Annotated in this window: 51 protein-coding genes; 19 read left to right on the top strand and 32 right to left on the bottom strand. The window is 64.5% G+C overall.

Annotated elements, in window-relative coordinates; translation table 11 throughout:
- Positions 1-196 precede the first annotated feature (196 nt).
- Genes AC0L21_RS32780 through AC0L21_RS32770 form a run of 3 tightly spaced genes read right to left on the bottom strand, consistent with a single transcriptional unit; the run spans position 197 to position 3,417 of the window.
- Positions 197-1,393 carry an acyl-CoA dehydrogenase family protein gene (locus tag AC0L21_RS32780; RefSeq protein WP_473265805.1) on the bottom strand — a complete coding sequence of 399 codons (1,197 nt, stop codon included), beginning with the start codon at positions 1,391-1,393 and terminating at the stop codon, positions 197-199.
- A gap of 15 nt (positions 1,394-1,408) precedes the next feature.
- On the bottom strand, positions 1,409-2,557 hold the full coding sequence (locus AC0L21_RS32775) for an acyl-CoA dehydrogenase family protein (RefSeq protein ID WP_473265804.1): 1,149 nt from the start codon (positions 2,555-2,557) through the stop codon (positions 1,409-1,411).
- Between the two features lie 5 nt (positions 2,558-2,562).
- Positions 2,563-3,417: an enoyl-CoA hydratase gene (locus tag AC0L21_RS32770; protein WP_473265803.1), complete on the bottom strand. Its 855-nt coding sequence runs from the start codon at positions 3,415-3,417 to the stop codon at positions 2,563-2,565.
- A 183-nt stretch (positions 3,418-3,600) separates the two neighbouring features.
- Between AC0L21_RS32770 and AC0L21_RS32765 the strand changes: the two genes are divergently transcribed.
- The 3 genes from AC0L21_RS32765 to AC0L21_RS32755 all read left to right on the top strand — a co-directional run bounded on the left by AC0L21_RS32765 (position 3,601) and on the right by AC0L21_RS32755 (position 5,742).
- A complete protein-coding gene (locus AC0L21_RS32765) occupies positions 3,601-4,209 on the top strand; it encodes a LemA family protein (RefSeq protein ID WP_473265802.1) in 609 nt (202 codons plus the stop codon).
- Between the two features lie 138 nt (positions 4,210-4,347).
- Positions 4,348-5,241 carry a TPM domain-containing protein gene (locus AC0L21_RS32760; RefSeq protein WP_473265801.1) on the top strand — a complete coding sequence of 298 codons (894 nt, stop codon included), beginning with the start codon at positions 4,348-4,350 and terminating at the stop codon, positions 5,239-5,241.
- Positions 5,242-5,244: 3 nt separating this feature from the next.
- Positions 5,245-5,742, top strand: coding sequence for a TPM domain-containing protein (locus tag AC0L21_RS32755; RefSeq protein WP_473265800.1), 498 nt, complete (start codon positions 5,245-5,247; stop codon positions 5,740-5,742).
- A 237-nt stretch (positions 5,743-5,979) separates the two neighbouring features.
- Here AC0L21_RS32755 and AC0L21_RS32750 read toward each other — a convergent pair whose 3' ends face one another.
- Together AC0L21_RS32750 and AC0L21_RS32745 are read right to left on the bottom strand one after the other, a co-directional pair.
- Positions 5,980-6,792, bottom strand: coding sequence for an MBL fold metallo-hydrolase (locus AC0L21_RS32750; protein WP_473265799.1), 813 nt, complete (start codon positions 6,790-6,792; stop codon positions 5,980-5,982).
- Complete coding sequence (locus AC0L21_RS32745) at positions 6,789-7,160, bottom strand: Crp/Fnr family transcriptional regulator (RefSeq protein WP_473265798.1); 372 nt, start codon at positions 7,158-7,160, stop codon at positions 6,789-6,791. The genes AC0L21_RS32750 and AC0L21_RS32745 overlap by 4 nt, the downstream gene beginning before the upstream one ends.
- Before the next feature lie 287 nt (positions 7,161-7,447).
- Between AC0L21_RS32745 and AC0L21_RS32740 the strand changes: the two genes are divergently transcribed.
- The 3 genes from AC0L21_RS32740 (at position 7,448) to AC0L21_RS32730 (ending at position 10,265) form a co-directional block, all read left to right on the top strand.
- The gene (locus AC0L21_RS32740) at positions 7,448-8,431 is read left to right on the top strand and encodes a hypothetical protein (protein WP_473265809.1); all 984 of its coding nucleotides are present in this window, start codon (positions 7,448-7,450) and stop codon (positions 8,429-8,431) included.
- Positions 8,432-8,524: 93 nt separating this feature from the next.
- Complete coding sequence (locus tag AC0L21_RS32735) at positions 8,525-10,072, top strand: hypothetical protein (RefSeq protein ID WP_473265797.1); 1,548 nt, start codon at positions 8,525-8,527, stop codon at positions 10,070-10,072.
- A gap of 28 nt (positions 10,073-10,100) precedes the next feature.
- Positions 10,101-10,265 (top strand): hypothetical protein, encoded by a 165-nt coding sequence (locus AC0L21_RS32730; protein WP_473265796.1) that lies wholly within the window; start codon positions 10,101-10,103, stop codon positions 10,263-10,265.
- Positions 10,266-10,385: 120 nt separating this feature from the next.
- Here the strand turns inward: AC0L21_RS32730 and AC0L21_RS32725 are convergent, their stop codons facing one another.
- The 3 genes from AC0L21_RS32725 to putA all read right to left on the bottom strand — a co-directional run bounded on the left by AC0L21_RS32725 (position 10,386) and on the right by putA (position 15,530).
- Positions 10,386-11,033, bottom strand: a complete 648-nt coding sequence (locus AC0L21_RS32725; protein WP_473265795.1) for a glutathione S-transferase family protein — start codon at positions 11,031-11,033, stop codon at positions 10,386-10,388.
- 176 nt (positions 11,034-11,209) lie between these two features.
- Positions 11,210-12,415: a CaiB/BaiF CoA transferase family protein gene (locus tag AC0L21_RS32720; protein WP_473265794.1), complete on the bottom strand. Its 1,206-nt coding sequence runs from the start codon at positions 12,413-12,415 to the stop codon at positions 11,210-11,212.
- Positions 12,416-12,530: 115 nt separating this feature from the next.
- Positions 12,531-15,530 carry a bifunctional proline dehydrogenase/L-glutamate gamma-semialdehyde dehydrogenase PutA gene (gene putA / locus AC0L21_RS32715; protein ID WP_473265793.1) on the bottom strand — a complete coding sequence of 1,000 codons (3,000 nt, stop codon included), beginning with the start codon at positions 15,528-15,530 and terminating at the stop codon, positions 12,531-12,533.
- Positions 15,531-15,644: 114 nt separating this feature from the next.
- On the opposite strand from putA, the gene AC0L21_RS32710 reads away from it, so the two are divergent.
- Positions 15,645-16,106 (top strand): Lrp/AsnC ligand binding domain-containing protein, encoded by a 462-nt coding sequence (locus tag AC0L21_RS32710; protein WP_473265792.1) that lies wholly within the window; start codon positions 15,645-15,647, stop codon positions 16,104-16,106.
- Between the two features lie 172 nt (positions 16,107-16,278).
- On the opposite strand, the gene AC0L21_RS32705 is transcribed toward AC0L21_RS32710, so the two are convergent.
- From AC0L21_RS32705 to AC0L21_RS32690, 4 genes are all read right to left on the bottom strand, one after another.
- Complete coding sequence (locus tag AC0L21_RS32705) at positions 16,279-16,479, bottom strand: cold-shock protein (RefSeq protein ID WP_007596519.1); 201 nt, start codon at positions 16,477-16,479, stop codon at positions 16,279-16,281.
- Positions 16,480-16,687: 208 nt separating this feature from the next.
- Positions 16,688-16,996 (bottom strand): SorB family sulfite dehydrogenase c-type cytochrome subunit, encoded by a 309-nt coding sequence (gene sorB / locus AC0L21_RS32700; protein WP_473265791.1) that lies wholly within the window; start codon positions 16,994-16,996, stop codon positions 16,688-16,690.
- A gap of 11 nt (positions 16,997-17,007) precedes the next feature.
- The gene (gene sorA, locus AC0L21_RS32695) at positions 17,008-18,207 is read right to left on the bottom strand and encodes a SorA family sulfite dehydrogenase catalytic subunit (protein ID WP_473265790.1); all 1,200 of its coding nucleotides are present in this window, start codon (positions 18,205-18,207) and stop codon (positions 17,008-17,010) included.
- 134 nt (positions 18,208-18,341) lie between these two features.
- The gene (locus tag AC0L21_RS32690) at positions 18,342-20,075 is read right to left on the bottom strand and encodes an adenylate/guanylate cyclase domain-containing protein (RefSeq protein WP_473265789.1); all 1,734 of its coding nucleotides are present in this window, start codon (positions 20,073-20,075) and stop codon (positions 18,342-18,344) included.
- A 343-nt stretch (positions 20,076-20,418) separates the two neighbouring features.
- On the opposite strand from AC0L21_RS32690, the gene AC0L21_RS32685 reads away from it, so the two are divergent.
- Entirely contained in the window at positions 20,419-21,984 is a 1,566-nt protein-coding gene (locus tag AC0L21_RS32685) for a glycosyltransferase family 39 protein (protein WP_473265808.1), read from the top strand.
- A gap of 192 nt (positions 21,985-22,176) precedes the next feature.
- Here AC0L21_RS32685 and AC0L21_RS32680 read toward each other — a convergent pair whose 3' ends face one another.
- Both AC0L21_RS32680 and AC0L21_RS32675 read right to left on the bottom strand, forming a co-directional pair.
- Positions 22,177-23,205 (bottom strand): YcjF family protein, encoded by a 1,029-nt coding sequence (locus tag AC0L21_RS32680; RefSeq protein ID WP_473265788.1) that lies wholly within the window; start codon positions 23,203-23,205, stop codon positions 22,177-22,179.
- Positions 23,202-24,671, bottom strand: a complete 1,470-nt coding sequence (locus AC0L21_RS32675; protein ID WP_473265787.1) for a YcjX family GTP-binding protein — start codon at positions 24,669-24,671, stop codon at positions 23,202-23,204. Before AC0L21_RS32675 ends, AC0L21_RS32680 begins: the two co-directional genes overlap by 4 nt.
- A gap of 193 nt (positions 24,672-24,864) precedes the next feature.
- On the opposite strand from AC0L21_RS32675, the gene trhA reads away from it, so the two are divergent.
- The gene (gene trhA, locus AC0L21_RS32670; RefSeq protein ID WP_473265786.1) at positions 24,865-25,560 is read left to right on the top strand and encodes a PAQR family membrane homeostasis protein TrhA; all 696 of its coding nucleotides are present in this window, start codon (positions 24,865-24,867) and stop codon (positions 25,558-25,560) included.
- Positions 25,561-25,616: 56 nt separating this feature from the next.
- Positions 25,617-26,411 carry an SDR family oxidoreductase gene (locus tag AC0L21_RS32665; RefSeq protein WP_473265785.1) on the top strand — a complete coding sequence of 265 codons (795 nt, stop codon included), beginning with the start codon at positions 25,617-25,619 and terminating at the stop codon, positions 26,409-26,411.
- 155 nt (positions 26,412-26,566) lie between these two features.
- Here the strand turns inward: AC0L21_RS32665 and AC0L21_RS32660 are convergent, their stop codons facing one another.
- Positions 26,567-27,028 (bottom strand): MarR family winged helix-turn-helix transcriptional regulator, encoded by a 462-nt coding sequence (locus AC0L21_RS32660; RefSeq protein ID WP_473265784.1) that lies wholly within the window; start codon positions 27,026-27,028, stop codon positions 26,567-26,569.
- A 76-nt stretch (positions 27,029-27,104) separates the two neighbouring features.
- On the opposite strand from AC0L21_RS32660, the gene AC0L21_RS32655 reads away from it, so the two are divergent.
- A complete protein-coding gene (locus tag AC0L21_RS32655) occupies positions 27,105-27,878 on the top strand; it encodes an SDR family NAD(P)-dependent oxidoreductase (protein ID WP_473265783.1) in 774 nt (257 codons plus the stop codon).
- Between the two features lie 177 nt (positions 27,879-28,055).
- Here the strand turns inward: AC0L21_RS32655 and mdlC are convergent, their stop codons facing one another.
- From mdlC to AC0L21_RS32635, 4 genes are all read right to left on the bottom strand, one after another.
- Positions 28,056-29,678, bottom strand: a complete 1,623-nt coding sequence (gene mdlC / locus AC0L21_RS32650; RefSeq protein ID WP_473265782.1) for a benzoylformate decarboxylase — start codon at positions 29,676-29,678, stop codon at positions 28,056-28,058.
- 145 nt (positions 29,679-29,823) lie between these two features.
- The gene (locus tag AC0L21_RS32645) at positions 29,824-30,675 is read right to left on the bottom strand and encodes an HTD2 family dehydratase (protein WP_473265781.1); all 852 of its coding nucleotides are present in this window, start codon (positions 30,673-30,675) and stop codon (positions 29,824-29,826) included.
- 18 nt (positions 30,676-30,693) lie between these two features.
- Complete coding sequence (locus AC0L21_RS32640) at positions 30,694-31,797, bottom strand: CaiB/BaiF CoA transferase family protein (RefSeq protein ID WP_473265780.1); 1,104 nt, start codon at positions 31,795-31,797, stop codon at positions 30,694-30,696.
- A gap of 10 nt (positions 31,798-31,807) precedes the next feature.
- Positions 31,808-32,977 (bottom strand): acyl-CoA dehydrogenase family protein, encoded by a 1,170-nt coding sequence (locus AC0L21_RS32635; RefSeq protein ID WP_473265779.1) that lies wholly within the window; start codon positions 32,975-32,977, stop codon positions 31,808-31,810.
- A gap of 124 nt (positions 32,978-33,101) precedes the next feature.
- Here AC0L21_RS32635 and AC0L21_RS32630 point away from each other — a divergent pair, with 124 nt between their 5' ends.
- Positions 33,102-34,022, top strand: a complete 921-nt coding sequence (locus AC0L21_RS32630) for a LysR substrate-binding domain-containing protein (protein WP_473265778.1) — start codon at positions 33,102-33,104, stop codon at positions 34,020-34,022.
- A 224-nt stretch (positions 34,023-34,246) separates the two neighbouring features.
- On the opposite strand, the gene AC0L21_RS32625 is transcribed toward AC0L21_RS32630, so the two are convergent.
- Together AC0L21_RS32625 and AC0L21_RS32620 are read right to left on the bottom strand one after the other, a co-directional pair.
- Complete coding sequence (locus tag AC0L21_RS32625) at positions 34,247-35,521, bottom strand: cytochrome P450 (RefSeq protein ID WP_018453687.1); 1,275 nt, start codon at positions 35,519-35,521, stop codon at positions 34,247-34,249.
- A 182-nt stretch (positions 35,522-35,703) separates the two neighbouring features.
- The gene (locus AC0L21_RS32620) at positions 35,704-36,969 is read right to left on the bottom strand and encodes a cytochrome P450 (protein ID WP_027520215.1); all 1,266 of its coding nucleotides are present in this window, start codon (positions 36,967-36,969) and stop codon (positions 35,704-35,706) included.
- Between the two features lie 373 nt (positions 36,970-37,342).
- On the opposite strand from AC0L21_RS32620, the gene AC0L21_RS32615 reads away from it, so the two are divergent.
- From AC0L21_RS32615 to AC0L21_RS32605, 3 genes are all read left to right on the top strand, one after another.
- On the top strand, positions 37,343-38,488 hold the full coding sequence (locus AC0L21_RS32615) for a DUF898 family protein (protein ID WP_473265807.1): 1,146 nt from the start codon (positions 37,343-37,345) through the stop codon (positions 38,486-38,488).
- Positions 38,489-38,491: 3 nt separating this feature from the next.
- A complete protein-coding gene (locus AC0L21_RS32610; protein WP_473265777.1) occupies positions 38,492-39,601 on the top strand; it encodes a M48 family metallopeptidase in 1,110 nt (369 codons plus the stop codon).
- Between the two features lie 106 nt (positions 39,602-39,707).
- The gene (locus AC0L21_RS32605; protein WP_473265776.1) at positions 39,708-40,199 is read left to right on the top strand and encodes a DUF305 domain-containing protein; all 492 of its coding nucleotides are present in this window, start codon (positions 39,708-39,710) and stop codon (positions 40,197-40,199) included.
- 16 nt (positions 40,200-40,215) lie between these two features.
- Here AC0L21_RS32605 and AC0L21_RS32600 read toward each other — a convergent pair whose 3' ends face one another.
- The 4 genes from AC0L21_RS32600 to AC0L21_RS32585 all read right to left on the bottom strand — a co-directional run bounded on the left by AC0L21_RS32600 (position 40,216) and on the right by AC0L21_RS32585 (position 43,802).
- Entirely contained in the window at positions 40,216-40,428 is a 213-nt protein-coding gene (locus AC0L21_RS32600; protein ID WP_473265775.1) for a hypothetical protein, read from the bottom strand.
- A gap of 78 nt (positions 40,429-40,506) precedes the next feature.
- Complete coding sequence (upp, locus tag AC0L21_RS32595) at positions 40,507-41,136, bottom strand: uracil phosphoribosyltransferase (protein WP_007614501.1); 630 nt, start codon at positions 41,134-41,136, stop codon at positions 40,507-40,509.
- Between the two features lie 163 nt (positions 41,137-41,299).
- Positions 41,300-42,538: a URC4/urg3 family protein gene (locus AC0L21_RS32590; RefSeq protein WP_473265774.1), complete on the bottom strand. Its 1,239-nt coding sequence runs from the start codon at positions 42,536-42,538 to the stop codon at positions 41,300-41,302.
- 7 nt (positions 42,539-42,545) lie between these two features.
- The gene (locus tag AC0L21_RS32585; RefSeq protein WP_473265773.1) at positions 42,546-43,802 is read right to left on the bottom strand and encodes a GTP cyclohydrolase II; all 1,257 of its coding nucleotides are present in this window, start codon (positions 43,800-43,802) and stop codon (positions 42,546-42,548) included.
- Positions 43,803-44,202: 400 nt separating this feature from the next.
- On the opposite strand from AC0L21_RS32585, the gene AC0L21_RS32580 reads away from it, so the two are divergent.
- Positions 44,203-45,330 carry a threonine synthase gene (locus tag AC0L21_RS32580; RefSeq protein WP_473265772.1) on the top strand — a complete coding sequence of 376 codons (1,128 nt, stop codon included), beginning with the start codon at positions 44,203-44,205 and terminating at the stop codon, positions 45,328-45,330.
- A gap of 192 nt (positions 45,331-45,522) precedes the next feature.
- On the opposite strand, the gene AC0L21_RS32575 is transcribed toward AC0L21_RS32580, so the two are convergent.
- Complete coding sequence (locus AC0L21_RS32575) at positions 45,523-46,233, bottom strand: DUF2927 domain-containing protein (protein ID WP_473265771.1); 711 nt, start codon at positions 46,231-46,233, stop codon at positions 45,523-45,525.
- Positions 46,234-46,408: 175 nt separating this feature from the next.
- On the bottom strand, positions 46,409-46,987 hold the full coding sequence (locus tag AC0L21_RS32570; RefSeq protein WP_007596474.1) for a L,D-transpeptidase: 579 nt from the start codon (positions 46,985-46,987) through the stop codon (positions 46,409-46,411).
- Positions 46,988-47,080: 93 nt separating this feature from the next.
- Here AC0L21_RS32570 and AC0L21_RS32565 point away from each other — a divergent pair, with 93 nt between their 5' ends.
- The 3 genes from AC0L21_RS32565 to AC0L21_RS32555 all read left to right on the top strand — a co-directional run bounded on the left by AC0L21_RS32565 (position 47,081) and on the right by AC0L21_RS32555 (position 49,501).
- Positions 47,081-47,206: a hypothetical protein gene (locus tag AC0L21_RS32565; protein ID WP_473265770.1), complete on the top strand. Its 126-nt coding sequence runs from the start codon at positions 47,081-47,083 to the stop codon at positions 47,204-47,206.
- Positions 47,207-47,252: 46 nt separating this feature from the next.
- Positions 47,253-48,800, top strand: a complete 1,548-nt coding sequence (locus tag AC0L21_RS32560; protein ID WP_473265769.1) for an acetolactate synthase large subunit — start codon at positions 47,253-47,255, stop codon at positions 48,798-48,800.
- Between the two features lie 182 nt (positions 48,801-48,982).
- Positions 48,983-49,501, top strand: coding sequence for a hypothetical protein (locus tag AC0L21_RS32555; RefSeq protein WP_473265806.1), 519 nt, complete (start codon positions 48,983-48,985; stop codon positions 49,499-49,501).
- A gap of 70 nt (positions 49,502-49,571) precedes the next feature.
- Here the strand turns inward: AC0L21_RS32555 and AC0L21_RS32550 are convergent, their stop codons facing one another.
- From AC0L21_RS32550 to AC0L21_RS32530, 5 genes are all read right to left on the bottom strand, one after another.
- A complete protein-coding gene (locus AC0L21_RS32550) occupies positions 49,572-50,375 on the bottom strand; it encodes an outer membrane protein (protein ID WP_473265768.1) in 804 nt (267 codons plus the stop codon).
- A 470-nt stretch (positions 50,376-50,845) separates the two neighbouring features.
- Positions 50,846-51,127 (bottom strand): hypothetical protein, encoded by a 282-nt coding sequence (locus AC0L21_RS32545; RefSeq protein WP_473265767.1) that lies wholly within the window; start codon positions 51,125-51,127, stop codon positions 50,846-50,848.
- A 47-nt stretch (positions 51,128-51,174) separates the two neighbouring features.
- Entirely contained in the window at positions 51,175-51,741 is a 567-nt protein-coding gene (locus tag AC0L21_RS32540; RefSeq protein WP_473265766.1) for a hypothetical protein, read from the bottom strand.
- A 22-nt stretch (positions 51,742-51,763) separates the two neighbouring features.
- Complete coding sequence (locus AC0L21_RS32535; protein ID WP_473265765.1) at positions 51,764-53,365, bottom strand: hypothetical protein; 1,602 nt, start codon at positions 53,363-53,365, stop codon at positions 51,764-51,766.
- Positions 53,366-53,630: 265 nt separating this feature from the next.
- Positions 53,631-55,166 carry a peroxidase family protein gene (locus tag AC0L21_RS32530; RefSeq protein WP_473265764.1) on the bottom strand — a complete coding sequence of 512 codons (1,536 nt, stop codon included), beginning with the start codon at positions 55,164-55,166 and terminating at the stop codon, positions 53,631-53,633.
- Positions 55,167-55,568 lie beyond the last annotated feature (402 nt).

Genomic DNA, 55,568 nt, shown 5'->3' with positions numbered 1-55,568 from the left:
GAATCCCCAGATGCCGCTCTGAGTCAATCCGCCGCACCAGATATGTGCATGCCCTAGGGCGAAGGCCGGGACCCATAGCCACCGAGTCTAATTTGGCGAAAGTACGTAGTTGCCAGCTTCGCGCCAAAACCTCTCCCTGGGGTAATGGGTCCCGGCCTTCGCCGGGACGACACCGAGAGTGAGGAAAAAGTTCGCGCTAAATCCCCAACATCATCTTCGCAATAATATTGCGCTGGATCTCCGAGGTGCCGCCGAAGATCGTGTAGGCGCGGCCGTTGAGATATTCCGGCACCACCGTCAGCATCTCCTCCGGCATCGCCGGCTCATGGTTGAGCCTGTAGAGCGGGCGCATCGGCTCGACGGCGAGGGCGTCATGGCCGATCACGTCGGCGCCGAGCCGCGTTACGGCCTGCCGGATCTCGCTGTTGCGCAGCTTCAGGATCGACGACACCGCACCGGGATTCTGTCCGGTCTGCAGCGCCGACAGCACGCGCAGCTCGGTCATCTCCAGCGCGTCGATATCGACCTCGACCTCGGAGATGCGCGTCGCGATGTCAGGACTGTCGATCGCGCGCCCCGTCAGGTCGGATTCGGCGAGATCCGCGATCGCCTTCAACCCTTCGCGCAATTTTGCCGAGGCGATACCGGAGCCGCGCTCGAACTCGAGCAGATACTTGCCGTAGGTCCAGCCCTTGCCTTCCTCGCCGACGCGGTTCGCCACGGCAACGCGCACATCGTCGAAGAACACCTGGTTGACCTCGTGGTCGCCGCCGATGGTGAGGATGGGGCGCGTCGTGATGCCCGGCGTCTTCATGTCGATCAGGATGAAGCTGATGCCGTCCTGCTGCCGCGGCCCGTCGCTGGTGCGCACCAGCGCGAACATGCGGTTGGCGTGGTGGGCATGCGTGGTCCAGATCTTGGTGCCGTTGATGATGTAGTCGTCGCCGTCGCGCACCGCGCGCGTCTTCAGCGAGGAGAGATCGGAGCCGGAGCCCGGTTCGGAATAGCCCTGGCACCAATAATCCTCACCGGACAGAATGCGCGGCAGGTAGAAGTTCTTCTGCTCCGCCGAGCCGAAGCCGATGATGACGGGCCCGACCATCTTCACGCCCATCACGTTGACATTGGGCACCCCGGCCCGCGCACTTTCAGTCTCGAAGATCCAGCGCTGCGCCGGCGTCCAGTCGGGACCGCCATGTTCGACCGGCCAGCCGGGCGCGCCCCAGCCTTGCTTGTGCAGCGTGCGCTGCCAGGCCATGCCGATATCGGGATCGGAGAATACCGACGGCGTCAGCGCGGTCGCGCGCTTCATCTCCTCGGCGAGATTTTTGGCAATGAAGCCGCGCACCTCGTCCTGGAAGGCGCGCTCCTCGGCATTGAACGACAGGTCCATGAGGCTCTCCCAGTATCAGGCAGGCACGGTGCTGCGGCCAAGCAGGGCGTGGCGGCCATAATGGTGCGCGCTGCCGCCGAACAACGTGTCGAAGGCGACCAGCCGCTTGAAATAAGCGCCGACCTCGAGCTCCTCGGTGACGCCCATGCCGCCGTGAAGCTGGATCGATTGCTCGCCGACGAAGCGCGCGGATTTGCCGATCTTCGCCTTCGCGCCCGACGCGGCCCGCGCCCGCTCGACAGGCTCCGCATCGACCTTCAGCGCAGCGCGCAACGCCATCGAGCGCGCTTCGTCGACCTGCACCGCCATGTCGGCGAGGCGGTGGCGGATCACCTGGTTGGCCGAGAGCGACCGGCCGAATTGCTTTCGGATCTTTGTGTACTCCAGCGTGGTGTCCAGCAGCACCTGCATGATGCCGACGGCCTCGGCGCCAAGCGCGGCCATGGCACGGTCAACGGCCCATTCGATGGCCGGCAGCGCGTCGTGCCCGTAGCCGAGCAAGGCACCCTCCGGCAGTTGCGCATCCGACAACTCGATGTTGCAGGCGCGCCCGCCGCCGAGCCGCTCGTAGTCGGAGATCGCAACATTCGGAGTCGTCGCGGGCACCAGGAACAGGCCGATGCGGCCGGAGGAGCCCTGATGATCATGGATATGCGCGGAGACGATGATCTCGTCGGCGGCATGACCGTCGAGCACGGCAATCTTGCTGCCGGCCAGGCGCCAGCCTTGCGCCGTCTTGTGGGCGGTGGTTGCGACCTTGGCAAGATCGAACCGCGCGGCGCGCTCGGAATGAGCGAACGCGAGCTTCAACGATCCGTCCGCGATCTTCGGCAGGATGGCCTGCTTCTGCGCCGTGCTGCCGCATCGCTCGATCAACGCAGCGCCAAGCACGATTGTTGCGATATACGGCTCCGACACCAGCCCGCGACCGAAGGCTTCCATCAAAATGCCGATCTCGACCGCGCTGCCGCCGAGCCCGCCAAACTCCTCCGCGATCGGCAATGCCAGCCAGCCGAGCTCGGCGAATTGCGTCCACACCGCCGGACTGAAGCCGAGGGGATCGTTCGCCATCTTGCGGCGGTGATCGGCATCGTAGCTTTCCGCCAAGAAGCGCTCCGCGCTTTCGCGCAGCAGCCGTTGTTCATCGGTGAGATTGAGATCCATCCTGCCTACTCCGCGGCCGCCGGCGGCTTGCGCACGGAGGGATGCAGGCCGGATGGATCGACGACCATGCCGAATTCCTGAAGATTATGCGCATGGCAGAGCTGATGCAGCGCGAAGGCCTGGTCGATCGCGGCTGGCTGGCCCATCACGTCAACCGAGCGGTTCACGGCTTCCTTGGTCAGCTTCAGCGCAAAGGACGGCTTTGACGCGATTTTGCGCGCCAGCGTGAGCACGGCGGAGGAAAGCTCTGCGCGCGGCACGACCCGGTTGACCATGCCGAGCTGGTGCGCCTCCTGCGCGCTCCAGCTGTCGGCCGTGAACAGAAATTCCTTGGCCTTGCGCGGCCCGAGCTCCCAGGGATGCACGAACCATTCGACGCCGCAGACACCCATGGTGACCACGGGATCGCAGAACTGCGCATCGTCGCTGGCGACGATGAGATCGCAGGCCCAGGCCAGCATCAGGCCGCCGGCGATGCACTTGCCGTGTACCTCCGCAATGGTCGGCTTGGCGAGGTTGCGCCAGCGCCGCGTGATCTGGAGGTAGATCTCCTGCTCGCGCGCGAAGCGGCCATGAGCGTTTGGTTCAGCGAAGCCGCCCCAATTTCCGATCGGCGGAAAATCCACGCCCGCTTCATTCTTGCTGCCGGGCCGCAGGTCATGGCCCGAGGAGAAGTGCGGACCGTTGCCGGAGAGAATGATCACCTTGACCGCATCGTCCTGCACCGCCTCATCGAAGGCGGCGTTGAGATCGTAGGTCATTTGCAGGTTCTGCGCGTTGCGCGCCTCGGGCCGGTTCATCACGATCCGGGCAATCGCCGGCTCCGGCCTCTCCACGAGGATGGTCTCGAACGAACTCATCGCGTTCCCCTGGCGTTTCCGACCCGGTATTATTGTTCCCTCAAGTTGACTATTACAGCCGGGATTAAGCAAGAGGCTTGCGTAAATCGGCTGCTTTTCGCGACCTCGGCCCGGACTCAAGATGTCTGGCATCTCGCGGATGCAATCTGGTAGCTTGCGCCCGATTCCACCGGGAGAAATTTGATGCGCAAGATCCTGACGCTGCTGGCGGCGCTGGCCTCGTTGAGCCTCACCAATTGCGGCTATAACGCGATCCAGAGCGAGGACGAGCAGATCAAGGCCAACTGGTCCGAGGTCGTGAACCAGTATCAGCGCCGCGCCGATCTCGTGCCCAACCTCGTAAACTCGGTGAAGGGTTTTGCGCAGCAGGAGAAGGACGTACTGCTCGGGGTCACCAATGCCCGCGCCAAGGTCGGCAGCATCCAGGCGACGCCCGAGGTGCTGAACGATCCCGCTGCATTCCAGAAATTCCAGGCCGCCCAGGGCGAGCTTTCCGGCGCGCTGTCGCGGCTGCTCGTGGTCACTGAGAACTACCCGCAGCTCAAGTCGGATGCGCTGTTCAAGGATCTGATGTCGCAGCTCGAGGGCACCGAGAACCGCATCACGGTGGCGCGCAACCGCTACATCAAGGCGGTGCAGGACTATAACGTCACCATCCGGTCGTTCCCGAGCAACGTCACCGCGATGATGTTCGGCTACAAGGAGAAGCCGAACTTCACGGTCGCGAACGAGAAGGAAATCTCGACCGCGCCGAAGGTCGATTTCAATCCGGCACCCGCGCCGTCGAAGTAAGTGCGCGCTATCTTGCGCATGCGCCCAGCCCCACCCACCACTGTCATTCTCCGCGAAAGCGGGGAATCCAGTACGCCGCGGCTTCACCGTATCCCGCTGGCGTCTCTGGAATACTGGATCGCCCGGTCGAGCCGGGCGATGACAGCGCATGTGTGGCGAGCGATAGTCGCCGTCGCATTCTCATTCTTTCTCACCTTTGCGCTCCCCGCCTCGGCCGATGTCGCCATACCCCAGCTCACCGGCCGCGTGGTCGATCAGACCGGCACGCTCTCCAGCGGCGACATTGCCGCGCTGTCGCAAAAGCTGCAGGACTTCGAGACGCGCAAAGGCAGTCAGGTCGTCGTGCTGATCGTGCCGACGACGGATCCGGAGACGATCGAGCAGTTTGCGATCCGCGTTGCGGAGGCCTGGAAGATCGGGCGCAAGAAGGTCGACGACGGCGCCATCCTGGTGGTCGCCAAGAACGACCGGCATTTGCGCATCGAGGTCGGTTACGGCCTCGAGGGCGCGCTCACCGACGTCACCTCGCGGCGTATTATTGACGAAGCCATCACGCCGAAATTCAGGAGTGGCGATTTCGCCGGCGGCATCACGGCGGGCGTGGACCGCATGATCCGCGTCATCGATGGCGAGCCGCTGCCGACGCCCTCGCGCAGCGTGAATTTCGGCGATTGGAACGACGTCGAGCCGCTTTTTTTCTTTCTGCTGTTCGGCCCGCTGGTCATCGGCGGCATCCTGCGCTCCATGTTCGGGCGGCTGTTCGGTTCGGGAATAACCGGAGCGATCGTTGGTGTCCTCGCCTGGTTCGTGATCGGCTCCGCGGTGATTGGACTTGGCATCGGCGTGCTCGGCGCTGTGCTGACGTTTATCGCCGATCTGTTTGGGGCGGGATCGGGCACGGGATCCTCGCGTCGCGGCTCGTGGTCGAGCGGTTCGTCATCCGGCGGCTGGAGCAGCGGGTCGTCATCGAGCGGCGGCTTCAGTGGCGGTGGCGGCAGCTTTGGCGGCGGCGGTGCTTCGGGGAGCTGGTAGGTCATGAGCATCAGGCGCATCACCCGGCATCTGCTCCAGCACCATTGGCGTGCCAAGCAGGTGTTTCCAAAAGACGTGCTCGACCGCATCGAGCAGGCGATCAAGCGCGGCGAAGCCATGCATTCCGGGCAGGTGCGGTTCGTGGTCGAAGGCGCGCTCGACGGCGGCCCGCTGTTTCGTGACCAGCCGGCGCGCGAGCGCGCGCTCGACGTGTTCTCGCAAATGCGCATCTGGGACACCGCGCACAACAACGGCGTCCTGATCTATCTCCTGCTCGCCGACCGCGATGTCGAGATCATCGCCGACCGCGGTATCGATGCGAAGGTTGGTGGCGAGCGTTGGGAACGCATCCGCCGCGCCATGGAAGTCGAGTTCAGGTCGGGGCAGTTCGAGCGCGGCGTGATCGGCGGGATCGAGGCGGTGTCCCGGGAGCTGGCAAAGCACTTTCCGCCAAGCGGCCCGCATCCCAACGAGCTGCCGGATGCACCGGTGGTGATGTAGCCGCTGCAAGCATGCGGTAATGGAGTCCCGATGTCGTCCTGGCGAAAGCCAGGACCCCAGCGCGAGCGCCCTTGCGCTCGTCGCGATATGCCAGTGAGGAGTTTGGCGAAAATCAAATATTCGGTACGCCTGCTGCGTACGACCGATGGACCTCCCGGTATGGGTCCTGGCTTTCGCCAGGACGACGTTGTGGGGACATCGGTGCTTTGCCTTGCGGACCAACGCCCGCCAGCCCACCTAATCGTCCAGCTTGTTCAGATCCCGCACCGACTGCATGATCGGCTCGAAGTTCGAGCGCGCATCCAGCGCGTCGAACAATTGCGCGGTGTCGTCCAATAGACCGTGCGACCGCGCGATGGCGATACGCACGTCCTCCTGCGGCGTGTCCGATAGCCGGCCGTGGCCTGAAAGCAAGATCTTGGCGTTCAATCCCTTGAGCCGCTCCAGCGATTCGATGTAGTCGGCGATGCTGCCCGAGCCGAACACGCCGCCCATCACGCCGCCAGGCATGAGCGTATCGGCGGCGAACAGCAGGCCTTTGTCCTGATCGAACAGCGTGATGCAGGCCGAGGTGTGTCCCGGCGTGTGCATGACGTTGAGACGGAAATTGCCGAGGTCGATCAGATTGCCCTCCTCGAGCCAGATGTCGATATTCACAGGTACGTTCGGCTCGTTGAACATCTTTCGCAGCATCGAGAAGTCGTCGCGCAGCATGATCTTGTTGGCGGCGAGGCGATGGGCGGCGACGAAGGTGCGGCGCTCGTTGAAGTGCCAGGCCGCGCCGATGTGGTCGAGATGCTCGTGGCTGAGCACCACCATGTCGATCTTCTCCGGCGGGCAGCCGACGAAGCTCAGGCATTCGACCATCGCCGCATAGTTCGAGGACAGCCCGGTATCGATCAGGATGGTCCGCGCCGAGCCGCGCACGAGATAGACGTTGGCGGCGCGATTGGAGAAACGGATCTGGTAGACGTCGTCCGCTGCCTGGATCAGCGAGCAGGTGTCGTTCTTCATCAGGACCGGAAAGGCCGTCGGCTTGCGGTCGCTCATGATTGGGCCGCCCGGTAGCTGACCGCGTTGGCGGCGCGCAGGCGCTTCGACAGCGCGTCCATCACCATCAGCGCAAACGCCGGCTGCTGGCTGACGAGATAGACGAAGCGGGCGTGGTTGACCCTCATCACCCTGGTGTTCGGTGCCGCCGCGATCGCGGTCGCCGAACGTGCGGAGCCGTCGATCACGGCCATCTCGCCGAAGAATTCGCCCTTGCCGAGTTTGATGATGCTGGTCTTGCTGGCGCCGCTGAACTTGGCGATCTCGACCTCGCCGTCGAGGACAACGTATAGCTCGCGGCCGGTCGAGCCCTCCTCGAAGATGATGTCATTGACGCCAAACTCGTTGATGCACTTCTCGATCGTCATGACACCCCCAAGGGCCGTCTGCAGCCGTTCTGGCTGACAGGCAGTCATGTTAGCGGGGTAACACGGGCGGGCAACAGCCCGTTCGGCGGGAGCGTGGCCTACCGCAGGGCAGCATCGGCTGACGATTTGTTGCACAGCGCCACACCGGTTCCACTTTCCCGGCCCAATTCGGCCCCGGAAGACTTCCTAAAATTTCGGTAAGCGGGTCCGGAGGTAAGGAATTCGCAAGCAATGAAAGTTACCAAAAGGTCAACCGAGACTGGAGTATTTGAGCCGTGAGCGAACCAATGCCCGAGCAGGCCGCCCAGGATACTGGCGTCGTCGAAGCCGCAGCGACCGTGCCGCAGGCCATCGAGGCTGCTGCCGGCATCGAGGCCCCGTCGATTGCCCCCGACCACGAGGCGCCGCCCAAGCCTGATCCAGTGAAGCCCGACCCCGTCAAGATCGAGCCGCCAAAAATCGAGGCATCGAGGATCGAGGTGCCGAAGTTCGAAGCTAAAGCCGAGACCAAGCCCGAGCCAAAGCCCGGCAAGCTCATCGTCATGGCACCCGCGGAGCGGTCCTGGGACCATGAGGAGTTTGCGCCGCATGTGAAGGCGGACGAGCCGCGCGAGACCGGCGGCAAGCGGCGCCTGTCGGCGATGGCCGCGGTGGTGGCGATAGCGGCCAGTGTCGGCGCCATCAGCGGCGCGCTCGCGACCGCAGGGATGATGCACTTCGCAAACCCCGCGCCGACACAGGTTGCCGACACCAGCGCGCTGGAATCCTCGGTCGCCCGGATCGATGCCGATGTCGTCGCACTGAAGGCGAACGTCGAGCATACCTCCAAGACCGGCCTCGGCCAGTTCAACCGGACCAACGACCGCCTGGACAAGCTCGAGAAGGCGCAGGCCGAGCCGATGGCCAAAATCGCGAAGCTGTCCGAGACTGTCGACAAGCTCCGTGCCACCCCGCCCGCGGCGCCCGCCCAGGCCGCAGCTGCCGTGCCCGCCAGGGAGACCACCGGCTCGATCGCGCCGGCCCAGGTTGCGACCGTGGCAGCTGCGCCGGCTCCCGCCGCACCCAAGACCGAGGTCGGCCGGCTGCCGACGGTCGAAGGCTGGGTGCTGCGCGACGTCTCCAACGGCGGCGCGCTGATCGAGGGCCGCAATGGCCTCTACGAGGTCTATGCCGGCGACCCCATCCCCGGCGTCGGCCGTGTCGATGCGATCCGCCGCCAGGACGGCCGCTGGGTGGTCGTCACCAGCAAGGGGCTGATCGTCGCGCGCTGAGCGGCTCCTATCCGATTTCCGAAGAGGCGCTTCACCACGATGTGAAGCGCCTTTTTGCTTGAATAGCCGTCCCTGCGCGGTGTTACCTGAGGCATGAGCCGCGTCTTGCGAATTCTCGTTGCCGCCGCCGTGTTTTTCGGCGGCGTCGTCTCGTCGTTGGCCGCGGAGAACGCGCAACTGGCGCGCGGCACGGCGATCACCGATCCCGATCTCCTGCGCGAGCTCGACCAGCACGATGCGCTCACGATCTCGCGCCTGTTGTGGCCGGAGCGGAACGCGAACTTTCCGCTGACGACCGATCTGATGTTTTCGTGGCTGTCGCAGCTCAAGGAAATTCCTCCCGCGATCGACGCCGAGATCGACCGCTACGTCGCGCGGCAGAAGGCGGCATATCCGACCGAGACCATCGGCGTCGGCGAGGGCTTCGACGTACAATTGTTCGATCGCGCCAATCTGAAATCCCGCGACACCCGTTTCGTGCTGGCCGGCATCGTCAACCGCATGGACCGGGCCTATGTCTCGGAAGACTCCTGCGGCGAGATCAGGCTGATCTATCGTCTCGCGCATTTCGAGACCAAACCGGACGGCGGCAGGACGGCAACGCGGCTGCCGATGACGTTCAACCTGGTGATGAAAGCGCGCGATGCGCGGCAGATGGACGGGAACGGCAAGCCGATCACCTGCGCCGAGGTCGCGCGACGCTGGCTCGGCAATGGCGACTGGCAGGGGCTGATCGGTAGCGACTTCTTCCCTTACGATGCGATGCTCGATCGCATCGAGACCAACGTTCAGATCTCGGTTGCGGCGAAATCGGCGCTGCACGATTTCCGCTCCGACTATCTGCTCAAGGTGTTCAAGTACGACGCCGCCTCGAAGACGTTCGCGGAATCGACGCTGGAAAACCAGATCGATCGCGACCGCATTCTCGCCGACAATGATCTCCGGCGCGACTTCAGGGATTGGCTGCTCGCGCCCGATCATCTTCGCGACTTCGATCGCGGCACGGTGCTGATCCCGGAAAAATTCCTGGCCAAGGCTGCAATCGTGCCGACGCCAGCCGGCCTCGATGCTTCTCCGTTGCAGCCGGAGTTCGGGATGATGCAAGGGGAGGGCAACGGAGAAGGGCGAGGCGAGCCGGTCTTCTCGGACACCGACGTGGTTGGTGCGCTGAAGCAGGCGGCGGCGCGCGGGGACATGCAGAACGTCCGCTCGATCGCGGGTTTCCAGCGCCGCCTCAACGACGTCACCTGTGCCGGCTGCCACCAGACCCGCGGCATCGGCGGCTTTCATTTCCCGGGCGTCGATTGGCTTGCGGACAAGCCGTCCAACTCGACCATCGTGCCGGCCTCGCCGCATTTTCTTGGCGACCAGGTCCGCCGCCGCGACATCCTGACCGCGATGGCCGCAGGCAAACGTCCTGATTTCTCACGCGGATTTGCCGGCCGGCCGCAGACCCGCGGCAGCACTGAGCTGGCCGGGACCGAATATCAGGATGGATGGGGTGCGCATTGTTCCCTGGAAAATGCGGGATCGGGATCGGCCGACAGGAGTTTTACGTCATGGAGCTGTGCTAAAGGGCTGACCTGTCAGGCTGCCGCGGCCTCGCGCCGCATCGGCATGTGCTTCATCAAGACGCGTTAGGCTGTCTCGAACCGGTTTGGATGACCCCATGACGGAATCCAGCGAAGCCAACAAGGAGCGCAATCGCGAGATCGCGCAGAATGAAGAGGCCAAGCAGGTCACCGGCAGCGTTCGCGTCAGCATCTCGGCCATCGTAGCGGTCGTCATCATCGGTGGAATCCTGTTTACGCTCGGCTGGCTGGCGCTGAAGTAGCTTTCTTTCGTCATGCCCGGGTTTGTCCCGGACATCCACGTTCTGGTGTCCCCGCTCAAGATCGTGGATGGCCGGGACAAGCCCGGCCATGACGGCCGAGACGACGTGGCGCGAGCGCACTCACTTCGCGTAATTCGTCATCCGCTTGCCGGGCAGCAGCTCGTAGGCCGGCTTCCACCCGGGCAGTGTGGCCATACGGCCAAGCCAGGCGTGGATGGCGGGATAGCTTTCCGCGAAATCGAAGCCGTGCTCGTCGCTCGGATAGTGCAGATAGGCCATCATCGAGATATCGGCGACGGTCGGCCTGGTGCCGATCGCGAATTCATTGTGCTGGAGATGGCCGTCGAGAATGCCGAGGAAGTCTTCGAGCCGCCGGCGAAAATGTTTCAGCACCTGCGGATCGTTGTTTTGCGTGAAGGCGCGCATGAAGCGGTACGTCGCCATGTAGCCGGTGAGCTTGTGGTTGTCCCAGAACAGCCAGCGCAGCAGCTCGAACTTTTCCTCCTCGGTCTCGGCACCGAAACGCCCGTACTGGTCGGCAAGCTTGAGCAGGAGAGGCGCGGTCTGCGTCATCTTCACACCGTCCACCTCGAGCACGGGAATCTCGCCCATCTCGTTCACGCTCTTGCGCCATTCCGGCGTGCGCGTGACGCCGCCGCCAAAGTCGGTCCAGACCGGCTCGAACCTCTCGCCGCAAAGCGTCAGCATCAGCGCCAGCTTGTAGCTGTTGCCGGATTCGGGGAAGTAGTGCAGGCGGTAGCTGGGCATGGGACCTCGCGAGGACGGTGATTGTTGAGGCGATCTACGTCCCCAGCCGTCGTCCGGCGAAGGCCGGGACCCATAACCACCGAACGCAGTTTAGCTTCGTCCGACAACTTCCTCTCTGGGATATGGGTCCCGGCCTTCGCCGGGACGACAGCGTGAATGTATCACCGCCAGCGCCCCTACCCCACCGCCCCCTGCGACCGCAGCTGCTTGATCGCCGCCTCGTCGTATCCCGCGCCGCGCAAAATCTCGTCACTGTGCTCGCCGACGCCGGGCGGCTTGCGCGGCTGCACTTTCTTGGCGCCGTCGATCCAGATCGGGCTGGAGATGGTGAGCATGGTGTCGTTCTCGAACGGCACCAGCACTTCGTTGTCGAGCATCTGCTTGTCGTTCGGGATGTCGTCGAGGATGCCGACGATGCCGAACACCAACCCGTTGCCGTCGAGGATCTTGCGCCATTCGGCGAGATCCCTGGTCGCAAAGGTCTCGTCGAAGATCTTGATCAGCTCGACCGAGCGGGCGTGGCGGTCGGGTTTGGTGGCAAAGCGCGGATCGGTGATGAGGTCTTCGCGGCCGAGACACCTGGCCAGCGTCGGAAACTGCTTCTCCTCGCTCAGCAGCGACAGGATCAGCCAGCGGCCGTCCTTGCATTGGTAGTGGTTGGCGACCGCGTTCAACGCGCGTTCGCGCGGTCGCCGCTCGGCGAATTTGGCGCCGCAGAGCTTTGCCTGCGCCAGCACGCTCGCAGCCCACACGCCGTTCGCCATCAGATTGGAGGCGACATGCGAGCCCTTGCCGGTCTTCTCGCGCTGGTACAGCGCGGTGACGATGGCGCCATAGAACGCCATGGCGCAGGGATGGTCGCCCATGCCGGCGACCGAGCGGGCCGGCGTCGTGTTGGTGTCGGCGCGGACGAGGTCCATCAGGCCGGAGCGCGCCCAATAGGCGTTGCTGTCGAAGCCGGGCTTGTTGGCCTCTTCGCCCTTTTCGCCATAGCCGGTGAAGGAGGCGTAGATCAGCCGGTCGTTGAGATGGGCGAGGTGGTCGTAGGTGATGCCGAGCTTGGCGCGCACCGGCGGCGGCATGTTGGTGATGAAGACGTCGGCCTCTTCCACGAGCTTGTAGAGCACGGCCTGCGCCTCAGGCTTTGCGAGGTCGAGCGCGATGCTCTTCTTGTTGCGGGCTTCCAGCAGCCAGGCGAAATTGTGTTCGCTGGTCGGATAGCCCGGGATGTTGGGCAGGTTGCGGTAGGGATCGCCGGCACCGGGCGGTTCGATCTTGACGACATCGGCGCCGAAATCCGACAGCACGGTTGCGGCCGCTGGTGCTGCGATGAAGCTCGCGCAATCCAGCACCTTGAGCCCTGCAAAAATGCCCTTTTCCATCGCGCCGTTGCTCCCTCGCTCGTGTTGTTTCCCGCGCGCTGGAATTGGCGAGGGCCACCGTCACGGGCAGCATTAGACCGATGTTTCGGCGGGATGCAACGCTCCTCGCCGCGCCTCACTCATCTCCTGCGAGCAGGGCAGCGTTGCCGCCGGCTGCTGCGGTGTTGATCGTCACGGTCTGCTCGGTGGCAAAGCGCGCGAGGTAGTGCGGGCCGCCGGCTTTCGGGCCGGTTCCGGACAGGCCGTTGCCGCCGAACGGCTGCACGCCGACCACGGCGCCGATGATGTTGCGATTGACGTAGATGTTGCCGATCTGGACGCGGTCGACGATCGCCTCGATCGTATCGTCGATGCGGGAATGGATGCCGAGCGTCAGCCCGTAGCCGGTGCGCTCGATGGCTTGCAGGACGCGTTCGAGATGTTCCGCACGATAGCGCACGACGTGGAGGATCGGGCCGAACACCTCCTCGGTCAGCTGGCCGGCATCCCCAAGCTCGAAAATATGCGGCGCGACGAAGCAGCCCTCCGGCGCGGTGCCGGCAAAGTGCAGCCGCGCCTCTCCCTTCATGCGTGTGATATGCGCATCGAGGCGCTGCTTGGCCTCGACATCGATCACCGGACCGATATGGGTCGCGACGTCGCTTGGATCGCCGATCTTCAACTCGCGCGCCGCGCCCGCGATCATCTCGATCATGCGGTCGGCGACGTCCTCCTGCACGAACAGCAGCCGCAGCGCCGAGCAGCGCTGGCCGGCGGAACGAAACGCCGAAGTGACGACGTCGTCTGCGACCTGCTCGGGCAACGCAGTCGCATCCGCGATCATGGTGTTGATGCCGCCGGTCTCGGCGATCAGTGGCACGATCGGCCCGTCCTTGGCCGCCAGCGCCCGGTTGATGCTGCGCGCGACCTCGGTCGAGCCGGTGAAGACGATTCCGGCGATATCGGGGTGCGCCGCCAGCGCGGCGCCGATGCGGCCGTCGCCGGCGACGAGGTGCAGCGCGCTTATGGGAATGCCGGCCTCGTGCAGCAGCCGCACTGCCTCGACCGCGATCCGCGGGGTCTGCTCCGCGGGCTTGGCCACCACGCTGTTGCCGGCCATCAGCGCCGCCGTGACCTGGCCGAGGAAGATCGCCAGCGGAAAATTCCACGGTGAGATCGCCACGAAGACGCCGCGGCCGCGCATGGCCAGCACATTGCTCTCGCCGGTCGGGCCCGGCATCGCCACATCGTTGCCGAACAGCTTGCGGCCCTGCGCGGCATAATAGTGGCAGAAATCGGCGGCCTCACGCAGCTCCGACAGCGCATCGTCGAGCGTCTTGCCGCCCTCGCGTTGCAGCAGCGCGATGAAATGGGGCGCGCGGTTCTCCAGAAGATGCGCCGCCTGCTCGAGCGCTGCCGCGCGAATGGCTGCCGGAGTCCGGCTCCAGGCGGCAAAGCCCGCGCGCGCAGCAGTCACTGCCGCATTGGCCTGATCCGGCGTTGCGTCCGCGATCGGCACGAGGTCGATCGTCTCGGCCTTGACGTCGGTCAGCAACCGGTCGAGCGCGGCACGCGCGCCGAATTCGACACCGCGTGAATTGCGCCGTTCCGGCGCGAACAGATCGCCCGGCAGCGGAATCTTGGGATGGGCCGCCTGCTGCGGCCGGACGATGGCATCCGCCGGACGTTGCAGCAGCGCCGCAACAGGCACGCGATAATCGGACGCCTGCGCCACGAAGGAGGAGTTGGCACCATTCTCCAGCAGTCGCCGCACCAGATAGGCGAGCAGGTCGCGATGGCTGCCGACCGGGGCGTAGGTGCGGTAGGCGATTTCGGGGTGATCCTTGGCGAGCTGCTCGTAGAGCGCCTCGCCCATGCCATGCAGGCGCTGGAATTCGAAGCCGCCGTTGGCACCGGCAAGCTCCAGCACGGTCGCGACGCTCAGTGCGTTGTGGGTGGCGAATTGCGGGAAGATGCGTGGCCGCAAGCTCAACAGCTTTTGAGCACAGGCGACGTAGTTCAGATCCGTCATCGCCTTGCGGGTGAAGACGGGATAGCCGTCGAGCCCGCGCTCCTGCGCGCGCTTGATCTCGGTGTCCCAATAGGCACCCTTGACCAGCCGCACCATTAGCTTGCGGTCATGCGCGCGGGCGAGCGCATCGACATAGTCGATCACGTCGCCGGCGCGCTTCTGATAGGCCTGGATCGCGAGGCCAAATCCGTCCCAGCCGGCGAGCGAGGGATCGGCGAGCGTTGCCGCGATCACGTCGAGGGACAATTCCAGCCGGTCGGCTTCCTCGGCATCGACGGTAAAATTGAGATCATGGGCCTTGGCGCGCTGCGCCAGGTCCAGCAGTTGCGGCACCAGCTCCGCCATCACACGGTTGCGGCTGATCGCCTCGAAGCGCGGATGCAGCGCCGAGAGCTTGACGGAGATGCCGGGCCGGTCGGGCAGGGGATGGTGACCCGCCGCCTTGCCGATGGTCAGAATCGCGCTGGCATAGGCGTCGAAATAGCGCCTGGCATCAGTGGCCGTGCGCGCGCCTTCGCCAAGCATGTCGAAGGAATAGCGCGCCCTCTCGCCGGAGCGCGGCCGGGCCCGCTCCAGCGCCTGCGCGATGGTCTCGCCCAGGACGAAATGATTGCCCATCAGCCGCATCGCCTGGCGCGTGGCGGTGCGCACCGCCGGTGCGCCCAGCCGCTTCACCAGCCGGCCGATGGTGCCGTCGGGCGTCTCGCCGGGCTGGATCACCCGCGCCGAGAGGCCGAGCGCCCAGGCCGAGGCGTTTACCAGGAAGGCCGTGGACTTGGTCTCGTGGTGGATGAAGTCGCCCTCGCCGAGCTTATCCTCGATGAACTGGTCGGCGGTGCGCGCGTCCGGCACGCGCAGCAGCGCCTCGGCGAGCACCATCAAGGCCAGCCCTTCCTTGGTCGAGAGCGCGAACTCCCGCAGCATGTCCTCGACTCCACCAAGCCGGTCGTCGCGCTTGCGGATGGCTTCGATCAGCCGCGTCGCGGTGCGATCGATCCGCGCCTCCTGCGGCGCGCTGAGATGCGCAGATGGCAAGAGGCGCGCGGCGATATCGGCATCATCGGGCGCGTAGGCGGCGGAGAAGGGAGGCGGAACGTTCGGCATGGCGTGTCCTGTGGCTGCAATCCAGGATAATGCTCACGCGACCTTAGCTCGATAGACAATTTAGCTCATTCGGCTTAGAAAATGAAGCTATCTAGCAATTTGGCCTTATGAATTATGGAACTAGATCAAACCGACCGGAAAATCCTCTCGATTTTGCAGCAGGACGGGCGAATCGCCAATGTTGAGCTCGCGGAGCGCATCGGGCTGTCGCCGACCTCGATCGGCGAGCGGCTGAAGCGTTTGCAGCGAGAGGGGTTTATCGAGGGCTATGGCGCGCGGCTCAACCCGCACCGGCTCGGCCTCGGGCTCCTGGTGTTCGTCGAGGTGCTGCTCGACAAGACCACGCCCGACAATTTCGAGCGTTTTGCCCGCGCAGTGAAACTCGCGCCCGAAGTGCTGGAGTGTCACATGGTTGCTGGCGGCTTCGACTATCTTGTGAAGGCGCGGCTGGCAGACATGACTGCATATCGGCGCTTCCTTGGCGAGACCCTGCTGTCGATGCCGGGCGTGCGCGAAACGCGAACTTATGCGGTGATGGAAGAGATCAAGCGCGACGCACCATTGCCGGTGGACTAACGAAGTGCCGTCGCGATTGTCATTGCTGTGGCGTTGAACGGGCGGTCTTCGCGGGACAAATAGTTTTCCGTGTGCAATCGCAACGCCTGTCGTCGAATGCACTGACCGTCTTCTAAAAATTTTCTTGGCCCGGCTCCCGGATCGATCCGGGAGTCAGCAAAAGCTGGCGGGCTTATACTTTGAGGTTCTCTGCGGAGCTTTTGCCTCGGTTTGCGATCTCTTCATACTCCACCGTCTGTCCTTCGTTCAGGGACGACAGACCGGCTTTCTGCACTGCCGAGATATGCACGAACACATCCTTGCCGCCCGACGCAGGCTGGATAAATCCATAACCCTTCGTCGGGTTGAACCACTTGACCGTACCTTTAGCCATCACGACTTCTCCGCGGGTCTTCCTCCGAGATCTCGAACCGCCAGTCCCCGCCAACCGGCCGGTTCGGTCCTAATACGATACGCGGAATGTGGCTGGCTTGGTAGCTCAAACCACATTGGCATTTCGGCGAATTCCGCTCAACTTCGCGGCGTTTTTGCCGGATTTGCCCGTTTCGCGGTCAATTGGTCCGCGCGCCGCGCGCCATCCGTCAATAAGTCGCGGCCAGATAATCGACGATCTTGCCGACATCGGCATCGTCGATGGGGGCGCCATAGACCTTGATCATCTTGGTCACCTCGGCCTGCCAGAAACTTTTCTTGTCCTTCATCGGCGGCTGCGTGTTGATGTAATCGGCGGAGTGGCAGGCGCTGCAATTGCCCTGCACGACTTCGAGATTGGGCCCGGGCTTGAACGCCGCGACCTCATCGGGGGTCTTGTAATTGACCGGTGCTGCAAGTGCCGAACCCACCACGGCGGCGAGGGCGAGCGTGATGGCGAGGAAAACGGTGCGCTGCATGATCATTCCCCTCAAGCCACGGTGACGCGGACGGTTTCGACGACGTTGCGCAAGTAACCCGCCGGATTCCAGCGCGGCGTATCCGGCTGGGTTTCGCCGCCATTGCCGGTGGCGCGCACCTTGAGCTCGTGGGAGCCCGCCGCGAGCTTCACCGGCAGCGTCCATTCGCGGAATGAGTATTTGCCAAGATCCTTGCCGAGCCTGGCGCCGGTCCAGGTTTTGCCGCCGTCGGTGGAGACCGCGACCTCCTTGATGCCCTTGCCGCCGTCGAAGGCGATGCCGCGCAGCGTGGTGCCGCCTGCTTTCAGCTTGGCTCCGTCGGGAACGCTGGTGATGAAGGAACGGATGGTGAAGCGGTTGATCGGGATCGTCGCCTTCGGCGCAGTGCCCGGCTCGATCGCATTGTTCGGGGTGTCCGGAATACGATAGGCCGACTTCATCCAGAAGCCGTCATAGACATTGTCGACGACGGTGATCTCGTTGAGGTGCTTGACCCAGTAGGTCCCGTAATAGCCGGGCACGATCAGGCGCAGCGGAAAGCCGTTGAGGAACGGCAGGTCCTCGCCGTTCATGCCATAGGCCAGCATCACCTCGCCGTCGCTGGCGTGATCGATATCGAGCGCCTTGACGAAGTCGGGCGTCTTGTCGCTGACCGGACCGTCCATGCCGTTGAAGGTGACCTGCTTGGCGCCGCTCTGCACGCCCGCCATCGCCAGCACGGTCTTCAGCGGCACGCCGCGCCAGCGCGCATTGCCCATCGCGCCGTTGGCGAGCTGGCCGCCGGCCACGCGCGGATCCAGGAAGCCGCGGCTGTTGCCGGAGCACTGGTTGACGGCGACGATCTCGGTCGCCTTCATCTTCCTTATGTCCTTCAACGACAGCTTGAGCGGCTTGTCGACCTTGCCCTTGACCTCGAGGGTGAACTTGTCGGGGTCGAGACTGTAGGGCAGGTCGGACAGGTGATAGCGCACGAAGAACGCGTTATTCGGCGTGATCGGGCCGTCATTGAACACTGCGAAGGGCGTCTCGAGCTGCGGCGGGCGGCTGGTCAGGCCGATCATCGGCCGCTTCTGCGGAAATTTCACCAAAGGCCGTTCGCCATTGGCAAAGGGAAGGGTGACGGTGTCGAGTGCCAGCGCTTTGGTCGGGTTCAGGGCAGTCGCAACAGCGGCAAGGCCCGCTCCTTTGAGCAGGTCGCGTCGATCGAACATGTGGTCTCCTCCCGGAGCTTTTCGTTGATCGCGGTCATCACCGCGATCTAGCACTCATGTGTCGCAACGACTCAGTTGAAGTCAATTCGTGCTTTCGCAGCAGGCCCATGCCGCTGCGTTGCAGCAAGCCGGTGTTACGCCGCGACGCGTTCGCCGTGGTCGACGAGCGCCGACAGAGTCCTGGCGTCCGCGACGACGCGCACGGCCATGGGTTCGTCGCGGCCGCGGATCGCGACCTCCTGCTGCGGCAGCGCATCGTCGGCAAGGCCGGCGGTGCGGCGGACTTCCTCCGAGACGATCGCTTCGCAGGCCAGTGTCTTGGTCATGTCCTGGAGCCGGGCCGCGACGTTGACGGCATCGCCCAGCGCCGTGAACACGATGTGATCGCGATAGCCGATGTCGCCGATGATGACCTCGCCGCCATGGATGCCGATGCCGAAGCGGATCGGCTGGCGCAGATCGTGGGACAGGAGCTCGTTGAGCTCGTCGATTTGCCTGGCGATTCCGGCGGCGGCCTTCAGCGCCTGCCGGCACGCCTCTTGCGGATCGGCGCTCAGTCCGAACAGCGCCAGCATGCCGTCGCCGACGAACTGGTTCGGCTGGCCGCCATTCTCGATCACGGCCTGCGAGACGGCGCCGAGGAAGCGGTTGACGATGAACACGGTGTCGAACGGCAGCCGCTTCTCGGCCAGCTGCGTCGAGCCGCGCATGTCCACGAACAGGCTGACGAGATAGCGCTCCTGGCCGATTCTGGCGGGCGTCGAGGCCTGCGCGCTCGCCGACAGGGTATGCGCGGTGAAGAGCTGGAAGAAGGAGAGATCCGATGTCGGCCGCAGCTGGCAGGCCAGCCTGATCGAGGGATCGCTGGTGCCGACACGGGTGAGCACGAACGCCTCGCGCTGCGACGGCTCGGGCAGGGCGCCATGATCGCCGATGATGCGGATGCGGCAGGTCGAGCAGCGGGCGCGGCCGCCGCAGACGCTGGCATGCGGCACATTGTGGCGCAGGCTCGCTTCCAGCACGGAGAGGCCTTTTGGCACCCGCACCGTCTTGCCGTTGCCGTAGGACAGCGCGATCATGCCACCGCGTCGTTCGCGCAAGGCCCGTACGCCGCGTGCGGCGAGCGCCAAGGCGAGCAATCCGAGATAGCCGGCGGTGAGGCCGCCGGTGATGCGGTCGAGCGTCGTGGCCTCGGCAGCCGTGCCGACCTGGCGGCGTGTGAGATTATGCGTCCGCCATTCCCCGTCGTCGGCCTCGATCTCGACGCTGCGGCCACCCTGGTAGACACCCAACAGCGACAGCGTCGGAATCAGCACGGCCGCCGCGAGCAGATAGGGCGCCGCGCGCGTGAAGAACGGTTTGAGGCGAAGCCAGAAATAGATGCCGATGCAGCCGTGAACCCAGGCGATCAGAAGCAGGACCGTCATGGTCCAGATACGGTTCGATGCGACGAAGAACAGATAGAGTTCCTGCGGATAGAGTTTTTGGTGTCCGTAAAGCGCCTGGCCGAGCCGCACCCCGATCACATGCGCCATGACCAGCGCGGGGATGCTCAAGCCCAGCACGAGCTGCAGCGGCTCGACCGTCCGCCAGCGGAACTGCCGGCGCTGATACAGTGCATAGATGCCGAGTCCCATATGCGTGAGCGCCGCCGTGTAGAACGTGATCGCAACCGGCAGGAACTGCCAGAACAGTGTGTGATAGTAGACCCCGATCTCCATGGCATCGACCGAGATGTTGCCGAGCGCATGGTTGAGGAAATGGCTAACGACATAGGCGAACAAAATGACGCCGCAGACCAGCCGCACCTGGCGCACGCTGATGGCGCGGGAAAGCTCGGAAAATCGTGAGGATGCGGTTGCGGCCATGATTCTGTTGTATCAGTTCATGAAGGAGAACAGCCAGCGTCGCGTTTAATTCCGGGGGTGGTCGGTTCGCGGGATCACATCCGCGGCAGGAATCACTCCATTGTCGTCCCGGACAAGCGCCGCATGGCGGCGCGCAGATCCGGGACCCATAGCCACAGGGAGTCGTTGTGGCACGGGCTGGTAGCTACGGGTCTTCGCCAAACCCCTCCCTGTGGTTATGGGTCCCGGATCAGCGCTTCGCTTGTCCGGGACGACAGCGCAACAGGCCGATCCACCCCCGACATTGACTCCCCCTCCTAGGTTGGCGAAAAGCGCCGCCGTGGCGACAGCTCCCGACATCACGATGCCCCCCGTAGGCGCGGCGCGCCGGCCGCTCGTCATGGCCGCGGCGATCGTCGCCGCGATGACGCTGCTGCGCATCGTCTACGCCTCGGCCATCGAGCTGCGCACGGACGAGGCCTATTACTGGACCTGGTCGCAGGAGACGGCGCTCAGCTTCCTGGATCATCCCCCCGGCATCGCCTGGCTGATCCGGTTCGGCACTGCGATCTTCGGCGACACCAGGCTCGGTGTGCGCTTCGGCGGCATCGTCGCGATGCTGGTGACGCAGCTCCTGCTCGCCGATATCGTCCGCCGCCTCACCCACGACATGCGCGCCGTCGTGCTCGCGGTGCTGATGCCGGAGGCCGCGCTCTATTACGGCCTGCTGATGGCCAAGGTTGCGCCCGATGTCGCCATGATCCCGTTTGCGGTGGCGATGATGTGGTGCCTGGTGCGGCTTGCGCAGGGCGGCGACGGCCGCTGGTGGCTCGCGGCCGGCCTGTTCGCCGGGCTCGCGATGCTGTCGAAATTCACCGTGATCATGTTCGCGCCGGCGGTTGCCGCCTTTCTGCTGGTGCCGGATTGGCGCTGGCGCTGGCTGCGCAGCCCCTATCCGTATCTCGCGGTCCTGATCGCAATTGCCGTATTCTCGCCCGTCCTGATCTGGAACGTGCAGCACGACTGGGCCGCGATCCGCTTCCAGGGTGTGCGTGCCACCACCAGCTACGGCATCTCGCTCCGCACCTTCGGCGATTACATCGGCCTGCAATTCGGACTGGTCGGCTTCGTCATGCTGCCGGTGGTGCTGACGGGGGTGGTGCTGACGGCGTGGCGCGGCTATCGCACGCGCGAGCCGGTCGCGATTTTGTTGTCGACCGCGGTCCTGGTGCCGTTTCTCTATTTCCTGGTGAAATCGCTGACCCTCCGCGTCGGTGACACCTGGCCGATGTTCATGTGGCCGGTCGGCTTCGCCGCCGCCGCTGTCAACCTCACCATGCTGTCGCGCGAAGGAAGATCGGCGCGGATGATCAGGGCATCGCTGTTCTGGGCCAACACAGCGGTGGTCTCCGGCATCGCCTTTGTCATCATCGTGTTCCTCTATTACGTCGCCGCGCCTTGGAATTTTCTCGGGAAGATCGATCCGATCGGCGCCGAGTCCGGTTACGAGCAGGTCGCCGCGCGCGCACAGGCCGCATTGGACGAGACCGGCGCGACCTGGATCGCAACCACGGACTACCGCACCTATGCCATGATGCGCTGGCTGTTCAGGGGCCGCGTGCCCGTGATCGAGATCAACGAGCGCGGCCGCTTCCAGGATTTTCGTGATCCCGGCTTGGATCGGATCAAGGGCCATGCCGGCATTTATGTTGGGCGCGAGCCGGACAATCGCTCATCGCTGTGGGAGAACATCCCCGCCAAACGCGAGCCGCTCGGTCAGATCGAGCGCCGCTGGCGCGGACTCGTGATGGACACGTATACGCTGGAAAAGCTCACCGGCTGGACTCCGGAGCTTTCACCACCGAAGGACTCGCCGCTGTTCCAGTGGCGCGTGCTGGCGGGAGAATTCGAGCGACGTACGCTCGCCTAGCAAGGCGGCCTTCTTCCTTCTCCCCTTGTGGGAGAACGTGGCGCGAAGCGCCGGATGAGGGGGCTCTATCAGCTAAGACAACTGCGAGAGGCGCGCGCGGAGAGAGACCCTCACCCGTCTCGCCACTTCGCGTCGAGCCACCCTCTCCCACAAGGGGAGAGGGGAAAACGAGCGCGTCGGGCGAACGGAGCGCTACTCCTCGTCGTCCTTCTTCCGCAGCAGATCCGTCGCGAGATCCGATAGCTTCGGCGGCGGCAGGGCCGCGAACGGCAGCGGCCGTGTGACGTCGATTGCGGCGAGGCCCAGCCGCGCCGTCAGCAATCCATTCAGCATGCCTTCGCCCAGCCGCTGCGACAGCTTCGCCGCAATGCCGTGGCCGAGCATCTGCTGCACCAGGCTGTCGCTCGCCGCCATACCGCCGGTGATGGCGAGATGGGCTATGACGTGGCGGAGCAGGCGGATCATGCCGAGCGCGCCGGGGCGGCCGCCGTAGAGAAAAGCGAGCTGGCGGATCAATCTGAGCGACGCCACGAACACGAACAACACGTCGATCAGCGCGCGGGGCGAAACCGCTGTCACGATCGAGACCTTTTGCGCGGCTGACGACACCAGCCGCCGCGCCTCGATGTCCAGCGGCGACATCAATTCACGCTCGGCGAGCCGGATCATGTCGGCGCCGTCGATGATCTCGCCGGCATGGCTTTCCAGCGTGGCGCGGGCGCGCGCGAGCTGCGGGTTCTGGTGCGCGATCTTGAGCAGATCCTGCACGATGATGCGGCTCTCCTTACGATCGTCGCTGGCAAGGACAGCGGCTGCGCGCTGATGCAGCTTTTCGATCGTTGCCAGCCGCGCCAGCCCGAACGCCTCGCGTCCGGTCACCACCGCGAGCGCAAGCGCGGTAACTGAGGCAAGCGCCAGTCCGACGAAGCCGAGGCTGTCGCTACGCGCAAACAGATCCTCGATCAGACGGACGACGCCTAGCCCGACCCCGAGCAGCGTCAGCCCGGCAACGCCGGACCAGAACAATGCGCCCCAGGGAAAGCCGCGCCGCGCCGGAAGCGTCGCTGCGATCGGCACCGGCAAGTTCGCCGGATCGGGCTCCGGCGTGATCTGGATGGTGGTGCGGCCGAGCCGGGCCGTTTCGTCGGCCTCGGTAACGACGACGCCGGGGTCGTCGAGCCGGAACGTTGCCGGTCGCCGCGACTTCGATCGGTCGTTCATGACAATTTGTCTCCGAGCAGGAACTGCAGGGCACGGTCGAGGCGGATGTGAGGCAGCGCCGCCTGGTCGGCCCCCTCGCGTTCGATCTTTGGCGGACGGAAACGCAGGAAGCGAAAATCGCTCTTCCCGGCGGCCTCGGTCGAGAGCCCGCGGAACGCATCGGTGCCGTTGAACAGCAGTTCGGGATCGAGCGGGAGGTCGCCCGGAAAGGTCGCCACCTCGGTGTTGCCGTCGAAGAATTCGCCACCGGCGCTTTCGCCCGCGGCCGGCGTTCCCAAAATCGACGGCAATTTGTCGCGGCCATGCGCGACCTGCGCCTCGCGCGTGGCGCGGACGGCGGCGAACGCGATGACGTCGATCTCCGCGCCGGTAGTTTCCGCGCGCGCCACGGCGCGGGTGACCGCGCGGCGCAGCACGGCCTCGAGCCGGTCGTGGCTGGAATGATGCAGATGGTCCGCCTTGGTCGCCGCGAACAGCACGCGGTCGATCCGCGGCCGGAACAGGCCGGAGAGGATCGTGCTGCGGCCGATGTTGAAGCAGTCCAGAATGCCCGCGAGTGCGGCTTCGAGATCGTGCAGCGCTTCAGGGCCGGCGTTGAACGCGGCGAGCGCGTCGGCCAGCACGATCTGGCGATCGAGCCGGGCAAAATGGTCACGGAAGAACGGCCGCACCACGACGTCCTTGTAGGCTTCATAGCGGCGCACCATCATGGCCCACAGCGATCCCTCCGGCGCCTGGCCGCCCGCGGGCACGTCGAGCGGAGCAAAGGTCAGCGCCGGTGTGTCGGCGAGATTGCCCGGCATCAGGAAGCGGCCGGGTGGCAGCAGGCTCATCGCAAACCGCTCGTCGCGGCAACCTTGCAGATAGCCTCTGAAGAGCTTTGCGGCCGTCAGCGTCGCCTGCTCGTCCTCGCGCGCCTCGGGCTTGAGCGTTGCGAGATGCGCGTGCCAGTCCGCGGCAAGATGGACGCGCGGCGCCTCGCGCGACAGGGCGAGACTTTCGGCCGACCATTGCCCAAAACTCTTCTGGAGCAGCGGCAGGTCGAGCAGCCACTCGCCGGGATAGTCGACAATGTCGAGCGTCAGCGTGCGGTCGGCGCCGTTCTGGCGCTGGTAGTCGATGACGAGCCTGAGCTCGCTGATGTCGACAGTCGAGCTCGGCCAGCGCCGCTCCTCGATCAGCGCGCGCAGATGGCTCTCATAGGCGAAGCGCGGCACGGCGTCGTCCGGCTGCGGCGCCAGATGCGCCCGCGCGATCCGCCCGGATGAATAGGCCTCGAATACCGGAAAACGGCCGCCACGGGTGAGGCCGTGGATCAGCGCGGTGATGAACACCGTCTTGCCTGCCCGCGACAGGCCGGTGACCCCGAGCCGCACGGTCGGGTTGAAGAAGTGCTCGCCATAGTCGATCAGCGCCCTCGCCGACAGCCGCGCTTCTTCGACGATATCCTGGAAACTGAATGCCATTTGAACGTTAAGTGATCTCGGCGGGAGAAAATGTGTGACCGATCACAAAAGTGGCAATTGCGTGCGGAAAATCAAGCTTCATACTTCCACCTCCTTTGTCGGCAAATCAGCCGTTTGCAAATCACCCGTTTGAACGACGCGCCGGTCCCGAAACACCCATACAAGAGGGTATTGTCTCACTTTGCGGATTGCCATGACCGTCTTTCAACTGAAACAGCTCGCATCCTCCTCCGTCCACGCAGCGGCCGACGCGGTCGGCTGGCATTACGACCGCGCCGAGCTGATCGCCGACGGCGTGATCCACGCGATCGGCGTGCTCTGCGGCCTCATTGCCGCGACCGTGCTGGTGGTGCTGACGGTGCTCTTTGCCGACGCGACCGACATCGTCGGCGTCTCGATCTACGTCGCCGGCCTGCTCTCGATGCTGGTGTTGTCGGCGACCTATAATCTCTGGCCGGTCTCGCCGGCCAAATGGCTGCTGCGGCGCTTCGACCATTCGGCGATCTATCTCCTGATCGCGGCGACCTACACGCCGTTCATCCTGGAGGTGAAGGACAGTGCCTTCGCGCTGGTGCTGCTCGCCGGTGTCTGGTGCGTGGCGCTCCTCGGCATCGTGCTGAAACTTCTCTACCCCGGCCGGTTCGACCGCGTCGCGGTCGGCATCTATCTCGCCATGGGCTGGAGCGGCATCATGCTCTATGATTCCGTGGTCAAGGCGCTGCCCGCGCTGGTGCTGGGCTTCATCCTTGCGGGCGGACTGCTCTACAGCTTTGGCGTGATCTTCCATGCCTGGCGGCGGCTGCGCTTCCAGAATGCGATCTGGCACGGCTTTGTCTTGGCCGGTGCGGCGTGCCATTATACCGCGGTGCTCGACCTCGTGTTGAGCTGAGCAAGCTCCGCCAAGCGGAATAAGCCAAAACGGTATAAGACAAGAGGAGACGTCGCATGCAGGTGACCGGCAAGGTCGTGGTCGTCACGGGCGGCGCCAACGGCATCGGTAAGGCGCTATGCGAGGCGTTTCACAAGGTGGGTGCGGCCAAGGTCGTCGTCGCCGACATGGACGCGGACAATGCGCGGACGGTCGCTGCCACGGTGGATGGCGCGGCCTTCAAATGCGATGTCGCGCAGGAAAAGGATATTTCCCACGTCATCGAGGAGACCGAGCGGCAGTTCGGCCCGATCGAGTTGTTTTGCTCCAATGCCGGCATCGGCGGCGGTTTCGATCCGATGTCGGTCAATGCCGGCGGCGCCTCGGATGAGCCGTGGCAGCGCAGCTGGGCGATTCACGTCATGGCGCATGTCTATGCGGCGCGGCATCTGATCCCGCGTATGAAGGCGCGCGGCGGCGGCTATTTCCTCAACACCATCTCGGCCGCAGGCCTGCTGTCGCAGGTCGGCAGTCCCGCTTACTCCACCACCAAGCATGCCGCGGTCGGCTTTGCCGAAAATCTGGCGATCTCGCACAAGGCGCACAACATCCGCGTCTCGATCCTCTGCCCGCAGGGCGTCGACACCAACATGCTGCGTTCGATTCCGAAGGGCCCGCAATCCGGCGACGGTGACCTCTCGCCCGAGCAGGTCGCGAACGACGTGCTCGCCGGGCTCGAGCAGGAGACGTTCCTCATCCTGCCGCACCCGCAGGTGCTCGGCTACATGCGCAAGAAGACCGAGAACTACGACCGCTGGATCGGCGGCATGGCCAAGATCCAGGCCAGGATGCGGGAAGATTTCGGGACGTAGGCTGGGCTACAATTTCGGTGTCGTCCTGGCGAAGGTCAGGACCCATACCGCGAGGTCTACCGATCTTGCCGTGGTAGCAGTACCGAATGACAAGTCTTCGCCAAACTACTTCCTGGGGTAATGGGTCCTGGCTTTCGCCAGGACGACGCTGGTAGCTACGCCGCCGACTCCACCTCGCCCTCCACCCGGCTCTGCCGCAAAGCCCGCGCATAGAGCATCATCCCTTCCCGGACCGTGCGCTGCTCGGCCTCTGTCAGTGCGGCCAGTGCACCACTCACCTGCTGCCGTCCGAACGCGTGCAGCGCCTCCAGCGTGCGGCGGCCTTTCGCCGTCAGCGACAGCAGCTTGCTGCGCGCGTCGGCCGCATCGGGCGTTTCCCGCAGCTCGCCGCAGTCGATCAGCTTGCGCACCAGGCGGCTGACGCTCGATTTCTCCAGCCGCAGGAAATCGCCGAGCTCGCCGGAATTCATCGGCCCCCGGATACCGATCTCCAGGATCGTGTGCACGGCCGACGGCGGATAGTCCGATGCCGCCACGGTCGCATCCATGAAGCCGAGCTCGCGCACCATCAGGCGCGAGGCCGCGCGAATGTCGTCGATCAGCGAAAGCCCGGTCATGCTTGACTCTGCGAATATAGTTGTACCATACAACTATATGCGCGCAACGGCGCGCGCAAGCGTTTTGGAGTGAGCCATGAGCGGAGCTTTGACTACAGGGCGGATGAGCGGCAAGGTGTGTCTGGTGACGGGCGGCGGCAGCGGCATCGGCCGTGCGACGGCCTTGCGAATGGCGTCCGAAGGCGCGGAGGCGATTGTCTTGGCGGGCCGGCGCGAAGCCGAGATCGACGCCACCGCCGCGGCGTGCCACGAACTCGGTGCGAACGCCACCGCGATCAAGACAGACATCACGCGCGAGGACGACGTCGCGCGCCTCGTTGGCACGGCGGTCCAGCGTTGCGGCCGGCTCGACGTCGCCTTCAACAATGCCGGCTTCCAGGAGCGGCGCGCGCCGCTGGAGGAGCAGGGCATGGATGTCTACGACAGCGTGTTCGACACCAATGTCCGCGCGCTGTTCCTGTGCCTGCGCCATCAATTGCCGGTCATGCTCGCGCAAGGCCGCGGCAGCATCGTCGTCAACGCCTCCGTCAGCGGCGTGCGCAACCCCAATCCCGGCTTCTCGCTCTACTCGGCATCCAAGGCTGCGGCGATCTCGCTGACACGTTCTGCCGCGATGGAGAACGCTCCACGCGGCATCCGCATCAACGCCATCGCCCCCGGCCGCGTCGTCACCGACATGATGCTGCGCGCCGGTGTCGGCGATGTCGCAACCGTCAGCGCGGGCCTGCCGCTGCGGCGGATGGGGAGCCCGGAGGAGGTGGCGGAGGCGGTGGTGTGGCTATCGTCCGACGCGTCGTCCTATGTCGTCGGGCATGTGCTGGCGGCGGATGGGGGATTTTTGGCGTCGTAGATTTGGCGGTCGCGCCAAACATTCGCTGTCGTCCCGGCGAAGGCCGGGACTCATAACCCCAGGGAGACGTTTGGTGAAGATTGGTTGTTCGGGATTGGCGCCGCGCACAATCGATGAATCGCGCGGTATGGGTCCCGGCCCCCGTGCGCAATTGCGCACTAGGCCGGGACGACGCCGTCAATGCTTCTGCCCGTACAGCACCGGCACCGCCGAATCCACGATGACCTCGACGAGGCTGGTCGCTTCGAATGCCATCCCGCGCTTCAGCGCTTCCCGGAGCTCCGCCGCCTTCGTTACCCGCACCGCATGGCAACCCATGCCCTCGGCGAGCCGGACGAAATCGATCCCCGGCAGCTCGAGCCCCGGCACGTTCCTCACCTGCATCACCTGGCTGAACGAGCGCATCGCGCCGTAACCGGAATTGTTGATGACGACGATGGTGAGCGGCAGCTTGCGCTGCGCGGCGGTCCACAGCGCCTGGATCGAATACATCGCCGAGCCGTCGCCGATCAGACACACCGTGCGGCTCTTTGGTTTGCCGAGCGCCATGCCGACCGCGGCGGGCAGCGAGTAACCGAGGCCGCCGCTCGCCATGGTGTAAAAACTGTCCTGGCCGCGCATCGGCATGAACTTTTGCATCGCCGGCCGGTGCGAGGGAATTTCCTCGACCAGCGACGCGCCGTCCGGCATGGCCTGCGACAGCGAATGCAGCAGGAATTCGACCGGCAGTGGATCCGCGGCCTGCGGGGCCGGCGGCAGCGTTCGCCCCTTCGGTGCCGCGCGCTTGCTCTCCGGCAGGAGGTCGAGCAGCATTGCGAGCGCCGGCTTCATCGTCGCGATGATGCTGGTTCCGACCGGCGTCACCGCCGCAGCATCCGGGTCATCGGTGATCTGGAAGAGCGTCGCGCCGCCGTCGAAGATCGCGGCGTGGCCTTCGACATGGAAGGTGAACACGGGCGCGCCGATCACGACGACGAGGTCGTGCTCGCGCAGCGCGTCCGACAATTGCGCCGGCGAGGCATGCAGGAAGCCCGCGAATTGCGGATGGCGTTCCGGGAACGAGCAGCGCGCCGAAAACGGGCTGACCCAGACGCTGGCCCTGGCCTTCTCGGCCACGCGCACCATCAAATCGACCGCGCCGGCGCGATCGACGCCGGGGCCGACGACGAGGGCAGGGTGCTTGGCCGAACTGAGTGCGGCGACCAGCGCGGTCATCGCGTCAGCCTCGGGCCCGATCTCGCGGCTGACCTTGCGGGCTTCGACGGGAGCTGCCGCATGCGCCCAGTCGTCGACCGGGATCGAGACGAAGGTCGGCCCGCATGGCGGCTGCATCGCGGTGTAATAGGCGCGCGCAATCGCGGCCGGCACGTCCTCGGGCCGCGCCGGCTCCACGCTGTACTTCACATAAGGCCGTGGGAATTCGGATGCACGCTCCGCATAGAGGAACGCCTGCAACGGGAGGATCGAGCGCGCCTGCTGGCCGGCGGTGATCACCAGCGGCGTCTGGTTGCGATGCGCGGTATAGATGTTGCCGAGCGCGTTGCCGACGCCGGCGGCCGAATGCAGATTGACGAAACCGGCATTGCGCGTCGCCTGCGCGTAACCGTCGGCCATGCCGACCGCGCTCGCTTCCTGCAGCGCCAGCACGTAGTCGATATCGTCGGGCCAGTCGCTCAGGAACGGCAGCTCGGTCGAGCCGGGATTGCCGAAGACGCATCTGATGCCGAAGGAGCGCAGCAGGTCGAGCGTCGCCTGCTTGACGGTGACGGATTTGCTGCCGCTCTTGCCGTTCTTCGCCATGATTTCCGTTCCCTGATGTTTATCGGCTATCAGCCCCACCGTCATTGCGAGGAGCCCCTGCGACGAAGCAATCCAGACTGTTACCGCCGAGGGACTCTGGATTGCTTCGCTACGCTCGCAATGACGAGGAGGAAGCAGCAGTGTATCACCACACCGCCGTCCCCTTCATGGTCGGCTGCCCCTCCGCGTTCGCGGTCCACAGCTCCATGCCATCAGCGGTCTCGTTGGCGTTGATGGAGAACTCGCTGCCTTCGAACAGCGGCTGCACCCCGCGATACGAAAACTTCTTCGGAGCCTTGCCGCCGCGCAGCTTCGCGGCCATCTCGATGATGAACGTGGCCTGCAACGGTCCGTGGAAGATCAAGCCCGGATAGCCCTCGACCTTGGTGACGTAGTCGCGGTCGTAATGGATGCGGTGGCCGTTGAAGGTCAGCGCGGAATACCGGAACAGCAGCACGGGATCCGACACATGCGTCTCGCGATGCTGCGCCGCGGGCGGCGGAGGCGGCGCCTTTGCCGGCGCGGGCGTGCTCGTCGTCATCTCGCGATAGACGATGTCCTGCCGCTCGCGGATGGCGATGCCGCGCGGCGAGGAGATGCTGTGCTCGACCGAGACGAAGCACAGCGTGCCGGTCGAGCCTGATTTCACCTGTACGTCGGCAATGCGCGAGGTCCGCGTCGATTCATCGCCGACGCGCAGCGGCTGCAGGAACTCGATCTCGCCGCCGGCCCACATCCGGCGCGGCAGCGGCACCGGCGGCAGGAAGCCGCCGCGGGTGGGGTGGCCGTCGGGCCCGAGCATCGACATCGGAAACACCGGCTGCGCCAGGCACCAATGCACCGTGAACGGCGCTGCATCGCCGGCCTTGGGCGAACCGACCTCCTGGAACAGCGTCGCGCGCAGACCCTTCACGAGCTGCGCGGTGACGGTGTCGGTGGCCTCTTCGCTGCGGCCGATCCACTGCCTGAGATGATCGATGTCGAGCTTCTCGGTCATGATGCCTCGCTCTTGCTGTTACGATTTTTTGGCCGGTCGTTCGCCGATCCCTGGCACCGCGCCATAGCTGCGCGTCTCACCGACAATGATCGGCGCCGGCGCGGGATAGCTGACACGTCCTTGCGGGGTGTCGACCTCGATGCGGCGCAGATGCGGATGCTTGGTGAGGTCGGCCATGGTGTTGACCTCGGCAAAGGCGATGTCGGCGTCGGACAGCCGCTTGAGCAGCTCGTCGCGCGTCATCCTGGCGAAGGCATCCGCGACCGTCTTGTCGGTGAAGTCGCGGTTGCGCACGCGCTCGACCATGTTGGCAACGCGCGGGTCTGCGGGCAGATCCGGCTGGTCCAGCACCTTTGCGCAGAGCGTCTTCCACTCGCGCTCGCTCTGGATCGAGATCAGAATGTCCTTGCCATCGCTGGACGTGAACACGCCATAGGGCGCGATCGAGGGATGGCGAAGCCCCATGCGCTTGGGCGGGTTACCGGCTTCCGAGTTGAGCAGCGGAACGGTGCACCAGTCCGCCATCACGTCGAACATGGAGATGCGGATGTCGGCGCCTTTGCCGGTGCGCCCGCGCCCGATCAGCGCCTCGAGGATCGCCGCATGCGCGGTGGCGCCGGTCGCGACGTCGACGATGGACATGCCGACCCGCGAGGCGCCGTCGGGATTGCCGGTGATCGAGGCGAGGCCGCTCTCGGCCTGGATCAGCAGATCATAAGCCTTGCGGTGCGCATAGGGGCCCTCGTCGCCATAGCCGGTGATCGTGCACGAGATCAGCCTGGGATAATCCTTCAGCAGCCGCTCGCGCGAAAAGCCGAGCTTGTCCATCGAGCCCGGCTTGAGATTCTGGATCAGCACGTCGGCGCTCGCGATCAGTCTTTCCAACTCGGCGCAGCCTTCCTTGGTGGCGAGATCGACCACCGCCGATTGCTTGCCGCGGTTGAGCCAGACGAAGTAGCTGCTCTGGCCCTTGGCCGCCGCGTCATAGCCGCGGGCGAAGTCGCCTTCGGGCCGCTCGATCTTGATAACTTCCGCGCCGGCATCCGCCAGCCGCGACGAGCAGAACGGCGCCGCCACCGCCTGCTCGACCGCAATCACCCTGATCCCGTCAAGTGCTCCCATGATGGCGGCCTCAGTACGAGCGGGGCATGCCGAGGACGTGCTCGGCGATGAAGGACAGCACGAGATTGGTCGAGATCGGCGCCACCTGATAGAGCCGCGTCTCGCGGAATTTGCGCTCGACGTCGTACTCCTCGGCGAAGCCGAAGCCGCCATGGGTCTGGACGCAGGCATTCGCTGCTTCCCAGGACGCATCGGCCGCCAGCATCTTGGCCATGTTGGCCTCCGCGCCGCAGTCGAGCCCGGCCTCGTATTTGCGCGTGGCTTCCTTCACCATCAGCTCGGCCGCACGCATCGCGGCGTAGGCCTTGGCGATCGGGAACTGGATGCCTTGATTTTGGCCGATCGGCCGGCCGAAAACGCTGCGCTCTTTGGCGTAGTTGGTGGCTTTCGCGATGAACCATTTGGCGTCGCCGACGCATTCGGCTGCGATCAGGATGCGCTCGGCATTCATGCCGGAGAGAATGTAGCGAAAGCCCTTGCCCTCTTCGCCAATCAGATTCTCCGCCGGCACCTTCATGTCGGTAAAGAACACCTCGGTGGTGGCGTGGTTCATCATGGTGCGGATCGGGCGGATCTCGAGGCCCTTGTTCTTGGCTTCGCGCATGTCGACGATGAACACGGAAAGACCATCCGTGCGCTTCTTGACCTGGTCCTTCGGCGTGGTGCGCGCCAGCAGGAGCATCAGGTCGGAATGCTCAGCGCGGCTGGTCCAGATTTTCTGGCCGTTGACGATGTAGCCGGCATTGCCGTCCTTGCGTGCGAAGGTCTTCAGCGAGGTCGTGTCGGTGCCGCTGGTCGGCTCGGTGACGCCGAAGGCCTGCAGCCGCAATTCGCCGCTCGCGACCTTCGGCAGATATTTTGCCTTCTGCTCGTCATTGCCGTGCCGCAGCACGGTGCCCATCGTGTACATCTGGGCGTGGCAGCCGCCGCCGTTGCAGCCCGCGCGCTGGATCTCTTCGAGGATCGCCGCGGCCGCTGAAAGCTTCAAGCCCGCGCCGCCATACTCCTCGGGGATCAGCACCGAGAGATAACCGGCCTCGGTCAGCGCGTCGACGAAGGCCTTGGGGTAGGCCATCTCACGGTCGAGCTTGCGCCAGTATTCGCCGGGAAACTGCGCGCACAGCTTTGCGACGGCTTCGCGGATGTCGGCGTGATCTTCGGTGTGGTGGTCTTCACTCATGGGGTTTCCCGTATGTGCGGCAGTTAGGATAACGCCGGCCGATCCTCTGGCGTTGTGAAAACAATGCCAGCCCCCTATGCTCATTTGCTATAGCGTATGGAGCAGCCTTCCAGGATTGGCAAGCATGGATTTCCGTCAGCTCAGGACCTTCAGTTGCGTGGCGGAGCTCGGCAGCCTCTCCAAGGCGTCCGATACGTTGCGTGTGGCGCAGCCGGCGCTCTCCAGGCAGATCAAGCTGCTGGAACACGAGCTGCGCACGGAATTGTTCACCCGCAATGGCCGCGGCATGGTGCTCACGGATGCCGGCCGCCTCTTGCTGGCGCGCACCTCGGGCATCGTGCGGCAGATCGACCAGATCCGCGACGACATCCAGTCCTCCGAGGGGCCGCCATCGGGCCAGGTCGTGCTCGGCCTGGTCCCGACCGTGAGCTGCGTGCTGTCGGCGCGCTTTGCGCGGCGCTGCGTCGAAAAATTCCCCGGCATTTCGCTGCGCATCGTCGAGAGCTACAGTGGCCATCTGGTCGAATGGCTGCATCGCGGCGAGATGGATCTCGCCATCCTCTACGGCCGCTCCGCCGATCTGCATCTCAACGTCGAGAGCTTGGGGCGCGACAACATCGTCGCGGTGGGTCCGCGCGGTTGTGGCTTGGCGCGCAAGAAGAGCGTCGATGTCGGTTGGCTGCTGCGGCAACGGCTGGTGCTGCCGAGTCATTCCCACGGTCTCCGTGCGCTGATCGAGCACGCGGCGGCGCAACGCAAGATCAAGCTCAACGTCCAGCTCGAGGCGGATTCGTTCCGCGTGCTCACCAGCCTCGTCGAGGAAGGCCTCGGCTTCGCGCTGCTGCCGCCCTCGTCGGTCCACGCCGAGGTCGCGGACGGGCGGCTGGAAACGGCTCTCGTCTCGAAGCCGATGACGCGCGAGCTCATATTTGCCTCTCCGATCGACCGTCCGGTCTCGACGGCCTCGGTCGCCGTCACCGCCCTCCTGCGCGAGGAAGTCGCCGCCTGCCGCAAGGAAGGCGTGTGGGACATCAAGTTGAGCTAGATGTGCCGGTGTCGTAGACCAGTCGCGCGCGATCTCGCCTTCGCATCTCGCGCGAACTGTCATGCCGAAATTTTATAGCTGGGGAGGAGTCGCCCGCTCTCAATCCACCCTCGGTGTCATTGCCCGCGAAGGCGGGCAATCCAGTATTCCAGAGGCCGCAGTGCTTGAGCCGAGAAGCCGCGGCTTACTGGATGCCCCGCCTGCGCGGGGCATGACAGTGGGGCCTACCCCGGAATCCTCACCGGCAGTGACTCATACCCCTTGATGAAGCTCGAATAGATCCGCTTGGGCTCGCCGACCACCTCGATGCGGTCGAAGCGCTTCAGCATCTCTTCCCAGACGATCTTGAGCTGGAGCTCGGCGAGGCGCATGCCGACGCAGCGGTGGATGCCGAAGCCGAAGGAGAGGTGGGTGCGCGGCCGCGGCCGGTCGATGATGAACTCGTTCGGCTTCTCGAACATCTCCTCGTCGCGGTTGCCCGAGACGTACCACATCACGACGCGGTCGCCCTTCTTGATGTGCTTGCCGCCAACTTCAGTGTCCTGCAGCGCGGTGCGGCGCATATGCGCGAGCGGGGTCTGCCAGCGGATCACTTCGGGCACCATGGAATCGATCAGTTCCGGGTTGGCGCGCAGCCTGTCGTATTGCTCCGGGTTCTCGTTCAGTGCCAGCACCGAGCCCGTCATGGTGTTGCGCGTGGTGTCGTTGCCGCCGACGATGAGCAGGATGATGTTGCCCATGAGATTGTCGGGGTCCATGAACCGCGTGGCGTCGTTATGCGCCATCAGCGACAGCAAATCGTTGCGCGGCGCGGAGTTGACGCGCTCGTTCCAGAGCTTGGACATGTAGGCATAGCATTCGTCCATCTCGCGGCGGCGCTCTTCGGCGGAAGCAACAATGCCGCTCTTGGGCAGCGCGGTCGCGACATCGGACCAGCGCGTCAGCTTGCGCCGTTCTTCCCAGGGGAAGTCGAACAGGGTGGCCAGCATCTGCGTCGTCAGCTCGATCGAGACGCGCTCGACGAAATTGAAGGTCTCGTTGCGCGGCAGATTGTCGAGCACGGTCTGCGAGCGCTGGCGAATCAGTTTTGCCAGTTCGTCCAGATGCGTCGGCGTGAACATCGGCGACACCGTCTTGCGCTGCGACGAATGACGCGGCTGGTCCATGGCGATGAAGCTCGGCCAGTCGTAACCTTCCGGCACGTCGCGGATTCCGATGCCGCCGAGCGTCGAATCGGAGGAGAACAGGCCGTGGTTGGTGTCGACATGCATGATGTCGTTGTACTTCACCACCGACCAATACGGCTCGATCGGCGCGTTGGTGCAGTAATGCACCGGCTCTTCCTTGCGCAGCCGCTCGAACCACGGCCACAGGGTGTCGTCCTGGAACAGCCTGGGCGCGCCGGGGTGGAATTGCGCCAGCGGTGTCGCATAGGCCTCCTCGCGGGCCCGGCGCATGCGTTCGGCCTTGTCCACTTGAACCGGCGCTTGGATGTTCATGGTGGTTTGCTCCAGTTGATTTTCTAACCTATCCCGCTTGCGGGAGAGGTCGGCGCGCAGCCCGGGTGAGGGCTTTTTCCTCTTGGGGGCTCTCGATTGGGGAGGCACCCTCTCCCCAACCCTCCCCCGCAAGCGGGGGAGGGGGCGTAGCTTCCCCGTGGATTTCACTCTGGCTCATCGCCCTAAGCCGCGATCTTCACCGGCAAGCTTTCGAGACCCTTCACGAAACTCGAATAGACCCGCTTGGGTTCGCCGACCACCTCGATATGGTCGAAGCGCTTGAGGATCTCTTCCCAGATAATCTTGAGCTGGAGTTCGGCAAGCCGCAAGCCGACGCAGCGGTGGATGCCGAAACCGAACGAGAGATGCGTGCGCGGCCGCGCGCGGTCAATGATGAATTCGTAGGGCTTTTCGATCGCGTCGGCGTCGCGGTTGCCCGAGACGTACCACATCACGACCTTGTCACCTTTCTTGATCTGCTTGCCGCGGAACTCGAAGTCCGCAAGCGCGGTGCGCCGCATATGGGCCAGCGGTGTCTGCCAGCGGATCACTTCCGGCACGAAGCTATCGAGCAGCGCGGGGTTTTCGCGCAGCTTGCGATATTGCTCCGGATGCTGGCTCAGCGCGTCGAGCGAACCGGACATGGTGTTGCGGGTGGTGTCGTTGCCGCCGACGATCAGAAGGATCAGATTGCCGAGGAAGTTCTTCGCGTCCATGTCGCGCGTCGCGGCACCATGCGCCATCATCGACAACAGGTCGCTCTTCGGCGGCTGCTCGATCCGTTCCTTCCACAATCGCGTGAAATAGCCGGCGCATTCCGTCAGCTCGGCTTGACGCTCGTCTTCGGTGGCGACGAGGCCGTCGGGTCCGGGAATGGTGGTCGCGATGTCCGACCAGCGCGTCAGCTTGCGGCGGTCCTCCCAGGGAAAGTCGAACAGCACGGCGAGCATCTGCGTGGTGAGCTCGATCGAGACGCGGTCGACCCAGTCGAACACCTCGCCACGCGGCAGATTGTCCAGGCACTCGGCCGAACGCTTGCGGATGCTCAGCGCCAGATTGTCCAGATGCGTCGGCGTGAACATCGGCGCCACGGTCTTGCGCTGCGCCGCGTGGCGCGGTGGGTCCATCGAGATGAAGCTCTCGCGGCGCAGTTCCGGATCGATGTCGCGGATGGTGATGCCGCCGAGCGAGGAGGCCGAGGAGAACACCGAATGGTTGGTCTCGATCTCCATGATGTCGTTGTAGCGCGTCACCGACCAATACGGCCCGAACATCGAGTCCTTGCAATAGTGCACGGGATCTTCGCGGCGCAGGCGATCGAAATAGGGCCAGAACGTATCGGTTCTGAACAGCTCGGGATCGCCCGGATCGAACTGCTCCAGCGGCAGTGATGTGGCGCGTGCGCGTAACGCGTCGAGCTTCGCCGCGCTTTCGATGGTCCCATGCATGACCGCTCTCCCTGAGCTGACCGCGCGTTCTCGTTGAATTCTGCGCTGCGGCATTTGATTTGCAATTACAGCCGGTTGTCTGCGCCGGAGCAAGGGCGAGTTTTGCCACATGGGTGTGTTGTAGCCCGGATGGAGCGAAGCGTAATCCGGGATTCAGGCGGCCATTGCCGCTGTCCCGGATTACGCTGCGCACCATCCGGGCTACGGGACATTCGCGAACGTGATCTCGCGCACGCCCTCGACAGCGGAATCGTGCCAGAAATCGACCGGAATCGAGCCAAATCGAACCCGCCGATCTTGGGGATCGACTAATCCCTGATCTATAAGTTTGATCGAACCAGGTCCGCACCCCGAGGTTGCCGCCGTGAACGACATGCAATGGGCCCCCATCGGGTCAGAACCCTTACCCCCGCCGCTGCCGCCCACGCGGGTCGATTTCACCGGCAACCGCACCGAGTTTCGCAAATTGGTCACCAAGGGTGCCATGCTCGAACTCGTCACCTTCGGCTTCTACCGGTTCTGGCTCGTCACCGACATCCGCCGTCATCTGTGGGCGAACACCGCGGTCGATGGCGACGCCGCCGAATATACCGGGCGGGCCAAGGAGCTTCTGGTCGGCTTCCTGTTCGCGCTCGCGATCCTGGTGCCGATCTACCTCGCTTACTTCCTTGTCGGTATTGAGTTCGAGCGCTGGCAGGGCTTTGCCTCGACGCCGTTGTTCATCAGCTTCTACGCCTTCGGCCAGTTCGCGATCTTTCGCGCGCGGCGCTATCGCCTGACGCGCACGGTCTGGCGCGGCGTGCGGTTCTGGATGGACGGATCGGGCTGGGCCTATTCGTTCCGCGCCATGCTGTGGGGCTTGCTGGTGTTCCTGACGCTTGGGCTCGCATTGCCGTGGCGCGAGGCCTCGCTCGAACGGTACAAGATGCGGCACACCCATTACGGCGATTTGCGCGGCGATTTCGCGGGCGACGGTTGGACGTTCTTCAAGCGCGGCTGGTGGCTGTGGCTGCTGAGCCCGATCGCAATGGTTATCTTTCCGCTCGCGCCGTTCTTCTATGCCGAGTTCAAGGCGCGCGAGTGGCGCTGGTGGCTCGACGGTATCCGCATCGGCGATGTCAGCGTGTCCTCGCAACTGCCGCACAACGCATTTTACAGCCTGTACTGGAAGGTGATCGGCTGGTGGATGCTGCTCTCGGTCATCTTCGCCGCCTACGTCGGCGGAGCCACCATGCTCGTCGTCAAGCTGAGCGGTCTTTCGGTCGAGCAGGCGTTGGGGCCCGGCAATGCCGCCAAGAGCATCCCGACACTGGTGATGATGGTCGTCGGCTACCTCGCACTCGCCCTGGCCCTCAACATTGTCATGCGGGTCTATCTCCAGCGCGATCTCTGGGCCAAGGTGTTGGAAACGGTGGATGTGTACAATATCGCGGCCGCGGCTGACGTGCGCGGCAGCGCCGAGCTCGCCAGCGCGCTCGGCGAAGGCTTTGCCGACGGACTCGATGTCGCGGGATTCTGAGCTGTGAGTGAGTTGTCCACCGAGCTCCCGGCGCAATCCGCAAAGCCGACGATCTTCTTCGACGGCGTGTCGAGCCGCAGGCGGCAGGTGACGCTGACGCTCAGTGACGCGCTCGAGATCCTCGAAGAGGGTGCGCCGCCCGTTCGCTGGGCCTATGCCGACATCCGCCGCGCCGACAGCCCGCCCGGCATTTTGCGGCTCGCCTGCGCTTCCGCGCCGCCGCTGGCGCGGCTGGAAATCCGCGACGCTTTGCTCGCCTCAGACGTGACTGTCCGCTGCGTACGGCTCGACGACCACCAGACCTCGCGCCGCGGGGTCGCAAAAATCGTCGGCTGGTCGATGGCTGCCGCCGTCTCCATCGTCTGCGTCGTGCTGTTCGGCGTGCCGCTCGCTGCCGACCGCCTCGCGCCGCTGGTGCCGAAGCCGATCGAGCGGCGCATCGGCGATGCGTCGGAGGTTCAGGTGAAGACCATCTTCGGCCGCAATGCGTGCGAGGATGCGGCGGGGAAGGCGGCCTTCATCAAGCTCGTCAATCGGCTGCGCGATGCCGCCGGCCTCGACGACGATTCCATGACCGCGGGCGTGCTGCCGACCCCGGTGCCGAACGCGTTCGCGCTGCCCGGCGGCAAGGTCTTCGTGCTGAAGGGCCTGCTCGACAAGGCTGAAAGCCCGGACGAACTCGCCGGCATCATCGCCCACGAGCTCGGTCATCTCAAGCACTACGACAACATGCGCGGGTTGATCTACAACGGCGGCACCTCCTTCCTGATCGGCCTGTTGTTCGGCGACGTCACGGGCTCGAGCGCGGTGATCTTCGCCTCACGCAGCGTGGTCGAGGCCTCCTATTCGCGCGAAGCCGAGACCGCTGCGGATACGTTTGCCATCGAGATCATGCACAAGCTCGGCCGTTCGCCGAAGCCCGCAGCCGAATTGATGTTCCGCATCACCGGCAAGGAAGGCGGCGGCCTCACGTCGATCCTGGCGAGCCATCCGCTGACCGAGGACCGCCTCGCACGCATGACGAAAGAAGACCGCCCCGCCAGCGGCGCGCCGCTGCTGACCGATGCGGAGTGGCGGTCGCTGAAGGGGATCTGCGGCAGCGGCAAGATCTGAATCTCTTGCCGCCGACGCGTTGGCCCCGCGCCAAATCATCCATCGGCGAGGAACGATCGCTCGGGGAGTGGTTATCCCCCCCCCAATAAACAGCGGGAAGTTCCTCATGGCTTACGGTCGTTTCGTCACGATGATCGCGGCTTCCACCGTGATCATGTTCGGTCTGATGTATCTCAACACCTTCGCTCTGGATCACGTCTGGTACAGCCAGACCCGGACGTGGATGGCGTTGCTGATGGGTGCGGTCATGGCCGCCGTGATGCTCGCTTTCATGTGGGGCATGTACAGGAACCGCACGGCGAACCTCGCCATTCTGGCCGTCAGCGCCGTCGTGTTTGCGGTTTCGCTCTGGCTCGTTCGAAGCCAGCAGACCGTGACCGACGTCGTCTATATGGAGGCGATGATCCCGCATGATTCCATCGCGGTTCTCACCAGCGAGCGCGCGCACATCAGGGATCCCCGCGTTCGCAAGCTGGCTGACGACATCATCGAAGCCCAGGTGCGGGAGATCGGCGAAATGGAACGGTTGATCGCCGACCTCAAGGAGAAGCCCGCGCCCGCCGATGCGAAGGATCTGCCGCCGCGGCCGCCGATCTGACGGAGCGGCGCGCGTATCATTTTGCCGGGGCGGGCGAATTGGTCGAGCCGGTGGTGACGCTCGGCGCGTTGTTCGGGCTGGAGGTGGTGGTCTGCGGGCCGACGTCGCGTCCATTGTAGAAGAAGACGGCCGCGACCACGGCGATCACGAAGATTGCGCCGATCGCCCAGCTCACCGGGCTGTTGCGGCGTGCTCTGTCTGCCCTGCGGTCGTCATCCTGATAGGTCATCGTGCTCTCCATCGTAGAGCAGGAAAACCTTGAGCTAGCGAAGCTGTTCCTAACGTGACGCGGTTTGCAGGCCGGCGCCTATCTGGTCCCGTAGGCGCGGTCGCCGGCGTCGCCGAGGCCCGGCAGGATAAAGCCGTTCTCGTCGAGACCTTCGTCGACTGCGGCGGTCCAGATCGGCACGTCCGGATGCAGTCCGCGCAGCCGCTCTAGTCCTTCCGGGGCAGCGATCAGGCAGGCGAGGCGAATATCCTTGGCGCCTCGCTCCTTCAGCCGGTCGATGGCGGCCACAGCCGTGTTGGCCGTCGCAACCACCGGCGTCACCACGATCGCCAGGCGCTCGCTGAGATCGGATGGCGATTTGAAGAAATACTCGACCGCCGCAAAACTGTGCGGCTCACGGTAGAGGCCGATATGCGCGACGCGCGCGGTCGGCACCAGGTCCATCATGCCGTCAACGAAGGTGGTGCCGGCGCGCAGCATCGGCACGAATACCAGCTTCTTGCCCGCGATCTTTGCCGAATGCATCGTCGCCAGCGGCGTCTCGATGACGGTATCGGCGAGCGGCAGGTCGCGCGTTACCTCGTAGCACAGGAGCATGCCGATCTCCTTGATCAGCTCCCGAAACGATTTGGTCGAGATCGATTTGTCCCGCACCAGGGTCAGCTTGTGCTGCACCAGCGGATGATCGACGATCGTGACGCCTTGCATGACGGGATGCCTTTCTTCCTTCTCCCCTTGTGGGAGAAGGTGGCGCGAAGCGCCGGATGAGGGGTACTTTCCGCGAACTCCTGTGAGAGATATGCCCGCGGAGACAACCCCTCACCCGGCTTCGCTCCGCGAAGCCACCCTTTCCCACAAGGGGAGAGGGTTCTTAGAACACCGTGCCGTCGCTGATCACCTTGAGCGGCGGCGAACCATCGGGACGGCGCGCGAAGGCGATGGCGCGGCCCGCGGCCCAGGTGCCGCCTTCCAGAATGCTCGCGAGCGGCAATGTCTCAGGCGTGCGTCCGAGTTTTGCGCGGACCAGCTCGGCAAGCCGATCGAGCAGCGCCACGGTCAGCGCGCGCCACTCGACGACGAGGAGGGAGTCCACCGCATGCGCACGTTCGGCGTCGGCGGGGTTGCGCAGGCGCAGCACCTCGTGATCGACGAACAGGCCGCCATTGCGATATTCGGCAAGCCCGGTCAGGCCGTCGATGTCGGTGACGTCAATTCCGGCGCGCTGTAGCGGCTCGATTAGCGAATAGCTCAGCCATTGCGACAGCTTGTGCAGGGGCATGAGGCCCGCGGTCGCATCGCTGGCCTTGATCGCCGGATGGCGCCAGCAATCGCCGAGCGGAATTCCGGCAAGCTCCAGCCGCGACGGCCAGATCGGTCCGAGCTGATTCAGCACCGCCGAGAGAATCGCGGGTGCGGGAACCGCGCCGCCCTTCGCCTGCGCAGCGATGTGATCGAACAAACCGCCCGGCCGTGGCGTGTCGTGCGCGCCGAACACGTCCGCGCGCTCCGCCACCAGCCTGCCCAAGCGCCGCAGCAGATCGGTCCGCCCCTCGAGCCCGAGCAGCGGATTGGTGTCGCTCACCTGAAAGGCCGAAGTGAGCGCGGCGAGCGGCAGTTGCGCGAGCACGTCGGCATCGGCCCTGAAGGGCGCGCGGGCATCGCGGGAGAAAAGACCGCTCGCGAACATGTCGAGACTCGCGATCGCAAGTCCTTCGGATCGGCCGATGCTCTGTGCCGTCGCGGCCTCGCGGTATTGCCAAGCCGCACCCGCGCCGGCGTCGAGCAGCACGCTGACGATGGCAAGGTCGAACTCCGCGCGCGCCCGCGCCGGGCGATCGGGCCATGACGCCGAATCCGCAAGCCGCGCCCAGCGGTCGACGCCGCCAAGCACGAAATGGCGCCATCGCGCATGAAACGGGATTTCCAAAGTGGGATAGGCTTTGCGCGTCACCGCGAGCACGGCATCAGCAACGCCGTCCATGCGATCGAGATCAACAGTGAAATGGGTGAGTCCGCCGGCAAGGCCGATCTCGAACATCTCGCCGGCACGCGCGCGAACCGCTCCTGCGCTGAGCAGCGAACGGGCCTGCAATTCCAAAGCGTCTGCCATCAATCGATCAGTATTTTTCCAGCGAACGTCCGACCACGCCATCGACGTCCTTCTCCGGCGCAATGTCGGTGGAGTAATAGCCGGCGGCCTTCTTCGCGGCGATCTCGACATAGGCGTCGGCGGGAATGAGCTCGGGCGGGATCGGCACGCGCTCGACGATGTCGATGCCCTGCGAGGTCAGCGCGTCGTGCTTCATGTCGCTCATCGAGAGGAAGCGGTCGATGCGCTTCAGGCCGAGCCAGTGGATGGTGTCGGGCATCAATTGCTGGAAGCGGGCATCCTGGACGCCGGCCACGCATTCGGTGCGCTCGAAATAAGCGGCGGCCGCGTCGCCGTCCTCCTGGCGCTTGCGCGCATTGTAGACCAGGAATTTCGTGACCTCGCCGAGTGCGCGGCCTTCCTTGCGGTTGTAGATCACGAGCCCGAGCCCGCCCTCCTGCGCGCCGCGCGCGGATTCCTCGATGCCGTGGATGAGGTAGGGACGGCAGGTGCAGATGTCGGAGCCGAACACGTCGGAACCGTTGCACTCGTCATGCACCCGGCAGGTGATCTTGGTGCGATGGTCCGGCAGTTTTGTCACATCGCCGAACATGTACACTGTGGTGCCCCCGATCGGTGGCAGAAACACCTTCATGTCCGGCCGTGTCACCAGCTCGGGGAACATGCCGGCGGTCTGCTCGAACAGCGTGCGCCGCAGCTCGGTCTCGTTGGTCGCAAAGCGTTCCGCAAGGCCGGGCAGATACCAGACCGGATCGATCGCGATCTTCACCACCGACACGCTGCCATTGGAGTGCACGACGTCACCGTCGGCGCGCAGGCGCTTTGCGGCGAGCGCCTCGCGGATCTCCGGCAGGTCCAGCCGCGCCCGCGTTACCGCGATGCTCGGGCGGATATCGATGCCCTCGGCGATGTCCTTGCCAAAATTCTCGGCGACGAGATGTCCCCAGGGATCGAGCGCGACGATCTTGGCGGGATCGCTCCACTGCGGGAACGGCCCGATGGTCGCGGCCGGAAAGGTGTTGGTGAGATCGGGCCTACGAATTGGATCGAGCGCGCCGGCGGACACCGCGAGCGCGCGGTACATCGCATAGGAGCCGCCATGGCTGCCGATCACGTTGCGATCCCCGGCGCGCGACACCGTGCCGATGATCGGCCCGCGGGCGCGTGCGTCGGCCGCGCCCCAGTGGATCGGGAAGGCCGCCTTTCGGCCCGGCTCCGGATGGGAGGTGAGGCGGATGTGGTCGGTACGGTTCGCGCGGCTCATGACCAAACTCCCAAAAAGCCAACGGCCCGCCGCTCGGACGGGCCTTGGCTCGTCGCGCTGCCGATGCGGAACATCGGCGGCGCGAGCTCAATCCAACATATTGTAGCGGGCAGTCGCGACAGACAAGTTAATCGTGCCGGGCGGGGGCAGGGCGGCTCGCGGCCAAATTCCCGTCGTCCCGCGAGCCGGCAGCGCTTGCCGGAGTGCCACGCTACCGCACTGGCGGACTGCGCCGCCATCGCGGTAAGATGATGAAATAATTATGTTTTTAACGTTTTAAAGGGGCGGTGCACGGACTGCTCGGCGGGCGTCGAGTTTCCTGACAAAACGTGTCATCAAACCAAACGCCCAGATCGCCTTTGCCGTATCGCCTGCCTTATCGTCTTTCTTGGAGACCGCCATGCCCGCCGCCGCCTACATCGACCCCCGCAACGGTAAGCTCTATCCGCTGGACCAGCCGCGCTGGTGCTCGGACGAACGCACGCCGCTGCTGGTGACGCCGGGGGCAGGGATGTCGCGCGAGGACATCGACGGCCGGGCGCGCTCGCTCTGGCGCTACCGGGCGGCGCTGCCGGTCGAGATCAAGGCTCCGATCACGCTCGGCGAAGGCTGCACGCCGCTGGTGCAGCAGGCCTGGGGCGAGCTGTGCCCGTTCTTCAAGCTCGAATGGTTCAACCCGACCGGCAGCTTCAAGGACCGGGGCTCCGCCGTGATGCTGTCCTTCCTTCGGCAGATCGGCGTCGACGCTATTCTGGAGGACTCGTCCGGCAATGGCGGCTCGTCGATGGCGGGGTTAGGTGCCGCCGGCGGCATGCGCGTGAAGATTCTCGCGCCTGCTTCCACGTCGCCGGCCAAGATCGCGCAGGTTCGCGCCTATGGTGCCGCGGTGCAGCTCGTCGAGGGCCCGCGCGAGGAATCGGAGGCCGAGGCCATCCGGCAGTCGAGCCAGACCTTCTACGCCAGCCACAATTGGCAGCCGTTCTTCCTCGAAGGCACCAAGTCGCTCGCCTATGAGATCTGGGAAGATCTCGGCTTTCGCGCCCCCGACAACGTCATCGTCCCCGTCGGCGCCGGCAGCTCTCTGCTCGGTTGCGCCTTTGGTTTCCGTGAGCTGTTGAAAGCCGGCCAGATCACCAGGCTGCCGCGCCTGTTTGCGGCGCAGCCGCTCAATTGCTCGCCGATCGATGCGAGCTTCAAGGCGGGCGTCGATACGCCTGTCGCGCGCGAGGTCAACAAGACCATCGCCGAAGGTACCGCGATCAAGCATCCACTGCGCCTGCGCGAGATCATCGGCGCTTTGCGCGAGAGCGGCGGCGGCACCGTCGCACTCACCGAGGACGAGATCGTCGCAGCGCTGCGGCGCTTGGCGCGGCAGGGCCTGTTCGCCGAGCCGACCAGCGCAAGTGCCGCCGCCGCGCTGGACAAACTATCCGCTACCGGTGCCATCACGGCGAACGAGACCACGGTCGCGGTCCTCACCGGCACCGGCCTCAAGGCCGCGACCATCGTTGCCGATCTCGTGCAATAGGAGTGGGCATTCCGTCTGGTCGTGGCTCTTCCCTTCTCCCTTTGCGGGAGAAGGTGGCGCGAAGCGCCGGATGAGGGGTATCTCACCGCGTACTCAAATGAGAATTGAAACGCGTGGAGAGAGACCCCTCACCCGTCTCGCCGCTGCCGCGGCGATCCACCCTCTCCCGCAAGGGGAGAGGGAAAGCATCGCCTAATCTTTCAGGTCGTTCACCCGCTTCACCCAAATGCGCACATCGGCGATCACGTCGGGCAGCGCCGCCTTGACCTCAGCCACGGTCATGCCGGCCTTGATGCGGGGATCGTAGAGCAGGTTGAGGATGTACTGGTCGTAGACGTCGAAATAGCCCATCGAGACGTTGTCGTTGAACATGGTCCAGGGCACGCTCGCGGTGTCGTTGATCGGGCCGAGCGATTGCAGCAGCTCCTCATAGGCGCAGTCGAGGAAGGTGAAATCGCCGTTGTCGACGGTGAGGATGACGTCGGAATGCTCGATCTCGAAATTGTCGTTCTTGCGGAAGCCGGACAGGCATTGCGGATCGAGCGAGGTGCGGATCTCGCGGGCCTTCTCCGCACCGTAGAAGCTCGAGATGGTGCGGAACAGATCGCGGTCGCGCACGAGCTTCACCCGCACATTCGCCGCTTCGCTGCTGTCGATCATGGCGATATCGAGATGCTGCACGCGCTTGCCGATATCGTCCACGACCTTTGCAAGCTGCGCCTTGCGGTCGGCGCGGTCGCTCTCGGCGAACACGCGCACCGGCCCGTCGAACTTGCGGATGCGGTCGACGCGGCCGGCAAGGTGGTATTCGGCGCCGAACGCCGTCTTCAGAAAGCCATCGACGATCTCGCCGTCGGTAAAGCTTTTCTTCTCGGCGCGCTGGCGCGAGGCGATCGCGGGCAATTAGCCCGCGACGGCGATGGTAGCGGTGTCAGGGACGAACGCGGCGGTGGCGAGCACCAGCAGGGCGATGCGAAAGCCGGACGAAGGCGGGGCCAATGCGCTCATTGCCAGGCGACGCTGCCGTATTCGGAAGCGACGCACAAGACCGCATATCCACGCGGCCCGCCGGTTCCTGCTAGTTGTTCAGCACGACCACGGTAGTGCCGACCCCGACGCGGCCATAGAGGTCGGTGACGTCGTCGTTGGTCATGCGGAAGCAGCCCGAGGACACCGCCTGGCCGATCGTCTCCGGCTCGTTGGAGCCGTGGATGCGGTAGAGCGTCGAGCCCAGATACATCGCGCGCGCGCCAAGCGGATTCTCGACACCGCCCTTCATGTGACGCGGCAGGTCCGGCCGGCGGGCCAGCATCTGCGACGGCGGCGTCCAGTCCGGCCATTCCTTCTTGGCGGTGATCCTGTGCACGCCGCCCCAGCGGAAGCCGTCGCGGCCGACGCCGATGCCGTAGCGCAGGGCCTGGCCGTTCTGAAGCACCAGATAGAGCCGGCGCTCCGAGGTGTTCACCACGATCGTGCCGGGGGCGTAATTGCCGTTATACATGACGGTGGTGCGGGGGACCGGGCTCGAGCCGCCGCGGAAGAAATTCGGGCCGCCGCCCATGATGTCACGCGAGTCGAACTCCTCGGCGAACGCGCCGCCGGCGGTGGCCGACAGCAGTGCGATGGCGGCAATCGGCGCGGCAAAATACCGGATCATAGTTCCCCCAGCAAAAAAATCGATTCAACTGAAGTCACAGGCCATATTTGCGGGCTTTCCGCAAGCCACGGCCCCGTGAGGGAGGCATCCTTAATGAAGGAAGTTACCAAACCGGCAACCGCGCCAAGTTGCCGGAAATTATTAGCCAAACCGGCGCATCGCCGCGCGGGGCAGGGCGGCGATGCCGGCTATTGCTTTGACGAGACGAGCGAACAATGATTGATCGCACGGATTGTGGAACATTGCCGGTTGCGGGAGCTGACGGATGAACGGTGCGGAAAGTCTGGTGCGGACGATGGTCAAGGGCGGGGTCGACGTCTGCTTCTCCAACCCCGGCACCTCCGAGATGCATTTTGTCGCAGCGCTCGACCGCGTGCCCGGCATGCGTTGCGTGCTCGGCCTGTTCGAAGGCGTGGTAACAGGCGCCGCCGACGGTTATTTCCGCATGAAGGGCACGCCGGCCTCGACGCTGCTGCATCTCGGTCCCGGCCTCGCCAACGGCCTTGCCAATCTGCACAACGCCAAGAAGGCGAATTCCGGCATCGTCAACATCGTCGGCCAGCACGCCGTCTACCACATCGGCTACAACGCGCCGCTGACCTCCGACATCGAGGGCCTGGCCCGGCCGATGTCGTCCTGGGTCCGGACCTCGCCGAACTCAAAATCGGTCGCCGCCGACGGTGCCGCGGCGATCGCCGCCGCCAAGAGCGCGCCGCCGCAGATCGCGACCCTGATCCTGCCCGCCGACACGGCCTGGAACGAAGCGGACGGCATCGCCGAGGTTCCGGCCGAGCAGCAGCGGGCGAGCTATTCGCCGCAGGCGGTCGAGCAGGCCGCTAAGATCCTGCACGGCGACGGCGAGGGCACGCTGCTGCTGATGACCGGCAGTGCGCTGAGCGAGCAGGGCCTGGCGCTGGCCGAGCGTATCGCCGCCAAGACCGGCTGCACCGTGATGGGCCCGACCTTCCGTCCCAGGATGGCGCGCGGCCGCGGTCGCTTCTCGATCGACCGCATCCATTACGTGATCGACAACGCGCTGCAGATGCTGGCGAGGTTCCGCCATATCGTGCTGGTCGAGTCCGACGATCCCGTGGCGTTCTTCGCCTATCCGAACAAGCCGAGCATCCTCAAGCCCGAGGGCTGCGACGTGCATCGCATGACCTCCTGGGGTGAGAATTCGGTCGCTGCACTTGAAGCGCTCGCCGGCGCCGTGAAGGCCAGCGCAAAGGACGTCAAGCCGCAGGCCGCGCAGGAACTGCTCAAGCCGACCGGCGCACTGACCCACGCCTCGATCGCGCAGTCGATCGCCTATGCGATTCCCGAGAACGCGATCCTGGTCGACGAATCGCTGACCACCGGCCGCGCCTTCTTCCCGCCGACGGCGGCTGCCGCGCCGCACGACTGGCTCCAGAACATGGGCGGCTCGATCGGCTTCTCGACGCCGCTCTCGATCGGTGCCGCGATCGCCTGCCCGGACCGCAAGGTGATCTGCATGGTCGGCGACGGCAGTGCGATGTACACGATCCAGTCGCTGTGGACGCAGGCGCGCGAAAATCTCAACATCGTCACCATCGTGTTCGCCAATCGCATCTACCAGATCCTGCGCGGCGAGTTCGACAATGTCGGCGCCGGCGAACCCGGCCAGCGCGCCAATGACATGCTTCGCCTCGACCGGCCGACGCTGGATTTCGTGGCGCTGGCCAAGGGCATGGGCGTGCCCGGCCGCGCCGTCACCAACGCGGACGAGTTCAACAAGGCGCTGGCCGAAGCCGTCGCCGAGCCCGGACCGCGGCTGATCGAAGTCCAGATGTAGGGACTGGTCGATCGCGCCGCGAATTCCGGCCCTCATCCTGAGGAGCCCGCGTTACGCGGGCGTCTCGAAGGATGGTGACAGGCGGGATACGGGCCTTCATGGTTCGAGACGCGCGTTCCGCGCTCCTCACCATGAGGGTGGTAACGGCGCATCGGAATGCGCGCGAGGGGCCGGGGGGCAAGATGCAGACCGAGCTGAACAAGGTGATCGCGGCGCTCCGGGACTTCTACGCCAACGAAGCATTCCTGTTCGAGAAGGACATCGGCGAGCGTGCCATCACGCACCGCTTCGCTGTGCATCTGGAGAAGCAATTCTCCGGCTGGTCGGTCGATTGCAACTACGACCGGCTCGGCGAGCGTACGCTGCATCTGCCGCACGGCACCATCATCTCGACCGACGATCACCTGGGCAAGTCGATCTACCCCGACGTCGTCGTGCATCAGCGCGAGATCCCGAACAATTTGCTCACCGTGGAGATCCGCAAGGCGAGCAACCACACCGCGCTCGACCACGACCAGCACAAGCTGATGGCGCTGACCGATGCGCATGTCTGGTTCGCCTTCTGGATCGGCGTGCTGCTGGTGCTGGACAAGGACTATGTGGCGATCTCGGAAGTCTATGTCAGCGGCGTCCTCGATCAGCCGCTGTCCCGCTGGTTCGCGACGCGGCTGCGGGAGGTTGGCCTCGGCCCGAGAAATTAGGGCGTGTCCCAAAAAGAAAAAAGCCCGAGCCTTGCGGCCCGGGCTCCAGTCGACTGGAAGGAATGCCGGATCAGTACTTCGCGATTACGGGCCCGCCGAACGTGTAGTTCACACGTACGGTTCCGACATCAATGTCCTGGCCGATACGATGTGTGTTGGATGGGCCGGTAAACGGCAGAACGAGATTTTGAGAGATGTCCCGGCTGCCCATGAAAAGGTGATCGTATTCGACTGCGACCGACCAATTGGGAGCGAAGCCAAACTCAAGACCCGCGCCTACAACCCCTCCCCACCGCGTTTCAGAACCGGAAGACAGGGTCTGGCCTGCCACCACGCCGCCTGCAAAGGCTGCTCCGGCAGGCGTGAATGTGAGTGAGTACTTGTCGTGCGCGACCGCTGCACCACCCTTTGCATAGAGCAGCACGTTATTCCAGGCGTAGCCAACCTGCCCGGTGAACAGCCCAAAGGCATCGATCTTGGTGTCGTCGTTGAAAAGGGAAGTAGCGCCGATTACAGCGAACTGATTGGCATTGCTTCCTTTGAAATCTGCCCAGTTACCCTGTGCTTCCAAGCCGAACACCCAGTTCGTTGCTTGCCAACGATACCCAATCTGCCCGCCGACGGTCCCGCCCGTTGCGTTATGACAGCCCTCAGCCACGGCCGGAGCGACCGGCACACCGGCGTTGTTGGTGACGTCCCAGCAGGTGTGGGCTGAACCGCCCCCACCGTTGATGCCCAGATAGAAGCCGCCCCAGTTGTAGACGGACGCTGCGATCGCTGGAGCCTTGGTGTAGGTCCGCGCTGCCATATCAGCAGCAAACGCAGAGGTGCTGAGCAGCATAGAGCCGAGCGCAGCCAGAACGATCTTCTTCATCAGCGTAATCCCATCATTTCAACGAATGGCTCGGGATACACCATTTGGCGTCGGCATGCTGTTACAGGTTAGACACATCGGATGTCTATCGAGCTTGCAAGCGCATAGGTCGCCAGAGGCAGTGACGTTTGACGTGCTGGGCTTGCCGAACGTGCAAGCCAGGCCGGCCCTCGCTACATGTGTCTTGAAGAAGTCGCAGTCATTTCCATTCGCCATCTGATTTCTAAAGCGAGGCTGCCCTCACCGCTAGCCGGAGGTCGTTCGAAGACGTGTCATGTCGTAGCAAACCTGACCTCGACCACTCGGCGTCTAACGCCGCTTTTGACTCGAAGCGAGCGATGCGAACGTGGAATACTCAGCAAAAGGCCCCGGGTGGCTCGGGCCTTACCACGCGCCTACTCTGAATGGAGCGCCAGAGCACCGAAACAGAGAGCAAACATGGACCACAAAACAACACCAGCGTTCCGCGATTAGATTGGGTTCATGTCGCTCTCAACGTCGTCCGTCACCCGCTCAATGCAGCGGATTGCCCTGGCGGAGAGCGTGTAGGTGACGAGGTCCTTCAGCGCGAAGCTGGAGCCGGTCACCGGCGTCCATTGCGGGTCGAGCGACAGCACGGAGGAATTATATCCGAACATCATGCCGAAGGAAGACTTCGGCGACGATGCGGCCGCCGATCGGTCCTGCGGTGTCTTGACCGTGGCGGGCCCACCGCGACTTACCTCACCAAGGACGCCGTCTTTGAAGAACATTCGGAAGTCCTATGGTTCTGCGAACGACAGAAGCCGATTGCTTTGAGTCATAACCCAAGCGCGATCTCGGCCCATTTCAGCATGCGGTCGCTATTAAGGAATGACAGCACCGCCGGCTCCAGTGACGCGGTCGCGCCCGGTGCGAGCAAAGCCGTCGCGGCTACCATGTCGCAGCGTTGATTGAAGGCGAGTGAGAGCGCGGCCTTGGGGTTTCCCTCAACGCGATAGGCCCGGCTGCGGCCGCGCATTGGACCGACGACGATCGCTCGGCCGGCAGCCGTCGGCGTTGCCTTCCCAATCAGCGCCAGGTCGCCCATCTGTTCGAGGTCGCCGTCGTCGGCAACGCCGGTGGCGCAATTGCAAAAGCCGAGCTTGGCGCGAACGTAGAGCTGGACCTCGCCGCCGCAATCTTCGGCCTTGCAGCGAAACGCCTTTCCTTTCCCCCAGGGATCCGCTCCGAAAGGCCAGTCGATTTCCGCCCACACCGGGCGGACCTCGCCGGAGGCCGCTGTTGCGCGTGCCGGTTCACCGGATCGCGATATCCAGAACGCTGCAGCAGCGCAGAGCAGCGCAAAGGCTACGCTGATTGCAACGAATTTGCTTATCAGGCGCATGGAAGCTGCCGCGGCACCTTTGCTAATTCTGAGCCATCAACTTTCGTGCGGCCGCGAGGTCTTGCCGCGATGAGTCGCCATTTCTCGCCGTTTCGACGACTTTGGCGTAGTACTGGCGGGCCTTCACAGTATCCCCCGCTTTCTCGGCCGCGTGAGCGGCGCCGATGGTCGCGCCAAAGCGGTTCGGCTCCTTGCGCATGGTGCTTTCAAACGCGGCCAATGCCTCCGTCGCCATGCCGCGTTCGAGCAGCATGGTCCCGTAAAGCTCGCGTGCCGGAGCAAGCGGGCCCGGCGTCACGATGGATTTTTCGGTCTTGTCTTCGGCATCGGCGGCAAGGCGCATCGCTTCCAGCGCATCCGCCTGTTTTCCCTGGGCGTTGAGCTGCCAGGCTGTGGCGACCTGCCGCTGAATGTCCACGATTTCGGTCCAATAGGCGTCCTTGTCCTGCTGCAGCTTGTCCCGCAACTCCGCCAGCTTGGCGATGTCCGGAGTTGCTGCGTCTGCATTGCCGGAGCGCGCGGCGCCAAGGGCGCGTGCGAAATAGGTGATGGCATCGACATAGGCAAACCGGCTCGGCTCGACCTTCAGCGCAGCAGCGCCCTGCCAATCGCCGCGCTCGACCATATAGCGCGCCTGGCTGGCCGCTATCGCGTAGGGACCGGCGCGGACGGCCGGCGCATAGCCCGTGGTCGCAATCATGTCCGCGATGACGTCGCTGGCTCGGCTGTCCTGCGCGAGCTGGAGCAGGGCGTAGACCATATAGTCGTCGGCATGCAGCTGCTCGCTGGGGTCCTTGCCCTCCTTGGCAGCCTTGGCGGAACGGCTATTGGCGTCGATGGATTCGTTCCAGTAGCCGACGCGCGTGAAGATGTGCGACGGCATATGCAAGGCGTGCGGTGCCGCCGGCGCGATCTCGGAATAGCGCTTGGCAGCGTCGAGTCCCTGCTCTGCGATCGCCGGATAGTCATAGAGGTGGATCAGGTAATGCGCGACGCCGGGATGCCGCGGCTGGCGCTTGAAGATCGGCTCCAGGATAGCAGCGCCCTTGAGCTGGTTGGCATAGGTCTTGTCGTTTGGTGACGCCGCGACATTCAGCGTGATGGCGTAGGCGATCTGCGCCTCGTCATCATCGGGATAGCGCGCGGCGACGGCTTCGGTTGCCTTGAGATAGGCCTGCGCCCGCTGGCCAAACGTCGTCTTCTCGTCGCCCGAATAGAAGGCCAGCAGCGCGTCGATATAGTCGCGTTCGCGTTCGCTCTTGGCGCCGAGTGCCTTGGCCTTCTGCAGCGCGACGAGGCCTGCGGTAAGGTTTTCCTTCGGCGCGGGAAAATGCGGATTGTACAGCAGGCTCAGGGCAATGCCCCAATAGGCGATCGCGCATTCCGGATCGGCCTGCAGCGTCTCCTCGAAAATCTCTTTTGCGGGCCGGTACCAGAACGAGTGCTGATAACGCATCCCGCGATCGAACCGGCGCTGCGCCACCTCGTTGCAGGATGTCTGGAAGTGCACCTTGCCAAATTGCTCATCGGTCCCGTCCTCCGCGCGTGCGGCAGGCGTGCCGAAAATCGAACCCAGAGCAGCGAGGGCGAGAAGAGAGACGGTTCTCAAGGTGAGCGCGCGCATCAGCCCCTCCATTTTCTGTTCAGAATAAATTTGGTCGGATGGCGCCGATAAAACCGAGGGCGCCGAAATTCGTACTGCTGAGATTGGCAATGGCAATTGCGTTGCTGAAGGATTTCTCCATTCGCGATGCGAGTCAACAGGAAGCGGACGGATTTGCGTTAGGGAAGCACGCCTGCCAGGACCCGTCCGCCCGCCCGTCGAGGCGAGTGGGCCACAAGGCCGCTCGCATGACACGAGCGGCCTTGCATCATCGTCCGTCACCCGCTCAATGCAGCGGATCGCCCTGGCCGAGTGCGTAGGCGACGAGGTCTTTCAGTGCGAAGCCGGAGCCGGTCACCGGCGTCCATTGCGGGTCGAGCGACAGCACGGAGGAATTGTCTCCGAACATCATGCCGAGGAAGACCTCGGCGACGATACGACCGCCGACCGGTCCGAGCTGCGGTGTCTTGACCGTGGCGGGCCCGCCGGTGGCGGAGATTGCCATGTCCGTCGCGTTTTGCCGCGCCTCGGCCAGGATGTAGGCCCACAGCGGACAGTTGCCGGCGAACACGCCGTTCGCGATGGTCGCGATCTTGACCTGCGGATCGCCCGCGCCGGGCTCGTCGACGGCCTTGCCGATGATGATCTCGTCGTCGCTCAGCGGCGTCAGGTTCATCGCCCTGGCGACGGCCTGGCCCGACGGCAGTCCGAGCCGCCAGCTGCGCTCGAGATTGCGCAGCGCGAGCGACGCCGGGTTGGAGGCGACTTCCGGCGGCAGCTTGCGCAGCGGGTCCACCAGCGAGGCGTCGATGCGATAGGCAAACTGCAGCCGCCTCTTGTTGTCGAGATTGGTGTCGTCGTCCTCGACGCCATAGGGGCGCGTGTCGAGATCGATGAAGCGGCCCCAATCCATGGCGCGTCCGGGTCCCATGGCGCGGAAGCCGGTCAGTGCGTTGTGATCGGGATTGTTGGGATCGGGGAAGATCTGCAGCAGCATGTTGGCCGCGTCGTTCAGCCGGTAGCCGGGGCGGATCATGGAGTGCCCGAGCCGGTAGGCCGCGACCGAGAACTCGACGGGCATGAACGGATAGGTCTTCCAATGGTAGTAAGCGAGCTTGCTGCGGTCGTATTGACCTGCGGTCTTGAGTTCGTCCAGCACGCTGGCGTGGACGATGCGCGGCAGGAAGTCGTTCAGCACCACATACTGATAGTGGAATCGAACACGCTGCTGCACGTCTTCGAACGACAGGCTGTCATTGTCGTCGACCATGCGGTTGTGAAAGCGCAGCATCAAGGCCTGGAATTGCGATACGATGCTGTTCTCGTCGTTGCGAGGATCGCCGATCAGCGCGCGGCCCTTGAAGCGCGGCAGGTCGACTGCGTCGGGCACGCCGGCGCCGGTGACCTTCTCGCCGAGCCGGAACTTGATACCGTCATACATATAGGGCTGGTCGTTCGGACCGCGGCCATAGAGATTGTCCATGTCGAGCGACGGCGTGCGGAAATCGACGAGCCCGTCGGGATCCTGCTGCTTGGTCAGCGAGCTGACCGGATCGAAGGTGATGTCGTGGTCGATGAACTGGCCGAAATAGGTGTAAAGCGAGGGAATGCCGCTCTCTTCCGCGTCCGGCCCGTCCTTCGGCCCGTCGAAATCGGCGACCATCTTGTCGGCGAGCGCCGACAGGTTTGCGAAATTGTCGGAATCGTTCGGGCCGAATTTGGCCGGTGCGAGCTTGCGGAACATGCGGCCGAAGCGGCCTTGCGAAAGCGGCGAACGCGTTGCGTTCAGACCGCGCGGAACAATTGCGTGACGGCTGCTCATTGAAACACCTTCCTGAAAAGTCGAATGAAACAGATCGGGCTAAAGTTTCTCGCGCTGGGGTTTGCAGCCTAGGCGCGATCACGCCTGTCACGAGCGAGATAGATCACAATTGCCCGGCATCGAAATTTTCGGAAGGTGCGCCTTGCCCGCAAGCCGCGGCTGCGCATCGCGAATTCCCTCCGTGGCGATGACGGATAACATTCTCGTCATCGACGGATGCACGCGGCTTCGCACAGTTTCAATTCGCCGAGGCGTCGGCGAAAACGGATCGTCTTCACGCAAAAATTGTGGCGGGGGGGCCGGGGAAGGCCCCCCCCCCCCCCCCCCACAAGATTGAGCGGGGGGGGGGGAACCGGGGGCGGGGGGGTTAAACCAAAAAAGATTGTTTTTTAAAAAAAAACA

Source organism: Bradyrhizobium sp. WSM4873 (assembly GCF_055811355.1).
This window is presented reverse-complemented; position numbering and strand designations above follow the sequence as displayed.

Bases quoted from the DNA above. Each gene is read 5' to 3' on its own strand.
- AC0L21_RS32780 (WP_473265805.1), bottom strand. From the start codon at position 1,393: ATGGACCTGTCGTTCAATGCCGAGGAGCGCGCCTTCCAGGACGAGGTG.
- AC0L21_RS32775 (WP_473265804.1), bottom strand. From the start codon at position 2,557: ATGGATCTCAATCTCACCGATGAACAACGGCTGCTGCGCGAAAGCGCG.
- AC0L21_RS32770 (WP_473265803.1), bottom strand. From the start codon at position 3,417: ATGAGTTCGTTCGAGACCATCCTCGTGGAGAGGCCGGAGCCGGCGATT.
- AC0L21_RS32765 (WP_473265802.1), top strand. From the start codon at position 3,601: ATGCGCAAGATCCTGACGCTGCTGGCGGCGCTGGCCTCGTTGAGCCTC.
- AC0L21_RS32760 (WP_473265801.1), top strand. From the start codon at position 4,348: ATGACAGCGCATGTGTGGCGAGCGATAGTCGCCGTCGCATTCTCATTC.
- AC0L21_RS32755 (WP_473265800.1), top strand. From the start codon at position 5,245: ATGAGCATCAGGCGCATCACCCGGCATCTGCTCCAGCACCATTGGCGT.
- AC0L21_RS32750 (WP_473265799.1), bottom strand. From the start codon at position 6,792: ATGAGCGACCGCAAGCCGACGGCCTTTCCGGTCCTGATGAAGAACGAC.
- AC0L21_RS32745 (WP_473265798.1), bottom strand. From the start codon at position 7,160: ATGACGATCGAGAAGTGCATCAACGAGTTTGGCGTCAATGACATCATC.
- AC0L21_RS32740 (WP_473265809.1), top strand. From the start codon at position 7,448: ATGCCCGAGCAGGCCGCCCAGGATACTGGCGTCGTCGAAGCCGCAGCG.
- AC0L21_RS32735 (WP_473265797.1), top strand. From the start codon at position 8,525: ATGAGCCGCGTCTTGCGAATTCTCGTTGCCGCCGCCGTGTTTTTCGGC.
- AC0L21_RS32730 (WP_473265796.1), top strand. From the start codon at position 10,101: ATGACGGAATCCAGCGAAGCCAACAAGGAGCGCAATCGCGAGATCGCG.
- AC0L21_RS32725 (WP_473265795.1), bottom strand. From the start codon at position 11,033: ATGCCCAGCTACCGCCTGCACTACTTCCCCGAATCCGGCAACAGCTAC.
- AC0L21_RS32720 (WP_473265794.1), bottom strand. From the start codon at position 12,415: ATGGAAAAGGGCATTTTTGCAGGGCTCAAGGTGCTGGATTGCGCGAGC.
- putA (WP_473265793.1), bottom strand. From the start codon at position 15,530: ATGCCGAACGTTCCGCCTCCCTTCTCCGCCGCCTACGCGCCCGATGAT.
- AC0L21_RS32710 (WP_473265792.1), top strand. From the start codon at position 15,645: ATGGAACTAGATCAAACCGACCGGAAAATCCTCTCGATTTTGCAGCAG.
- AC0L21_RS32705 (WP_007596519.1), bottom strand. From the start codon at position 16,479: ATGGCTAAAGGTACGGTCAAGTGGTTCAACCCGACGAAGGGTTATGGA.
- sorB (WP_473265791.1), bottom strand. From the start codon at position 16,996: ATGCAGCGCACCGTTTTCCTCGCCATCACGCTCGCCCTCGCCGCCGTG.
- sorA (WP_473265790.1), bottom strand. From the start codon at position 18,207: ATGTTCGATCGACGCGACCTGCTCAAAGGAGCGGGCCTTGCCGCTGTT.
- AC0L21_RS32690 (WP_473265789.1), bottom strand. From the start codon at position 20,075: ATGGCCGCAACCGCATCCTCACGATTTTCCGAGCTTTCCCGCGCCATC.
- AC0L21_RS32685 (WP_473265808.1), top strand. From the start codon at position 20,419: ATGCCCCCCGTAGGCGCGGCGCGCCGGCCGCTCGTCATGGCCGCGGCG.
- AC0L21_RS32680 (WP_473265788.1), bottom strand. From the start codon at position 23,205: ATGAACGACCGATCGAAGTCGCGGCGACCGGCAACGTTCCGGCTCGAC.
- AC0L21_RS32675 (WP_473265787.1), bottom strand. From the start codon at position 24,671: ATGGCATTCAGTTTCCAGGATATCGTCGAAGAAGCGCGGCTGTCGGCG.
- trhA (WP_473265786.1), top strand. From the start codon at position 24,865: ATGACCGTCTTTCAACTGAAACAGCTCGCATCCTCCTCCGTCCACGCA.
- AC0L21_RS32665 (WP_473265785.1), top strand. From the start codon at position 25,617: ATGCAGGTGACCGGCAAGGTCGTGGTCGTCACGGGCGGCGCCAACGGC.
- AC0L21_RS32660 (WP_473265784.1), bottom strand. From the start codon at position 27,028: ATGACCGGGCTTTCGCTGATCGACGACATTCGCGCGGCCTCGCGCCTG.
- AC0L21_RS32655 (WP_473265783.1), top strand. From the start codon at position 27,105: ATGAGCGGAGCTTTGACTACAGGGCGGATGAGCGGCAAGGTGTGTCTG.
- mdlC (WP_473265782.1), bottom strand. From the start codon at position 29,678: ATGGCGAAGAACGGCAAGAGCGGCAGCAAATCCGTCACCGTCAAGCAG.
- AC0L21_RS32645 (WP_473265781.1), bottom strand. From the start codon at position 30,675: ATGACCGAGAAGCTCGACATCGATCATCTCAGGCAGTGGATCGGCCGC.
- AC0L21_RS32640 (WP_473265780.1), bottom strand. From the start codon at position 31,797: ATGGGAGCACTTGACGGGATCAGGGTGATTGCGGTCGAGCAGGCGGTG.
- AC0L21_RS32635 (WP_473265779.1), bottom strand. From the start codon at position 32,977: ATGAGTGAAGACCACCACACCGAAGATCACGCCGACATCCGCGAAGCC.
- AC0L21_RS32630 (WP_473265778.1), top strand. From the start codon at position 33,102: ATGGATTTCCGTCAGCTCAGGACCTTCAGTTGCGTGGCGGAGCTCGGC.
- AC0L21_RS32625 (WP_018453687.1), bottom strand. From the start codon at position 35,521: ATGAACATCCAAGCGCCGGTTCAAGTGGACAAGGCCGAACGCATGCGC.
- AC0L21_RS32620 (WP_027520215.1), bottom strand. From the start codon at position 36,969: ATGCATGGGACCATCGAAAGCGCGGCGAAGCTCGACGCGTTACGCGCA.
- AC0L21_RS32615 (WP_473265807.1), top strand. From the start codon at position 37,343: ATGCAATGGGCCCCCATCGGGTCAGAACCCTTACCCCCGCCGCTGCCG.
- AC0L21_RS32605 (WP_473265776.1), top strand. From the start codon at position 39,708: ATGGCTTACGGTCGTTTCGTCACGATGATCGCGGCTTCCACCGTGATC.
- AC0L21_RS32600 (WP_473265775.1), bottom strand. From the start codon at position 40,428: ATGACCTATCAGGATGACGACCGCAGGGCAGACAGAGCACGCCGCAAC.
- upp (WP_007614501.1), bottom strand. From the start codon at position 41,136: ATGCAAGGCGTCACGATCGTCGATCATCCGCTGGTGCAGCACAAGCTG.
- AC0L21_RS32590 (WP_473265774.1), bottom strand. From the start codon at position 42,538: ATGGCAGACGCTTTGGAATTGCAGGCCCGTTCGCTGCTCAGCGCAGGA.
- AC0L21_RS32585 (WP_473265773.1), bottom strand. From the start codon at position 43,802: ATGAGCCGCGCGAACCGTACCGACCACATCCGCCTCACCTCCCATCCG.
- AC0L21_RS32580 (WP_473265772.1), top strand. From the start codon at position 44,203: ATGCCCGCCGCCGCCTACATCGACCCCCGCAACGGTAAGCTCTATCCG.
- AC0L21_RS32570 (WP_007596474.1), bottom strand. From the start codon at position 46,987: ATGATCCGGTATTTTGCCGCGCCGATTGCCGCCATCGCACTGCTGTCG.
- AC0L21_RS32565 (WP_473265770.1), top strand. From the start codon at position 47,081: ATGAAGGAAGTTACCAAACCGGCAACCGCGCCAAGTTGCCGGAAATTA.
- AC0L21_RS32560 (WP_473265769.1), top strand. From the start codon at position 47,253: ATGAACGGTGCGGAAAGTCTGGTGCGGACGATGGTCAAGGGCGGGGTC.
- AC0L21_RS32555 (WP_473265806.1), top strand. From the start codon at position 48,983: ATGCAGACCGAGCTGAACAAGGTGATCGCGGCGCTCCGGGACTTCTAC.
- AC0L21_RS32550 (WP_473265768.1), bottom strand. From the start codon at position 50,375: ATGAAGAAGATCGTTCTGGCTGCGCTCGGCTCTATGCTGCTCAGCACC.
- AC0L21_RS32545 (WP_473265767.1), bottom strand. From the start codon at position 51,127: ATGTTCTTCAAAGACGGCGTCCTTGGTGAGGTAAGTCGCGGTGGGCCC.
- AC0L21_RS32540 (WP_473265766.1), bottom strand. From the start codon at position 51,741: ATGCGCCTGATAAGCAAATTCGTTGCAATCAGCGTAGCCTTTGCGCTG.
- AC0L21_RS32535 (WP_473265765.1), bottom strand. From the start codon at position 53,365: ATGCGCGCGCTCACCTTGAGAACCGTCTCTCTTCTCGCCCTCGCTGCT.
- AC0L21_RS32530 (WP_473265764.1), bottom strand. From the start codon at position 55,166: ATGAGCAGCCGTCACGCAATTGTTCCGCGCGGTCTGAACGCAACGCGT.